Annotated in this window: 48 protein-coding genes and 1 pseudogene (1 of these 49 cut by a window edge); 32 read left to right on the top strand and 17 right to left on the bottom strand. The window is 72.2% G+C overall.

Features of this window, described 5'->3' with window-relative positions; translation table 11 throughout:
• Positions 1-1,919, bottom strand: partial view of a ricin-type beta-trefoil lectin domain protein gene (locus ACIGDI_RS42915; protein WP_399908352.1) — the 5' portion only. The gene continues 37 nt to the left of window position 1, outside the view; 1,919 of the gene's 1,956 nt are visible here — the first part of the coding sequence; it begins with the start codon at positions 1,917-1,919; its stop codon lies off the left edge, out of view.
• Positions 1,920-2,128: 209 nt separating this feature from the next.
• Between ACIGDI_RS42915 and ACIGDI_RS42910 the strand changes: the two genes are divergently transcribed.
• Entirely contained in the window at positions 2,129-3,352 is a 1,224-nt protein-coding gene (locus tag ACIGDI_RS42910) for a glycosyltransferase (RefSeq protein WP_399908365.1), read from the top strand.
• 28 nt (positions 3,353-3,380) lie between these two features.
• Here ACIGDI_RS42910 and ACIGDI_RS42905 read toward each other — a convergent pair whose 3' ends face one another.
• Positions 3,381-4,043, bottom strand: a complete 663-nt coding sequence (locus ACIGDI_RS42905; protein WP_399908350.1) for a TetR/AcrR family transcriptional regulator — start codon at positions 4,041-4,043, stop codon at positions 3,381-3,383.
• A gap of 177 nt (positions 4,044-4,220) precedes the next feature.
• On the opposite strand from ACIGDI_RS42905, the gene ACIGDI_RS42900 reads away from it, so the two are divergent.
• Positions 4,221-5,468 carry a YncE family protein gene (locus tag ACIGDI_RS42900; RefSeq protein ID WP_399908347.1) on the top strand — a complete coding sequence of 416 codons (1,248 nt, stop codon included), beginning with the start codon at positions 4,221-4,223 and terminating at the stop codon, positions 5,466-5,468.
• A gap of 139 nt (positions 5,469-5,607) precedes the next feature.
• Here ACIGDI_RS42900 and ACIGDI_RS42895 read toward each other — a convergent pair whose 3' ends face one another.
• Together ACIGDI_RS42895 and ACIGDI_RS42890 are read right to left on the bottom strand one after the other, a co-directional pair.
• Entirely contained in the window at positions 5,608-7,464 is a 1,857-nt protein-coding gene (locus ACIGDI_RS42895; RefSeq protein ID WP_399908345.1) for an endoglycosylceramidase, read from the bottom strand.
• A 93-nt stretch (positions 7,465-7,557) separates the two neighbouring features.
• A complete protein-coding gene (locus ACIGDI_RS42890) occupies positions 7,558-9,585 on the bottom strand; it encodes a GTP-binding protein (protein WP_399908342.1) in 2,028 nt (675 codons plus the stop codon).
• Between the two features lie 262 nt (positions 9,586-9,847).
• On the opposite strand from ACIGDI_RS42890, the gene ACIGDI_RS42885 reads away from it, so the two are divergent.
• The 7 genes from ACIGDI_RS42885 (at position 9,848) to ACIGDI_RS42855 (ending at position 17,656) form a co-directional block, all read left to right on the top strand.
• Positions 9,848-10,318 (top strand): (2Fe-2S)-binding protein, encoded by a 471-nt coding sequence (locus ACIGDI_RS42885; protein ID WP_390631074.1) that lies wholly within the window; start codon positions 9,848-9,850, stop codon positions 10,316-10,318.
• Complete coding sequence (locus ACIGDI_RS42880; RefSeq protein WP_399908340.1) at positions 10,315-12,687, top strand: xanthine dehydrogenase family protein molybdopterin-binding subunit; 2,373 nt, start codon at positions 10,315-10,317, stop codon at positions 12,685-12,687. Before ACIGDI_RS42885 ends, ACIGDI_RS42880 begins: the two co-directional genes overlap by 4 nt.
• Positions 12,684-13,538 carry an FAD binding domain-containing protein gene (locus tag ACIGDI_RS42875; RefSeq protein ID WP_399908337.1) on the top strand — a complete coding sequence of 285 codons (855 nt, stop codon included), beginning with the start codon at positions 12,684-12,686 and terminating at the stop codon, positions 13,536-13,538. The genes ACIGDI_RS42880 and ACIGDI_RS42875 overlap by 4 nt, the downstream gene beginning before the upstream one ends.
• 42 nt (positions 13,539-13,580) lie before the next feature.
• Positions 13,581-14,438 (top strand): AAA family ATPase, encoded by an 858-nt coding sequence (locus ACIGDI_RS42870; protein ID WP_399908335.1) that lies wholly within the window; start codon positions 13,581-13,583, stop codon positions 14,436-14,438.
• Entirely contained in the window at positions 14,435-15,793 is a 1,359-nt protein-coding gene (locus ACIGDI_RS42865) for a VWA domain-containing protein (RefSeq protein WP_399908333.1), read from the top strand. The genes ACIGDI_RS42870 and ACIGDI_RS42865 overlap by 4 nt, the downstream gene beginning before the upstream one ends.
• A gap of 138 nt (positions 15,794-15,931) precedes the next feature.
• Complete coding sequence (locus tag ACIGDI_RS42860; protein WP_399908330.1) at positions 15,932-17,032, top strand: XdhC family protein; 1,101 nt, start codon at positions 15,932-15,934, stop codon at positions 17,030-17,032.
• Positions 17,033-17,050: 18 nt separating this feature from the next.
• Entirely contained in the window at positions 17,051-17,656 is a 606-nt protein-coding gene (locus ACIGDI_RS42855; RefSeq protein WP_399908328.1) for an SRPBCC family protein, read from the top strand.
• A 379-nt stretch (positions 17,657-18,035) separates the two neighbouring features.
• On the opposite strand, the gene ACIGDI_RS42850 is transcribed toward ACIGDI_RS42855, so the two are convergent.
• Positions 18,036-18,536, bottom strand: a complete 501-nt coding sequence (locus ACIGDI_RS42850) for a metallophosphoesterase family protein (RefSeq protein WP_399908325.1) — start codon at positions 18,534-18,536, stop codon at positions 18,036-18,038.
• A gap of 87 nt (positions 18,537-18,623) precedes the next feature.
• Between ACIGDI_RS42850 and ACIGDI_RS42845 the strand changes: the two genes are divergently transcribed.
• The 4 genes from ACIGDI_RS42845 (at position 18,624) to rfbC (ending at position 22,422) form a co-directional block, all read left to right on the top strand.
• Positions 18,624-19,085, top strand: a complete 462-nt coding sequence (locus ACIGDI_RS42845) for a MarR family winged helix-turn-helix transcriptional regulator (protein WP_399908322.1) — start codon at positions 18,624-18,626, stop codon at positions 19,083-19,085.
• 64 nt (positions 19,086-19,149) lie between these two features.
• On the top strand, positions 19,150-19,734 hold the full coding sequence (locus tag ACIGDI_RS42840; protein WP_399908319.1) for a hydrolase: 585 nt from the start codon (positions 19,150-19,152) through the stop codon (positions 19,732-19,734).
• A 119-nt stretch (positions 19,735-19,853) separates the two neighbouring features.
• Positions 19,854-21,809, top strand: coding sequence for a glycosyltransferase family 2 protein (locus tag ACIGDI_RS42835; RefSeq protein ID WP_399908316.1), 1,956 nt, complete (start codon positions 19,854-19,856; stop codon positions 21,807-21,809).
• A gap of 4 nt (positions 21,810-21,813) precedes the next feature.
• Complete coding sequence (gene rfbC / locus ACIGDI_RS42830; RefSeq protein WP_399908313.1) at positions 21,814-22,422, top strand: dTDP-4-dehydrorhamnose 3,5-epimerase; 609 nt, start codon at positions 21,814-21,816, stop codon at positions 22,420-22,422.
• Here the strand turns inward: rfbC and ACIGDI_RS42825 are convergent.
• From ACIGDI_RS42825 to ACIGDI_RS42795, 7 genes are all read right to left on the bottom strand, one after another.
• The gene (locus ACIGDI_RS42825) at positions 22,412-23,215 is read right to left on the bottom strand and encodes a class I SAM-dependent methyltransferase (RefSeq protein ID WP_399908311.1); all 804 of its coding nucleotides are present in this window, start codon (positions 23,213-23,215) and stop codon (positions 22,412-22,414) included. The two genes, rfbC and ACIGDI_RS42825, sit on opposite strands and share 11 nt — an antisense overlap.
• Positions 23,212-24,084 (bottom strand): dTDP-4-dehydrorhamnose reductase, encoded by an 873-nt coding sequence (rfbD, locus tag ACIGDI_RS42820; RefSeq protein ID WP_399908308.1) that lies wholly within the window; start codon positions 24,082-24,084, stop codon positions 23,212-23,214. Before rfbD ends, ACIGDI_RS42825 begins: the two co-directional genes overlap by 4 nt.
• The gene (rfbB, locus tag ACIGDI_RS42815) at positions 24,081-25,049 is read right to left on the bottom strand and encodes a dTDP-glucose 4,6-dehydratase (protein ID WP_399908305.1); all 969 of its coding nucleotides are present in this window, start codon (positions 25,047-25,049) and stop codon (positions 24,081-24,083) included. Before rfbB ends, rfbD begins: the two co-directional genes overlap by 4 nt.
• The gene (locus tag ACIGDI_RS42810) at positions 25,046-26,113 is read right to left on the bottom strand and encodes a glucose-1-phosphate thymidylyltransferase (RefSeq protein WP_399908302.1); all 1,068 of its coding nucleotides are present in this window, start codon (positions 26,111-26,113) and stop codon (positions 25,046-25,048) included. Before ACIGDI_RS42810 ends, rfbB begins: the two co-directional genes overlap by 4 nt.
• Positions 26,114-26,241: 128 nt before the next feature.
• Positions 26,242-26,421: a hypothetical protein gene (locus tag ACIGDI_RS42805; protein WP_200704100.1), complete on the bottom strand. Its 180-nt coding sequence runs from the start codon at positions 26,419-26,421 to the stop codon at positions 26,242-26,244.
• Between the two features lie 237 nt (positions 26,422-26,658).
• A complete protein-coding gene (locus tag ACIGDI_RS42800; protein WP_399908299.1) occupies positions 26,659-27,078 on the bottom strand; it encodes a CBS domain-containing protein in 420 nt (139 codons plus the stop codon).
• A gap of 73 nt (positions 27,079-27,151) precedes the next feature.
• The gene (locus ACIGDI_RS42795; RefSeq protein WP_399908296.1) at positions 27,152-28,120 is read right to left on the bottom strand and encodes an alpha/beta hydrolase; all 969 of its coding nucleotides are present in this window, start codon (positions 28,118-28,120) and stop codon (positions 27,152-27,154) included.
• Positions 28,121-28,321: 201 nt separating this feature from the next.
• Here ACIGDI_RS42795 and ACIGDI_RS42790 point away from each other — a divergent pair, with 201 nt between their 5' ends.
• Positions 28,322-28,777: a MarR family transcriptional regulator gene (locus tag ACIGDI_RS42790; RefSeq protein ID WP_351581450.1), complete on the top strand. Its 456-nt coding sequence runs from the start codon at positions 28,322-28,324 to the stop codon at positions 28,775-28,777.
• Here the strand turns inward: ACIGDI_RS42790 and ACIGDI_RS42785 are convergent.
• Complete coding sequence (locus ACIGDI_RS42785) at positions 28,764-31,223, bottom strand: SpoIIE family protein phosphatase (protein WP_399908292.1); 2,460 nt, start codon at positions 31,221-31,223, stop codon at positions 28,764-28,766. The genes ACIGDI_RS42790 and ACIGDI_RS42785 overlap by 14 nt on opposite strands.
• Before the next feature lie 187 nt (positions 31,224-31,410).
• On the opposite strand from ACIGDI_RS42785, the gene lanKC reads away from it, so the two are divergent.
• The 4 genes from lanKC to ACIGDI_RS42765 all read left to right on the top strand — a co-directional run bounded on the left by lanKC (position 31,411) and on the right by ACIGDI_RS42765 (position 37,929).
• Positions 31,411-33,975, top strand: coding sequence for a class III lanthionine synthetase LanKC (lanKC, locus tag ACIGDI_RS42780; RefSeq protein ID WP_399908362.1), 2,565 nt, complete (start codon positions 31,411-31,413; stop codon positions 33,973-33,975).
• A gap of 75 nt (positions 33,976-34,050) precedes the next feature.
• Positions 34,051-34,167, top strand: a complete 117-nt coding sequence (locus tag ACIGDI_RS42775; RefSeq protein WP_030937754.1) for a SapB/AmfS family lanthipeptide — start codon at positions 34,051-34,053, stop codon at positions 34,165-34,167.
• 109 nt (positions 34,168-34,276) lie between these two features.
• The gene (locus ACIGDI_RS42770; RefSeq protein ID WP_399908289.1) at positions 34,277-36,019 is read left to right on the top strand and encodes an ABC transporter ATP-binding protein; all 1,743 of its coding nucleotides are present in this window, start codon (positions 34,277-34,279) and stop codon (positions 36,017-36,019) included.
• Positions 36,016-37,929: an ATP-binding cassette domain-containing protein gene (locus ACIGDI_RS42765; RefSeq protein WP_399908286.1), complete on the top strand. Its 1,914-nt coding sequence runs from the start codon at positions 36,016-36,018 to the stop codon at positions 37,927-37,929. Before ACIGDI_RS42770 ends, ACIGDI_RS42765 begins: the two co-directional genes overlap by 4 nt.
• Here the strand turns inward: ACIGDI_RS42765 and ACIGDI_RS42760 are convergent.
• Together ACIGDI_RS42760 and ACIGDI_RS42755 are read right to left on the bottom strand one after the other, a co-directional pair.
• Positions 37,852-38,196 (bottom strand): annotated as a pseudogene (locus ACIGDI_RS42760) (LuxR C-terminal-related transcriptional regulator); the annotation flags it as partial. The gene ACIGDI_RS42765 and the pseudogene ACIGDI_RS42760 overlap by 78 nt on opposite strands.
• Before the next feature lie 708 nt (positions 38,197-38,904).
• Positions 38,905-40,353, bottom strand: a complete 1,449-nt coding sequence (locus ACIGDI_RS42755; RefSeq protein ID WP_399908284.1) for a S1 family peptidase — start codon at positions 40,351-40,353, stop codon at positions 38,905-38,907.
• Between the two features lie 191 nt (positions 40,354-40,544).
• Between ACIGDI_RS42755 and ACIGDI_RS42750 the strand changes: the two genes are divergently transcribed.
• The 5 genes from ACIGDI_RS42750 (at position 40,545) to ACIGDI_RS42730 (ending at position 47,616) form a co-directional block, all read left to right on the top strand.
• Positions 40,545-40,958, top strand: coding sequence for a PaaI family thioesterase (locus tag ACIGDI_RS42750; protein WP_399908281.1), 414 nt, complete (start codon positions 40,545-40,547; stop codon positions 40,956-40,958).
• A 478-nt stretch (positions 40,959-41,436) separates the two neighbouring features.
• On the top strand, positions 41,437-41,652 hold the full coding sequence (locus tag ACIGDI_RS42745; RefSeq protein ID WP_200701954.1) for a type A2 lantipeptide: 216 nt from the start codon (positions 41,437-41,439) through the stop codon (positions 41,650-41,652).
• 120 nt (positions 41,653-41,772) lie between these two features.
• Positions 41,773-42,579 carry an HlyD family efflux transporter periplasmic adaptor subunit gene (locus tag ACIGDI_RS42740; RefSeq protein ID WP_399908278.1) on the top strand — a complete coding sequence of 269 codons (807 nt, stop codon included), beginning with the start codon at positions 41,773-41,775 and terminating at the stop codon, positions 42,577-42,579.
• The gene (locus ACIGDI_RS42735; RefSeq protein ID WP_399908275.1) at positions 42,576-44,798 is read left to right on the top strand and encodes an NHLP family bacteriocin export ABC transporter peptidase/permease/ATPase subunit; all 2,223 of its coding nucleotides are present in this window, start codon (positions 42,576-42,578) and stop codon (positions 44,796-44,798) included. The genes ACIGDI_RS42740 and ACIGDI_RS42735 overlap by 4 nt, the downstream gene beginning before the upstream one ends.
• A 1-nt stretch (position 44,799) precedes the next feature.
• Entirely contained in the window at positions 44,800-47,616 is a 2,817-nt protein-coding gene (locus tag ACIGDI_RS42730) for an NHLP bacteriocin export ABC transporter permease/ATPase subunit (protein WP_399908272.1), read from the top strand.
• Between the two features lie 7 nt (positions 47,617-47,623).
• Here ACIGDI_RS42730 and ACIGDI_RS42725 read toward each other — a convergent pair whose 3' ends face one another.
• On the bottom strand, positions 47,624-48,151 hold the full coding sequence (locus ACIGDI_RS42725) for an SRPBCC family protein (RefSeq protein WP_399908269.1): 528 nt from the start codon (positions 48,149-48,151) through the stop codon (positions 47,624-47,626).
• Between the two features lie 186 nt (positions 48,152-48,337).
• Here ACIGDI_RS42725 and ACIGDI_RS42720 point away from each other — a divergent pair, with 186 nt between their 5' ends.
• The 7 genes from ACIGDI_RS42720 to ACIGDI_RS42690 all read left to right on the top strand — a co-directional run bounded on the left by ACIGDI_RS42720 (position 48,338) and on the right by ACIGDI_RS42690 (position 53,674).
• Positions 48,338-49,840: an MFS transporter gene (locus ACIGDI_RS42720; RefSeq protein WP_399908268.1), complete on the top strand. Its 1,503-nt coding sequence runs from the start codon at positions 48,338-48,340 to the stop codon at positions 49,838-49,840.
• A gap of 154 nt (positions 49,841-49,994) precedes the next feature.
• The gene (locus ACIGDI_RS42715) at positions 49,995-51,002 is read left to right on the top strand and encodes a Ppx/GppA family phosphatase (RefSeq protein WP_399908265.1); all 1,008 of its coding nucleotides are present in this window, start codon (positions 49,995-49,997) and stop codon (positions 51,000-51,002) included.
• A gap of 15 nt (positions 51,003-51,017) precedes the next feature.
• Positions 51,018-51,188 (top strand): hypothetical protein, encoded by a 171-nt coding sequence (locus ACIGDI_RS42710; protein ID WP_399908264.1) that lies wholly within the window; start codon positions 51,018-51,020, stop codon positions 51,186-51,188.
• Positions 51,189-51,285: 97 nt separating this feature from the next.
• The gene (locus tag ACIGDI_RS42705; protein WP_399908360.1) at positions 51,286-52,299 is read left to right on the top strand and encodes an iron-containing redox enzyme family protein; all 1,014 of its coding nucleotides are present in this window, start codon (positions 51,286-51,288) and stop codon (positions 52,297-52,299) included.
• Positions 52,300-52,974, top strand: a complete 675-nt coding sequence (locus tag ACIGDI_RS42700; RefSeq protein ID WP_399908261.1) for a HemK2/MTQ2 family protein methyltransferase — start codon at positions 52,300-52,302, stop codon at positions 52,972-52,974.
• Positions 52,955-53,152, top strand: a complete 198-nt coding sequence (locus tag ACIGDI_RS42695) for a CDGSH iron-sulfur domain-containing protein (protein WP_399908258.1) — start codon at positions 52,955-52,957, stop codon at positions 53,150-53,152. The genes ACIGDI_RS42700 and ACIGDI_RS42695 overlap by 20 nt, the downstream gene beginning before the upstream one ends.
• A 144-nt stretch (positions 53,153-53,296) precedes the next feature.
• Complete coding sequence (locus tag ACIGDI_RS42690; protein WP_399908256.1) at positions 53,297-53,674, top strand: STAS domain-containing protein; 378 nt, start codon at positions 53,297-53,299, stop codon at positions 53,672-53,674.
• A gap of 136 nt (positions 53,675-53,810) precedes the next feature.
• On the opposite strand, the gene ACIGDI_RS42685 is transcribed toward ACIGDI_RS42690, so the two are convergent.
• Positions 53,811-54,230, bottom strand: a complete 420-nt coding sequence (locus tag ACIGDI_RS42685) for a subtilase-type protease inhibitor (protein ID WP_399908253.1) — start codon at positions 54,228-54,230, stop codon at positions 53,811-53,813.
• 325 nt (positions 54,231-54,555) lie between these two features.
• Here ACIGDI_RS42685 and ACIGDI_RS42680 point away from each other — a divergent pair, with 325 nt between their 5' ends.
• Positions 54,556-55,113 carry a hypothetical protein gene (locus tag ACIGDI_RS42680; protein ID WP_399908251.1) on the top strand — a complete coding sequence of 186 codons (558 nt, stop codon included), beginning with the start codon at positions 54,556-54,558 and terminating at the stop codon, positions 55,111-55,113.
• A 193-nt stretch (positions 55,114-55,306) separates the two neighbouring features.
• Positions 55,307-56,476: a lactate 2-monooxygenase gene (locus ACIGDI_RS42675; protein WP_399908248.1), complete on the top strand. Its 1,170-nt coding sequence runs from the start codon at positions 55,307-55,309 to the stop codon at positions 56,474-56,476.
• Positions 56,477-56,623: the final 147 nt, after the last annotated feature.

Below are 56,623 nucleotides of genomic sequence, written 5' to 3'. Positions count from 1 at the left end.
CAGCTCCACAGGACCAGCGACGTCCCGTTCGCGGTGCCGTTGTCGTACCCGTCCAGGCACAGCCCGGCGTTGACGTTGGTGATCGTGCCGTCGCCGTTGACGTTCCACTTCTGGTTGCTCTGGCCGTTGCAGTCCCAGATCACGACCTTGGTGCCGTTGGTCGTGCCGAGGTTGTAGGCGTCCAGGCACTTGTCGCCGTAGACGACGAGTTCCTTGCGGGAGGTGTACGTCCAGGCCTGGTTCTGGCCGCCGTTGCAGTCCCACACCTCCGCCTGGGTGCCGTTGGTGATCGTGTTGTCGTAGATGTCGAGGCAGCGGCCGGACTGCTTGCCGACGACCTGGGAGCCGTTCGCTCTCGGCAGCGGGCGGACCGTGATGTCGGACAGCGTCGGTGCGCCGGAGAAGGCGAGGGTGTTCGAGGAGCCCTTCGCCAGGCCGACCATGACGGAGACGGTGCCCTGCGAGGAGCCGGTGGGCGGGAAGGACACCGTCGTGGCGCCCTGTCCGTCGACTTTGAGGGTGGCGGTGCGGGCCGTGGACGTGTCGTTGGTGTATGCGACGTCCACGACCTTCACGCCGGTGCTGCCGGCGGCCACGCCGGAGAAGCTCGCCGTGCCGGTGTAGGTGCTGCTCGACGCCTCCGTGCCGCCGGTGACGCCGAGCATCACCGAGCCGCCCGCCGGGACACTGGCGGTGTAGCCCGTGCCGTACGTGCCGACGTCCGCCCGCGCCCACAGGTCCCGCACCTTCGCGGACGCGCTGGTCAGCCCCAGGTCGGCCCAGCGGACGGTGATGTTCTGCGCGGACGAGGTGCGGTTGAGCAGGACGACGGCGCGGTTGCCGGTGCCGGCGAGGACCTTGCCGTACACCTGCAGTCCGGTGGCGTCCTCGGCGACCTTGACGCCCTGGAGGCCGCGCGGGTCCTGGTCCACGGCGATGACCTCGGGGTTCTTGAGGATGGCGGCGGTCTCCGACGTCATCGTGGCGAGGTTGTTGCCGGCGAGGAGGGGTGCGCCGGAGATCGCCCACAGGTTCATGTGGGTGCGGTTCTGCGCGGCGGTGAAGCCGTCCATGCCGACCATCAGCATGTCCGGGTCGTTGTAGTAGCCCGTGTGCTGCGCGAGCGGGTGCAGGGTCTGGTCGAAGTTGGACAGCAGGTTCGTCATCGACGGCGAGTTGCCGTAGTAGATGATGTCCGTGCTGGTGCGCCACATCGGCGCCTGGCCCGGGGCCCAGTTCCAGGGGTTCTGCTTGCCCCAGTTGCAGACGGAGAGGGTCAGCGGGCGGCCGGTGGTCGCCGACGCCTTCGCCACCGCGTCGCTGATCGACCGGTACGCCGTCGCCGCGTCGAGTCCTTCGGCGTCGCCGCCGCACCAGTCGACCTTGACGAAGTCGAAGCCCCACTTGGAGAACTGCAGCATGTCCTGGTCGTAGTGGCCCTCGCTGCCGGTGTTCGGCGCGGCCGGACGGCCGGTCGGGTAGTAGTAGCCGCAGCCGTTCTTGCCGGCGTCGGTGTAGATGCCGGCCTTGAGGCCCTTGCTGTGGATGTAGTCGGCGATGGCGCTCATGCCGCCGGGCCACTCGCTCGTGTCGACGGTGATGTCGCCGGAGCTGTCGCGGGTGCCCTGCCACCAGCCCTCGTCGATGTTGATGTACTTGTACCCGGCCGCCGGCAGGCCCGCGGCGACGAAGGCGTCCACCTGCTGCTTGATGACGCTGTAGTCGATTTTGGCGGCGAAGCTGTTCCAGGACGCCCAGCCCATCGGGGCGGTGGGCACCGCTGTCTGACGGCTCGTCGCCGCCTGTGCGGGGGCGGGCGCGGCGAACAGCAGGGCGGCGGTCGCCGTCAGGGCGAGTGCGAGGAGGCGTGCGGCGGCGGCTCTGAGACGCCGCACCGGCGTGCGCGGTGGGGGATACATGCGGCTCCTTCAGCGGGACGGGCCCCGAGAGGGCAATCGTCCGAGATTCCGAACACAGATCGATTACTCGAACAGGCTCGGCTGAACGTAGGGCTCCGGATGCGGGGAAGTCAACGGCCGTGACAGGTGCGAAGTGGCGCACGCGGCGCGGTTGTTCGGCCCGAACCCCGCCCGCCGGAGCCATACTGGCCGTCGTGCGTGTAGCGATCATGACGGCGGGCTCCCGGGGTGACGTGGCCCCCTACACCGGACTCGGGCACGCGCTTCTTCGCGCCGGGCACGAGGTCACGCTGGTCACGCACGCCCGGTTCGAACCGCTCGTCGCGGGATCGGGCGTGCGCTTCCACCCCCTGCCGGTCGATCCGCGGGCGGAGTTGGAGTCCTCCCGCGGGCGCGGACTGCATCGCAGCGCGACCGGAGTGGGCAAGTTGGTGCGGGTGGCCGCGATGGCCCGGACGCCGGCGGGACGGATGACGGACGACCTCGTGGCGGCAGCCCGGTCGAGCGACATGCTGCTGCTGTCCGGCTCGGTGGGGCCGCTCGGGCACACCGTCGCCGAAGGCCTCTCCCTGCCCTGCCTGGACGTGCCGCTCCAACCGCTGCTCCCCACGCGCGAGTTCGGCCCGCCGATGCTGGGCGGCCGCTCGCTGGGACCGCTGGGCAACCGGATCGCGGGGCACGGGCTGGAACGGGCACTGGAGTACGTCTTCGCGGGCGCGGTGCCGGCGGCCCGGCAACGCCTCGGCCTGCCCGACACCCGCAGGACGACCGCACGGCGGGAACGGCAGCGGCGGCCGGCGCTGCACGGCTTCAGCCCGCTGGTGGTGCCGCGACCGGGCGACTGGCCGGCCGGCGCGGAGGTGACCGGCTACTGGTGGCCGTACGACGGCGACACCCGACTCCCTTCGGCGCTGCGGGACTTCCTCGACGCGGGGCCGCCCCCGGTGTACGTCGGCCTGGGCAGCGCGACCGTGCCCGATCCCACGCGGCTCAGTGCCGCCGTCGTACGAGCCCTGCGGCGGGCCGGGCTGCGGGGCGTCGTCCAGCGCGGCTGGGCCGAGCTCGAAGTCTCGGGCGACGACGTGCTGACGATCGACGAGGTGCCGCACTCCGCGCTCTTCCCCCGTATGGCCGCCGTCGTCCATCACGCGGGGGCGGGCACTACTGCGGCGGGGCTGCGCGCCGGGGTGCCGGCCGTGCCGGTGCCGGTCCAGTTCGACGAGGGTTTCTGGGCGGCACGGCTGGTGCACCTGGGCGTGGCTCCCCGTGCCCTGCCGCTGCGCGCACTGACCGCCGACTCCCTGGCAGCGGCCCTGACGCGGGCCACGCGCGACCCGGCCTTCGCTCGCCGCGCGGCGGCGCTGGGCGCTCGGATCCGGGTGGAGGACGGGGTGACGCCGGTGCTGGAGGCGATGGGCCGAGCGGGCGGATAGGGACCCGTGCCGCTCCGGGGCCCGCGCCTCACCCGGCGGCGGGCTCCCAGCCCGGCGGCCGCAGAATCCCCAGCAACTGCCGTACCAACTCGTCGACGACCTCGTCCAGCGTCGCGTCCACCCACCCCGCGCTCCAGTCGTGCAGCAGGCCGTTGACGCTGCCGATGAAGGCCGTCGCGGCGAGGCGGTAGTCGCGCGGGGCCGCCTCGCCGCGTGCGGCCAGCGTCTCGGCCTCGGCACAGATGAGGTCGACCCAGTGGGCGCGGCGGGCCAGACGCTGCTCCTCCATGCGTGGGCTGACGCCGATGATCTCGACGAAGGCGATCCGGATCCGGCGGGGGTCGCTGGTGATGTTCGCGGCGTAGGCGCGGAAGATCGCGGTCACGCGCTCGCCGATCGTACGGTCCGGGGCCTCGGCCAGCGCGGCCAGTACGGCCTCCTCGGCCCAACCGTTGACCTGCAGGTGGAGGGCGGCCAGTACGTCCTCCAGGGTGCGGAATTCCTCGTAGAACTGGCGGGTGGACAGTCCGGCGGCCTCGCTCAGCGCCGCCACCGTCGTGGCCCGGTATCCGGGGTCGGCGCCGAACAGTTCGAGGGCGGCGTCCAGGAATCTGCCGCGCCGCTCGGCCTGCCGCTGAGCGGCGGTCTTGCCGCCGTACCGGCCGGTCGGCGCCTTGAGCCTCCCCGTCACGGGACCTCCCCTTTTGCGTGATCCCTCGATTTTGTCGTGTACGCAGTCTTGTGGAGAAGGCCACCCCTTCCTTACTTTCCAGTAAGTAAGAGTCTGAACGCCACCGTTTTCAGATTCCGCGAGCCGTTGCCATTTGGCATGCCCCTGTCGCCACGTCTTCCAGAGGAGGGAGCAGCCATGCCTGCCCTCAGATCCAGGCACTTTTGCTCCGTAGCCGCCGCCCTCGCCCTGACCGTCTCCGTGCCCGCGACCGCCGCCACCGCGGACTCGTCCGCGGCGCTGCGCGAGGTGCTGTTCGTGGGCAACAACTGGGACGGCACCGCCAGCGTCCTGAAGTCCTCCGGCGACTTCGCCAAGGTCGGGGAGATCAACGTCGTCCCCGACAAGGCGCAGCGCATCGCCGAGATCAACGCCGACCCCATCAAGTGGATCTACTACACGGCCATCCGCAACCAGGTCGGACAGGGGCACGACCAGTACGTCGACGACATGTACTCCACTCCGGACGGCAGGTCGGTGGTCGTCTCCCGCCCCAGCTTCGCGGACGTCGTCTCCATCGACCTGGCCACCGACAAGATCAACTGGCGTTTCCCGGTGGCCGGTTACCGCGCCGACCACATGGCTGTCTCCCCCGACGGCACCCGGGTCGCGGTCTCCGCGTCCACCGCCGACAAGGTGCAGGTGCTGGACATCAACACCGGCAAGGAACTGGGTGAGTTCGACACCGGGGACAAGCCGCACGAGAACGTCTTCACCAACGGCGGCAAGTACATCTGGAACATGTCGATCGGCGAGGTCACCACGTCCCTCGACGACCCGTCGGCGGACTGGACCAAAGGCGACCGTCACATCACCGTCGTCGACGCGACCACGTACAAGACCGTCAAGACCATCGACATGCGCGACCGGCTGGACGCGATCGGTCTGAAGAACTTCTCCGACGCGGTCCGCCCGGCCGCGTTCACCCCCGACTGGTCGAAGATGTACTTCCAGGTGTCGTTCTTCAACGGCTTCCTGGAGTACGACATCGCCTCCGACAAGATCACCCGGGTCAAGACGCTGCCGGCGAACCCGGCGACCAGCACCGACCGCACCACCTGGCTGCTGGACTCGCGCCACCACGGCATCTCGATGAGCCCCGACGGCACCAAGCTGTGCGTCGCCGGGACGATGGACAACTACGCCACCGTCGTCGACCGGGCCACGCTCCAGGAGGGCCCGCTCGTGACGGCGTCGACCCCGTACTGGGCGACCGTCAGCGGTGACGGCAAGGACTGCATCATCTCCGAGAGCGGCGCCGACCAGGTCACGGCGATCGACTTCGCCACCGGCCAGAAGGTCACCTCCGTCGCAGTCGGCGACCACCCGCAGCGTGTGCGGCTGGGCCATGTGCAGGCCGACTGGACAGGACCGTCCGCGAGCTGACCGCTCACCGACGGCGCCGGACCACGGGGTCCGGCGCCGTCGCACGGGCCGAGCCGGTCCCGGGGCGGCCTCGCGGGCGGACATGGCGGAGAAGGTCCCGGCTGAGGGTCTCCGTCCGCCGCCCGCCCGGGCGGGCCGGTCAGAAGTGCGCCGCCGCCCAGGACGCCAGTTCGGACTTCGCCGCGGCCAGCAGGGTCGCCGACGGTGCCGTCGCCCCGTTGGTGACCAGCGCGTAGTGCAGGACGCCGGAGTCCGAGTCGGTGAGCAGCAGTCGCCGGCTGCCCGTGCCGCCCGGTTCGGGGGCCGCAGCGACCGGGGTCGAGGCCGTGTACGCCGGTGGTCCGTAGACCGTGCCGAGGTCGGAGACGACGGTGGTACCGGCGGTCGGGAAGGAGGCGGGCAGGTGCAGTTCGGTGGGCGCCGAGCCGCTGCCCGACCTCCACACGAGCAGTCCGTACTGGCCGGAGCCCACCAGCTGGGCCGTGTTCGGCAGTGAACCGGGCACAGGGTTCCAGGTCAGGGTCGTCGAACCGTCGCGGGAGCGGTCCTCGTAGGTGAAGGCGAGTGTCGCGCCGGCTGTGGCGCCGGGGTAGACGCGGTCGAGGAGCCGGGCATCCTGACGGAGCGTCACCGCGCCCGCGTCGTCGAGCTTCACGACCGAGAGGTCCTCGTCGTTCCAGCCGTCGCCGGAGGTCTGCACCTTGTCGGGGTTGCCGTTCATCAGCTCGTGGTGGCGGCCGTTGTAGATGTCCCACTGCCACTGGTCGCCGGAGAGCACCGGACCGGACGCGGACGGGCTGCTCCACCAACGCGAGCCCGGCAGGCGGGAGTCGAGGGCCTGGTACATCGCCTTGTCGACGCTCGGGGACTTCCCGGCGGTCGATCCCGACAGCGGATGGCCGAACTCGCTGACCACGGCGGCGGTCCCCGCGGCCGAGGCGCGGTCGCGGACCGTGCCGAAGTCGCTCGCGTACTGCCCGTCGGAGGCGTTGCCCCACATCAGGATGCCGGAGATGGCCTTCTGGTCGTAGAAGTGGGTGTTGAAGACGTACCGCGAGCCGAGCGTGCCCGCGTCGAGCAGGCCGCCCTCCTGTTTCTGGGAGTCGATGTTGGAGTTCCAGAAGAGGTTCGGCTCGACGAAGGCGGGCTTGTCCTGCCAGCCGGCCGCGTCCATCCGGGCGCGGAACTTCTGGTAGAAGGGCCACAGCAGGTCCCGTTCCCAGGTGCGGCTGGTCTGGCCCGAGTCATAGCTGCCGGCGTACGGCTCGTTGTAGGGGTCGAAGCCGACGACGCCCGCGAACTCCGCGCCGCTGAGGTGCTGTTGGACGTAGGCCATGGTCTTCTGGGCGGTGTCCAGGAAGGAGTCCTGCAGGCCGTAGGCGTTGTGCCAGAAGTCGTACTGCGCCTTCGTCACGGCCTGGTTCTGGGTGATGTTCTGCCCCCAGAACAGGCAGATGCCGCACGACTCCTGCGGATAACTCCCGAGCGCGACGGCCCACTTGGGAGCTCCGTCACCCGTGTACCAGCTGCCCGAGTTGAACAGGTATCGGGAGTAGAGGTCCTGGTGGAAGTCGGGGTAGACGCGGATGCCGGCGTCGAGGAAGGCCCGCATCTGGTCGGTGGCGGCGGCCAGGTAGGCCGCGTCGACCGTGCCCCGGGTGGGCTCCGCGTGCGCCCAGGACAGCAGGAAGCGGACGGAGTTGCCGCCGCCGAGGGCGCGAAGCGCGGTCGCCGACTTCCTGGCGTCGGCGACCGAGGCGAAGGGCAGGCCGCTGTTCTCCTCCAGCTTGGTCTCACCGGAGACGTTGTAGCCGCGCAGCACGACCTCACGGCCGTTTCCGTCGACGAACCGGCCGTTCTGCACGGTCAGAGGGGACTCGTCGAACCACAGGGAGTCGGGGAGGGTGGCGGCGGTGGCGGACGGGGCGCCCGTCACCGCCAGAGATCCGAAGAGGACAACCAGGACAACGAGCAGACGCGTCCGGATATTCGGCATGTCCACTACAGTCTGGCCATTTCCGGACACCGTCAATACTTCTGACTCTTGAGTAAGTTTCAGGTTTTCCTCGTACGTCCTTTCCCAGCCACCTCAACCGCCCACTCGACGCGTCACGTTCAACAGGTACTCCCTGCGGTTGAGGGGGTTGTGGTCGGTGCGCGGACGTTCCGGAACGGTTCCGTAGGCGATCGGTGCGTAGTGGTCGAAGGCGGTCTCCAACTCGCCCTCCCCGCGCGTCAGTCCGGGCAGCCGGCGCCCGAGCGCGTGCACCTGTCCGGCCGGGACCTCGCCCTCCAGCACACAGCTCGTCCCCCGCGTCTCGGTCGTGCGGGGCACGGCCCGCAGGGCGGCCAGCGCCGGCAGCAGGGCGCCCAGGGTGTCGGCCGGGGCCTCGATCCGGAAGCGGTGCATCGGCTCGTGGACGCGGGTGCCGGCCCGCCGCAGCGCCGCCATCAGGACGAGCGGGGTCAGCCCGCGGAAGTCGGCGCCGGTGCTCGACATGCTCTTGTCGAAGCCCTGGTGGGCGTGGCTCTGCCGGGGCGAGTAGCCGCAGTGGGTCATGGTGACGGTGCAGTCGTCGACCTGCCAGCCGTGCAGACCCTGCCCGAGGGTCTCGCGGACGGTGTCCTCGACGGCCTTGAAGAAGGCGTAGGGCATGGAGCCGAGCTCCACCTCCAGCCGGAAGTCGACGCCGGAGCCGGTCGGGGCGGGCTCCACGCGCAGTCCGACGGTGGCGAGGAAGGGGTTGTCGCCCTTCTTGTTGAACTCGACCGCCGCTCCCGTGCCGGCCGGCCGCTCGACGCAGATGACCGTGGTCTCGCGGAAGTCGACCTCGAGCCCGAACTCGTCGGCCAGGGTGGCCTGGACGACCTCCTTCTGCACCTCGCCGTAGAGGGACACCGACATTTCCTGGCGCACCTGGTCGTGGCGCAGGCCGATCAGCGGGTCCTGTTCGGCGAGCTGGGTGAGGGCGGCGTGGAGCCGGCGCGGGTCCACACCGGGCCCCGGCACGACGACCGTCTCCAGGGTCGGCGGTGCGAAGAAGTGCTCGTGGGCCTTGCGGGGTTCGCCGAGCGCGTCGCCGATCCTGACGTCGGCCAGCCCCCACAGCCGGGCGATCCGGCCGGCCGGGACGGCGTCGTCACGGACGTCCGTGCCGCGGTCGAAGACGCTGATCGCGGTGACCCGGCCCTCCCCGCGGCCCGTGCCGCCCTTGCGGCCCGCGTCGCCTTTGCGGCCCATGCCGTTCCCGCGGTCCTCTCCGAAGGGGACGCGGTCGCGGGTGCGCAGGGTGCCGGAGAACATCCGGGCGTACGCCACCTTCTCCCCCGCCGGACCCCGCTCGACCTTGAAGACGGTGCCCGAGACCGGCCCGTCGGGGTCGCCGCCGGCCGGCGGCAGCAGGTCCCGGACGCCCGTGATCAGGGCGTCGACGCCCGCGCCGGTGATGGCGGAGCCGAAGTAGACGGGGTGGACGAGGGCGGAGCGGGACTGGGCGGCGAGGGCCGCGCGGACGGCGGAAGGTGACATACCACCGTGCTCGACGTACTCCTCCAGCAGCTTCTCGTCATGGTCGGCGAGCACATCCGCCGCCTCCGCCCCGAGCCCCGCGTCGAAGCGCGCCCCGGGCGTGCCGAGCCCGTGGGCCACGCCCATCGGCACGATCGCCTGCGTCAGCCGCTCCCGGATCGCGCGCAGGACACCCTCGTAGCGGGCCCCGCGGCGGTCGATCTTGTTGACGAACAGCAGGGTCGGGATGCGCAGCCGTTGCAGGGTCCGCATCAGAACGCGGGTCTGCGCCTGGACGCCCTCGACGGCCGAGACGACCAGCACGGCGCCGTCGAGCACGCCGAGCACGCGCTCCACCTCGGCGATGAAGTCCGGGTGGCCGGGGGTGTCGATGAGGTTGACCGTGACGCCGTCGACCGGGAACGAGACGACGGCGGACTTGATGGTGATGCCGCGCTGCCGCTCCAGCGCGAGGGTGTCGGTCCGGGTGCTGCCGTGATCGACGCTGCCGATCTCGTCGATCACCCCGACCGAGTGCAGCAGCCTCTCGGTGAGGCTGGTCTTACCGGCGTCTACGTGCGCGAGGATTCCGAGGTTGAGCAGATGCACCGAGCGTCATGTCCTTCGTCATGGGAGGGATTCCTTCCTGGGTGGACATGGACGCAGTGCGCATGAGTGCTCCTCGTGAGGGAACGACGGGTCCCCACGAGTGCAGCAGAGCCGGGACGGCCGCGGCAATGGATTAACGCTCAACGAACCCCGCCGGAGCACTCGCCGGGTCACGCGTGCGGTCATAGAGTGACGTACATCACGATCAGGCGCTGTTTCCCCTTGATCCCCTCACTCGGCCCGCTCAGTCCCTGGAGGGCACATGACCCACATCTCGGTGAAGGTGGACGGCACGACGTACGAGGACGACGTGGAGCCCCGCCTCCTGCTCGTCCACTACCTGCGCGACCGTCTCGGCCTGACCGGCACCCCGATCGGCTGCGACACCTCCAACTGCGGGGCGTGCACCATCGAGCTGGACGGCGTCAGCGTCAAGAGCTGCTCGGTGCTCGCCGTCCAGGCCGACGGCAGCGAGGTGACGACGGTCGAGGGCCTGGCCCGCGACGGCGAGCTGACCGCCCTGCAGCGGGCCTTCCACGAGAAGCACGCCCTGCAGTGCGGCTACTGCACCCCGGGGATGCTGATGGCCGCCCGCGACCTGCTGCGCGAGCACCCGCACCCCACCACGGACGAGATCCGGCACGCCCTGGAGGGCAACCTCTGCCGGTGCACCGGCTACCAGAACATCGTGCGGGCCGTGCAGGCCGTGTCCGAAGAGGAGGTCCCGGCATGACCGACCAGGCCGTGCAGGGAGAGGTCGGCCGCGCCCGGCCCCGCAAGGAGGACGCCCGGCTGATCACCGGCCAGACCAACTGGACCGACAACATCAGTGTCAACGGCCTGCTGCACATGGCGATCCTGCGCAGCCCGATGGCCCACGCCCGCATCACCCGCGTCGACGTCTCCCCCGCGCTCGAACGCCCCGGTGTCGTGGCCGCGTTCAGCGGAGCCGACCTCGCCGAGGGACTGGGCTCGCTGCCGTGCGCGTGGCCGGTGACCGAGGACATCGTGCTGCCCGACCACCCGCCCATGGCCGTCGACGAGGTGCGCCACGCCGGCGACCCGGTGGCCCTCGTCGTGGCCCGCGACCGGTACGCGGCCGCCGACGCCCTGGAGGCCATCGAGGTCGACTACGATCCGCTGCCGCCGGTCCTGGACCTGGAGGCCGCACTCGCGGACGACTCCCCGCTGGTCCACTCCGACAAGGGCACCAACCGCTGCTACGTCTGGCCGCTCAAGACCGGCGAGGACTTCGACACCGTGCGCCGGCGCGCCGAGGTGACCGTCAAGCGCCGCTACGTCCAGCAGCGGCTCATCCCCAACGCGATGGAGCCGCGCGCGGTCGTCGTCACCCCGCTCGCCGCCTCCGGGGAGTACACGCTGTACTCGGCGACGCAGATCCCGCACATCCTGCGGGTGATGATGGCGGTGGTCACCGGCATCCCCGAGCACAAGATCCGCGTCATCGCCCCCGACGTCGGCGGCGGCTTCGGCTCCAAGCTCCAGGTGTACGGCGAGGAGGCCCTCGCGCTCGCGGTCGCCCGCAGGATCGGCCGCCCCGTGAAGTGGACCGAGTCCCGCTCCGAGGGCTACCTGGCCACCCACCACGGCCGCGGCATGATCCAGGACATCGAGATCGCCGCGAACCGGGACGGCAAGCTGCTGGGCCTCAAGGTCGACCTGCTGACCGACATGGGCGCCTACCTGATGCTCGTCACCCCGGGCATCCCGATCCTCGGCGCCTTCATGTACCCGGCGATCTACAAGATGGACTCCTACGACTTCACCTGCACCGGCGTCTTCACGACCCGGACGCCGACCGACGCCTACCGGGGCGCCGGGCGACCGGAGGCGACGTACGCCATCGAACGGATCATGGACGAGCTCGCGCACGAACTCGGCCTGGACCCGGTCGAGTTGCGGCGCCGGAACTGGATCGGGCACGAGGAGTTCCCGTACACCTCGATCGCCGGCCTGACCTACGACACCGGCAACTACGAGGCGGCCACCGAGAAGGCGCTCGCGCTGTTCGACTACGACAAGCTCCGCGCCGAGCAGGCCGACCGCAACAGCCGGGGCGACACCGTACGGCTCGGCATCGGTGTGTCGACGTACACCGAGATGTGCGGCCTGGCGCCGAGCCGGGTGCTGCGCGACCTGAGGTACGCGGCCGGCGGCTGGGAGGCGGCGAGCATCCGGATGCTGCCCACCGGCAAGGTCGAGGTCATCACCGGCACCAGCCCGCACGGCCAGGGCCATGTGACCAGCTGGAGCCAGATCGCCGCCGACGTGCTGGGCGTGCCCTTCGAGGACGTCGAGGTCGTGCACGGCGACACCAAGGCGTCCCCGCAGGGCATGGACACCTACGGCTCGCGCTCGCTCGTGGTGGGCGGATCAGCGGTGCACCACGCCGCGGTGAAGGTGGTCGACAAGGCCCGGAAGATCGCCGCGCACCTGCTGGAGGCGAGCGAGCAGGACCTGGAGTTCTCCGGCGGGGTGTTCTCCGTGAAGGGCTCCCCGGACGCCCGCAAGACCATCCAGGAGATCGCCTTCGAGACGTTCACCTCGCACGATCTGCCGGACGGCCTGGAGCCGAGCATCAACGCCGAGCACCTGCTCGATCCGGAGAACTTCTCCTATCCGCACGGCACCCACCTGTGCGCCGTCGAGGTCGACACCGAGACCGGGCAGACCCGGATCAGGTCGTACGTCTGCGTCGACGACGTCGGCAAGGTCGTCAATCCGACCATCGTCGAGGGACAGGTGCACGGCGGGCTCGCGCAGGGCATCGCGCAGGCCCTGTACGAGGAGGCGGTCTACGACGACGAGGGCAACCTGGTCTCCGGCACGATGGCCGACTACCTCGTGCCGTCGGCGCCGGACCTGCCCGAGTTCACCACCGAGCGGACCGAGACGCCGTCCACCACGAACCCCCTCGGGGTCAAGGGCGTCGGCGAGGCGGGCACCATCGCGTCGACCCCGGCCGTGGTCAACGCGATCGTGGACGCGCTGCGGCCCTTCGGCGTCAACGACATCCGGATGCCGTGCACCCCCGAGCGGGTGTGGCGGGCGGTCCGGTCCCAGAAGGAGGCCTCCGCATGATCCCTCCGGCATTCGACTACGTCCGGCCGACGAGCGTCGACGAGGCGGTGCGCGCGCTCGCCGGCGCCGGCGAGGACGCGAAGGTGCTGGCCGGCGGGCAGAGCCTGCTGCCGCTGCTGAGGCTCAGGCTGGCCTTCCCCGAGCTGGTCGTGGACGTCGGCCGCATCCCCGGGCTGCGCGGCGTGCGGGAGGACGGCGACAGGCTGGTCATCGGCGCGATGACCACGCACCACGACGTCGTCCACGACCCGCTGGTGCGCCGCCACGCCGGTCTGCTGGCGGCCGCCACCGCGACCGTCGCGGATCCCGCGGTACGGCACCGGGGCACCCTCGCCGGCTCGCTCGCCCATGCCGACCCGGCCGGCGACCTGCCCGCGGTGGTGCTGGCGCTGGACGGCGAACTGGTGGCGCAGGGGCCGCGGGGGCGGCGGACGATCGCGGCGCGCGACTTCTTCGTCGACTACCTGCAGTCCTCGCTCGAACCGGACGAACTCCTGGTGGAGGTGCGGCTGCCGAAGTCGGACGGCTGGGGCTTCCACTACGAGAAGTTCCACCGGGTCTCGCAGTCCTGGGCGATGGTCGGCGTGGCCGCGCTGGTGCGGCGCGACGACGGGCACATCGCCGAGGCGCGGATCGGCCTGACCAACATGGCCGCGGTCCCGCTGCGGGCCACCGCGACCGAGCAGGCGCTGACCGGCGCCGGGGACGCGGAGGCCGTCGCACGGGCCGCGGAGTCGGCGGCGGAGGGCACCCGTGCGTCGCAGGACGCGTCGGCCACGCCCGAGTACCGGGAACACCTGACCCGGGTGCTCACCCGGCGGGCGGTGCTCGCGGCGGCCGGAATGGGGTGAGGACAGATCACGCACACGCACGGCCTGAGCGGCCCGGAGCGGGTGCGGGCCAGGCTGGAGGAGACGGGCTACCTCGTCGACGACGGACTGGCCATCGCCTGTTTCCTGGCGCTCCGGCTGCACCGGCCGATCTTCTGCGAGGGCGACGCGGGCGTCGGCAAGACCGCGCTCGCCTCCGCCCTCGCCGAGGCGCTCGGCGCGCCCCTGATCCGGCTGCAGTGCCATGAGGGCATTGACGCCTCGCAGGCCCTTTACGACTGGGACTTCCCGCGTCAGCTGCTGCACCTGCGCGCCGCGGAGGCCGCCGGGGTGCAGGACGCCGAGCGGCTGGAGGGCGAGCTGTACGACCGGCGCTTCCTGGTCGCCCGGCCGCTGCTGAAGGCCCTGGAGACGCAGCCGTCGGTGCTGCTGGTCGACGAGATCGACCGGGCCGACGACGAGTTCGAGGCGTTCCTGCTCGAGCTGCTGTCGGAGTTCTCGGTGACGATCCCGGAGCTGGGCACGCTGCGCGCCGAGGTGCCGCCGGTGGTCGTGCTGACCTCCAACCGCACCCGCGAGGTGCACGACGCCCTCAAGCGGCGCTGCCTGTACCACTGGTTCGACCACCCCGGCTTCGCCCGCGAACTGGCCATCGTACGGCGCCGGTTGCCCGGCGTCTCGGCCCGGCTGGCGGAACAGGTGACCGCGATGGTGCAGGCGCTGCGTGCCCAGGACCTCCTCAAACCCCCCGGCGTGGCCGAGACCCTCGACTGGGCCCAGGCCCTGGACGCCCTCGGCGCCGACGAGGTCGACGCGGAACTGGCGGTCGCGACCCTGGGTTCGGTGCTGAAGTACCGCGAGGACGCGGACCGGGCGAGAAACCTGGACCTGGCGGCGGTGCTCGCGGCGCGGGGGGCGTGAACACGATGGCCGGCAGCGGGCAGGAGGAGGGAAGCGGGCGCCGGGAGGCGGGTGGCGCACCGGGGCGCGAGGGCGTTCGCGACGGTCGCGCCGAAGTCTCCCCCGCACCCGGAACGGAGAGCGGGACAGCCGCTGCGCCTCGCCGTGGGAAGGTCGCCCCGCGGGCGCGGCCCCACCGCGGCGACACCCCTCACGAGGGCGGCAGCTCGTCACGGCCGCCCGGCGGTGACGCCGCTCTTCTCGGGTTCGCCCGGGCGCTGCGGGCCGCCGGTGTCGACGCCAGTGCCGAGCGGGTGCATGCCTATCTGCGGGCGGTGGACCAGTTGCGGCCGGGGATGCGGGCCGACATGTACTGGGCGGGGCGGCTGACGTTGTGCGGGGGGCGTGACGACCTGGAGCGGTACGAGCGGGTGTTCGCCGCCTACTTCGGCTCCGCCGAGCCCGCCGGCAGCGCGGTCGCCGCCGCCCCCCGGCCACGGCTGCGGCTGCTCACCCGGGAGGGCCCCGTGCCGCGTCCGGGCGCCCGGCGGGAACGGCACGAAGGGCCGCCCACGGCCACCCTGGCCAGCTCCACGGAGGTCCTGCGCCATCGCGACGTCGGCGGTCTCAGCGCCGTCGAGCGCGAGCAACTGCGCCGCCTGCTGGCCGCGTTCACGCTGCGCGGCGAGACCCGCCGCAGCGCGCGCCGGCGGCCGGCCAGGCGCGGGCCGGTCGATCCGCACCGGACGGTGCGCGAGCTCCTGCGGCGCGGCGGGGAGCCGGCCCGGCTGCGGCGGCACGCGCGCGCCGAGCGGCCCCGGAGGATCGTCCTGCTCGTGGACGTCAGCGGTTCGATGACGCCGTACGCGGACGCGCTGCTGCGCTTCGCGCACGCGGCGGCCCGCGGCGCCCCGACGGAGGTCTTCACGATCGGCACCCGGCTGACCCGGGTGACCCGCGAACTCTCCCACCGGGACCCCGATCTGGCGATGGCGGCGCTCGCGGCGGCCGTGCCCGACTGGCGCGGCGGCACCCGGCTCGGGGAGCTGCTGCGCGAGTTCCTCGACCGGTGGGGGCAGCGGGGCATGGCGCGCGGGGCGGTAGTGGTGATCCTCTCGGACGGGTGGGAGCGCGGCGATCCCGAGCTGCTCGGCGCCCAGATGCGCCGTCTGCACCGGCTGACACACCGGGTGATCTGGGCCAACCCCCGCAAGGCGCGGCCCGGTTACGCACCGCTGGCGGCCGGGATGGCGGCGGCGCTGCCGAGCGTGGACGCGTTCGTCGAGGGGCACAGCCTCGCGGCGCTGGAGCGGCTGGCCGCGGTGGTGCGCGGGGGCGCGGCGGCGGACCTCGTGGAAGGAGCCGGTCGTGCGTGACAACTTCCCGGCGCTGGAGCGGCCGGCCGCGGTGGTGCGCGGGGGCGCGGCGGCGGACCTCGTGGAAGGAGCCGGTCGTGCGTGACAACTTCCCGGCGCTCGAGCGGCCGGCCGCGGACCTGGTGGAAGGAGCGGATCGTGCGTGACATCCTCCCGGCGCTCGGCGAGTGGTACGCGGCCGGTCAGCCGTTCGGGCTCGCGACGGTCGTCGCGGTCAGCCGCAGCGCGCCGCGCGACCCCGGGGCGGCGATGGCGGTGGGGCCGGGTGACGAGGCCGTGGGCAGCGTGTCCGGGGGCTGCGTGGAAGGCGCGGTCTTCGAGCTCGCCAAGGAGGTCGTGGAGAGCGGGCGGGCCCGGCTGGAGACCTTCGGCTACAGCGACGAGGACGCGTTCGCCGTGGGGCTCACCTGCGGTGGCGAGATCACCCTGCTGGTGCGGCCCGTCACCCGAGATTCCGACCCGGGCTTCGCCGCCGTCGCCGAGTCGGTCGCGGCGGGCCGGCCGGTGACCGTGGCGACGGTGACGGACGGACCCGCCCGCGTCGGGGCCACCCTCGCCGTCTGGCCCGACGAGGTGTCCGGCACCCTGGGCTCGATCGGCCTGGACGTGGCGGTCACCGCCGACGCGCGCGGTGAACTCGCCCTCGGTGCCACGGGGTTGCGCCACTACGGCCCGCACGGCGAACGCCGCGAGGACGCGGTGACCGTCTTCCTGCACTCCTTCGCCCCTCCCCCGCGCATGCTCGTCTTCGGCGCCATCGACTACGCGGCCGCGGTCGCCCGCATCGGCGGCTTCCTCGGCTACCGGGTCACGGTGTGCGACGCCCGCCCGGTCTTCGCCACGCCGAAACGCTTCCCGGACGCGGTCGAGGTGGTCGTCGACTGGCCGCACCGCTATCTGAGCGGCACCGACACCGACGAGCGCACGGTGATCTGCGTGCTCACCCACGACCCCAAGTTCGACGTGCCGCTGCTGGAGGAGGCGCTGCGCCGGCCGGCTGCCTACATCGGGGCGATGGGCAGTCGCCGCACGCACGACGACCGTATGAAGCGCCTGGTCGAGTCCGGGCTCACCGAATCCGAGCTCTCCCGGCTGCGCTCCCCGGTCGGCCTCGACCTGGGCGCCCGCACGCCCGAGGAGGTCGCCGTGTCCGTCGCCGCCGAGATCGTCGCGCTGCGCTGGGGCGGCAGCGGCGCACCGCTGACGGTGACCGGGGGGACGATCCACCCGTCGACGTAACGCCCACTGGAGGAAGTCATGGAACTGCACCACGAGTTCACCGTGCCGGTGCCGGTCGACGACGCCTGGCGGACGCTGCTGGACGTCGAGCGGATCGCACCGTGCATGCCCGGCGCGAGTGTCGAGGAGTACGACGGGAAGACGGTCACGGGCTCGGTGAAGGTGAAGGTGGGGCCGATCACCGTGACCTACAAGGGCACCGCCGTCTTCGAGGAGCAGGACGACACCGCGCACCGCATGGTGCTGATCGCCAGCGGCCGGGAGACGCGCGGCCAGGGCACCGCCCGGGCCACGGTCACCAGCACCCTGGCCGAGCGCGACGGCGGCACGGCCGTGTCGGTGCGCACCGAGCTGACGGTGACCGGGCGCCCGGCGCAGTTCGGGCGCGGGGTGATGTCGGAGGTGGGCGACCGGATCATCGGCCAGTTCGCCGAGTGCCTGTCCCAGCGGCTGGGCGAACCGGCACTGCCGCCGATGCAGGAGGAGCCGGAGGAGACCGAGCCGCTCGACCTGTTCCGCACGGCGGGGGTGCCGGTGGCCAAGCGGGTGGCCGTGGGCGTCGCGGCGGCCCTGGTGGCGGCGGCCGTGGTGTACGCCGGTCTGCGGCTCCGGAGGGGGCACTGAGACACCGGTTCGGCCCCATCCTCAGCGACTCATGCGAAAAGGTGTTAAAAGGCCACGAAGGGGGTAGGCGGCAACAACGAGGCAGCAGGACAGCCTCACCACAGTGTCTCTGTGGAAGGAGGTCCGTGAAAGCGCACACTCGAAGCACCGGGCCGCTTGCCGCATCAGCAGCGGCCCGGACCCATGAGTCCCGCCGATCGGATCATCCCGCGCCCCCGGGACCTCTCCCGGCCGGCAGCGAACCCGGTAACACGACCAGCACGAGCACCACGGCGGCCGCGTAGAGACCCGCGGCCGAGCGCGACCGCATGGAATTCCGGGTCCGATGACAGTCCCTCGATACCGCGGTCCCCCGGACCCGCCTCCGTGAAACCGGCCGCTACCGCTGCGGCAGTCGGTGCAGCAGCACGTCCGTCAGGCGACCCTCCTCGACACCGGCGGTCATGTACGTGCAGTGCGGCTGGCGTCGGCGGTCGGTGGGCGAGCCGGGGTTGAGCAGGCGCAGGCCGCCGGGGGCGGTGGTGTCCCAGGGGATGTGGCTGTGCCCGAAGACCAGCACGTCGAGGTCCGGGAACCGGGCGGCGCAGCGCGCCTCGCGGCCCTGGGCGGCTCCCGTCTCGTGCACGACGCCGAACCGCAGACCGCCGATCTCGGCGTGGGCCACCTCGGGCAGCCGGGCCCGCAGATCGGGCCCGTCGTTGTTGCCGTGGACGCCGACCAGCCTGCGGCACCGGCTCTCCAGGAGGTCGAGGGTGGCGGTGTCGACCCAGTCCCCCGCATGGAAGACGACGTCGGCGCGCGGGAGTTCGGCCAGGAGCGGCGCGGGCAGTTCCCTGGCCCGCTTGGGCAGGTGGGTGTCGGACATCAGGAGCAGGCGCACACGGCCAGCGTAAGACCACCGGATCTACAGCCGAGACTGAACAGTCTCAACTGGAAAGTCTGAGCTGACGGATCTACGGTGGGGCGCATGAACACGACGGCGCCCGGCCCCTCCGGCGGCATCACCGACTCCGCCGCGCGTGCCGCGCGCGACCTGCGGGTCGTCTTCAGCCGGCTGCGGCGGCGGATCCGCGAGGTCGCGGAGGACGACGAGCTCACCCCGTCGCAGGTCTCCGCGCTCACCCTGGTCGCCAAGCACGGCGCCGCCACGGCGAGCGCGCTGGCCACGGCGGAGGGCGTACGGCCGCAGTCGATGGCCACCACGCTCGCCGCCCTCGACCGGCACGGCCTGATCCGCCGCAGCCCCGATCCCGCCGACGGCCGCCGCCAGCTCGTCACCCTCACCGAGGACGGGCACCGGCGCGTCGAGGGCGACCGGCAGGCGCGCGAGGAGTGGCTGGCCCGCGCGCTGCAGGACCGGTTCACCGAGGGCGAGCGGCAGACCCTCCTGGAGGGACTGGCCCTGCTGGACCGGCTCACGCGGCCCTGACGTCACCGCCCGCGGTTCCGTCGCGGCGATCACCTCCCCACCCACCGATGAAAGGCCCGACGTCATGACCGTCACCGCCCTCGACCCGCACACCGCCCTCGTCGTGATCGACCTCCAGGCCGGCATCGTCGGCGCCCCCACCCAGCCGTACACGGGCGCCGAGGTGGTCACCCGATCGGCTCAACTCGCCGACGCCTTCCGCACCCGCGGCCTGCCCGTGGTCCTGGTGCGGGTCTCCTTCGCCGCCGACGGCGCGGACGCGGTCCCCGGCCGGACCGAGACGCCCCGGCCCGGCGGCGCCCTCCCGGCGGGCTGGGACCAGATCGTCGGCGAACTCGCCGGTCACGACGGGGACATCACCGTCACCAAGCACAACTGGGGCGCCTTCCACGGCACCGACCTCGATGTGCAGCTGCGCCGCCGCGGTGTCACCCAGATCGTGCTCACGGGCATCGCCACCAGCATCGGCGTGGAGTCGACGGCGCGCGCCGCCCACGAGCACGGCTACCACGTCACCCTCGCCACCGACGCGATGAGCGACCGGTCCGCCGAGGCCCACGCGAACAGTGTGGAGCGGATCTTCCCGCGGCTGGGCGAGACCGGCACCACCGCCGAGATCCTGGAGCTCCTCGCCAAGACGCACGACTGACCGGCCTGCGGCGAGACGTGCACGGGCGGGGCGGAGTGGGCCCAAGTCCCTGGCCGGGTTAGCATCTGGCCACCGCCCGAACGCACACGGCAAGCGAACCGAGGGGGCTCGGAAGCCCGATGCCGGTCAAGGTCAGCGTCATCGTCCCGGTCTACAATCCGGGGCCGTACATCGAGGACTGCATCACCTCGTTGCTCGAGCAGTCCCTGCCGCCCGACGAGTACGAGGCCATCTTCGTCGACGACGGCTCCACCGACGGCACCCCGGCCCGACTCGACGAGCTCGCCGCCAAGGAGCCCCGGGTCCACGTGATCCACCAGGAGAACTCCGGCTGGTCCGGCAAGCCGCGCAACGTCGGCATCGCGGCCGCCCGCGGCGAGTACGTGATGTTCGTCGACAACGACGACAGCCTCGGCACCGAGGCCCTGGAGCGGATGTACGGCTACGGAAAGGCCAACGAGGCGGACGTCGTCGTCGGCAAGATGGCCGGCCGCGGCCGCTCGGTGCCGGTGGAGCTGTTCCGCCGCAACCGGCCGCGGGCCTCCGTCGAGGACGCCCCGCTCATCGACAGCCTCACCCCGCACAAGATGTTCCGCAAGGCGTTCCTCGACGAGACAGGCCTGCGCTTCCCCGAGGGCAGACGGCGTCTGGAGGACCACGTCTTCGTGGTGGAGGCGTACCTGCGCGCCGCCAACGTCTCCGTGATCGGCGACTACGTCTGCTACTACCACATCCGCCGTGACGACGCGTCCAACGCCGGCATCCAGCAGTTCGACCCCGTCGGCTACTTCAAGAACCTGCGCGAGGCGCTCGACGTCGTCGAGCGGTACACCGAGCCGGGACCGGTCCGCGACTCCCTCCACCGCCGCTGGCTGCGCGTGGAGATGGTGGAACGTTTGCGCGGCAGGCGCTTCTTGAAGCTGGCGGAGGACTACCGGCGCAAGCTGTTCGAGGAGATCCACCGCATCGCCACCGAGCGCTTCGGCCCCGGTGTCGCCGCGGGCCTGCAGCCGACCCAGCAGGTGGTGGCCGCGCTGATCGCGGCGAACCGGTACGACGACGTCGTGGCCTTCGCCGAGTGGGAGGCCGGCCTCTCGCTGCGGGCCGTGCCCGGCAGGATCGAGTGGCGCGACGGCACGCTGCGCGTCGAGATCGCCGCGGAGTTCACGGCGGGCGGCGCGCCGCTGACCTTCCCCGGCGGCGGGGTCCGCGCCCCGCTCGACGGGCCGCCCCCGAACATCGCCGAGGCGGTGGCCTGGGTGGGCTCCGACACCGTCGCCCGGTTCGGCAAGGCCGCCCTGGACCTGCTGGTACGCGAACGGTCCACCGCCGCCCAGTACTTCCAGCCGGTCGAGGTCACCCGGGAGATCGTGCCCGTCGCGGACAGCGGGAACGTGCGGCTGGTGCTGCGGGCGACGGCGACCGTCGACCCGGTCGGCGCGGTGGACGGCGGTCCGCTGCGCGCGGGGCTGTGGGACACCTACGCCCGGGTCAGGATGGGCGGCTGGAGCAAGGAGGCCCGGATCGGTCCGGGCCCGCGCAAGGCCCGTGCCGCCGCCTCCGCCGCCGTCGTCGGCGGGCACGTGGTGCTGCCGTACTGGACGGACCCGCACGACAACCTCTCGCTGGACGTCGACCGCGCGAACAAGCGCCTGGGCCTGGACCGCCTCGACCCCGAGAAGGTCACCGTCTCCGGCGGCCAGGTGCGCGTACCCCTGCCGCTGCACGTCCCTGGCGAGAGCCCGGTGCTGCTGCGGCTGACCTCGCAGGGCCGGTCGGTGGACACACCCGGCACGCTGTCCCCGGCCGGGGACGGGGCCGTGCTGGAGGCGTCCCTGCCCGTCGGCGAACTGGGCGGCGGGACCTGGCGGACCGCGCTGTGCCCGGCGCCCGACGACGCGGACGCACGGTCCCTGCCGCTGCCCCTCACCCTGCGGACGGCCAACGGCTCGGTCAAGGTGGTCCGCACTCCACGGCCCTCGGCCGTGGGCCGGCTGGCCCGCAGGGCGCGGCGTGCGCTCGCCGCGGTCCTCGGGCGGCGTACGGCGTCGGCTTCCAAGGCTCGAAAGGCGTGACAGCGTGCGATCACTGGGTATTGAAGGCGCCTGGGCGCTCGAACCGAAGATCTTCCACGACGAGCGGGGCAGCTTCCACGAGTGGTACCGCAGCGCCCAGTTCCGCGAGGCCACCGGGTACGACCTGCCGCTGCGGCAGGCCAACCTCTCGGTGTCCCGCTGGGGCGTGGTGCGCGGCGTGCACTTCGCGGACGTGCCGCCCGGGCAGGCCAAGTACATCACCTGTGTGCGCGGGGCCGTCCTTGACGTGGTGGTCGACCTGCGCGTCGGCTCGCCGACGTTCGCGCAGTGGGAGGCCGTGCGCCTCGACGAGGACGCCCGGCACGCCCTGTTCATCGCGGAGGGGCTCGGCCACGCCTTCATGGCCCTGACCGAGGACGCGACCGTGGTGTACCTGACGTCGGAGGGCTACGCGCCCGAGCGGGAGCACGGCGTGCACGCCCTCGACCCGGACCTGGGCATCACCTGGCCGGAGGGCATCAGTCCGGTGCTCTCCCCGAAGGACGAGCAGGCTCCGTCGCTGGCCGAAGCCCGGGAGACCGGGCTGCTGCCGTCGTACGAAGCCTGCTCCGCCTACTACGAGAAGCTGCGTGGCGGCTCGGTCAGCGACTGACGGCGAGCGGCTGCAGCGCGGTCCTCAGCGGCTCCCAGCCCCGGGAGCGGCTCAGGCCGCGGTTGCGGGCGCGCACCAGGGGGCGCCAGAAGTCGGCCTCCAGCAGGGTCTCCGGCTTGACCGCCTTCACGCGCTCCAGGACCGACTCGGGCACCTTCTGCGGGTCGGGCACGTCGAACTCGGCCATGATGTCGTCGTACTTGTCCTTCAGCACCGTGTTCTTGGGGTCGGCGCCGAAGACGATGAGCTGGCCGGTGGGCTGGGTGTCCACGAGCACCGTCACCAGGTCGGGACGGTAGCGCTCCAGGATCTCGATGATCTTGTAGACGTCGCCGGTCCAGGCGGTGGTGTGCCGGTCGCGGGCCGCCTCGTCGATGCTGCGCGGCAGCATGTCGTCGAAGACGATCACGCTGGACCAGTCGGAGTGCTTCTCGATGTTGATGAAGTCCCGCAGCGCGTACTCGAACAGGTGCATGCCGTCGATGAACGACAGGTCGAGCGTGGTGCGCCGCCAGTGGCCCAGCGGGCTGCGGCCCCGGCGCAGGTTGCGCAGCGGGTGGCGGCCGCCCTTGAGGTGCGCGAGGGGGTTGTCGCGGGCGAAGAAGTCGTCGCTGGTGGCCTTCACCAGGTGGACGTCGCACTTGATCTCCGTGACCACCTTGAAGGCCGGGTCGACGGCGATGCTGGGCACGCGCGACAGCTTCAGGCTGCGGCCGTCGTTGACTCCGATCTCCAGGTAGTTGCGGTTGGCGGTGGCCTTGTGCAGGCCCCGCAGGAACTCGTGGCGTTTCACGAAGGGGACTCCTTGCGGATCAGTGGAAGTGCCTCGTGCAGGGCGGCGCGCCAGTCGCGCAGCGGCGGCAGGCCCAGCTGCCGCCAGCGGTCGTGGCCGAGGACGCTGTAGGCGGGCCGGGGGGCCGGGCGGGAGTAGGCCTCGCTGCCGACCGGCCGTACCCGGTCGGGGTCGGCGCCGAGGCCGCGGAAGACCTCGCGGGCCAGCCCGAACCAGGTGGTCTCGCCGGAGCTGGTGGCGTGCAGGACACCGCTCGCGCCCCGGCCCACGTGGGGGCCGAGGTCGGCGACGCGCGCGGCGACGTCCGCGCTCCAGGTCGGCTGCCCGCGCTGGTCGTCGACGACGTCGAGGGTGTCGCGGCGGGACTCCAGGTCGATCATCGTGCGGACGAAACTACGCCCGTGGACCCCGTAGAGCCAAGCAGTTCGCAGGATCGCGCTCGCTGCGGGGAGCTCCTCGGTCACGGCCCGCTCCCCGGCCAGCTTGGTGCGGCCGTAGGCGGTGCGCGGGCCCGTGGGGTGGTCCTCCGGGTAGGGCGTGTGGGCGTCGCCCGCGAAGACGTAGTCGGTGGAGACGTGGATCAGGCGCGCGCCCAGGGTCGAGCAGGCGCGGGCGAGGTTGCGGGGTCCGTCGCCGTTGATGGCGAGGGCCCGTTCCTCGTCGGTCTCCGCGTCGTCGACGGCCGTGTACGCGGCGCAGTTGACGACCAGCTCGGGGCGGTGCTCGGCCAGCGCCGCCTCGACCGCGTCCGGCCGGGTGATGTCCAGGGCCGCGCGGTCGAGGCCCGTGACGTCCTCGCCGCGCCGGAGCAGTTCCTCCACGGTGTCCCGGCCGAGCATGCCGCCGGCACCGGTGATCAGCCACCTCATGCCGACCGCCGCTTCAGGGGCTCCCACCAGTCGCGGTTGTCGCGGTACCAGGTGATCGTGTCGGCGAGGCCGGTGGTGAAGTCGTGGCGGGGGCGGTAGCCGAGTTCGTCGCGGGCCTTGCTCCAGTCGACGGAGTAGCGCAGGTCGTGTCCCTTGCGGTCCTCGACGTGCTCGACCATGTCCCAGCCCGCGCCGCAGGCCTGGAGCAGCAGGCCGGTGAGTTCCTTGTTGCTCAGTTCGGTGCCGCCGCCGATGTTGTAGACCTCGCCGGGGCGGCCCTTGGTGCGCACCAGGTCCACGCCGAGGCAGTGGTCCTCGACGTGCAGCCAGTCGCGGACGTTGAGGCCCTCGCCGTAGAGCGGGACCTTCTTGCCGTCCAGGAGGTTGGTCACGAACAGCGGGATGACCTTCTCGGGGTACTGGTGCGGGCCGTAGTTGTTGGAGCAGCGGGTGACCCGGACGTCCAGGCCGTGGGTGCGGTGGTAGGCGAGGGCCAGCAGGTCGGAGGAGGCCTTGGAGGCGGAGTAGGGCGAGTTGGGCCGCAACGGGTGGTCCTCGGGCCAGGAGCCCTGCTCGATGGAGCCGTAGACCTCGTCGGTGGAGATGTGCACGAAGGGGCCCACCCGGTGGCGCAGCGCCGCGTCCAGCAGGGTCTGGGTGCCGACCACGTTGGTGAGGACGAAGTCGGTCGCACCGGTGATCGAGCGGTCCACGTGGGACTCTGCGGCGAAGTGCACCACCTGGTCAGCCTCGGCGACGAGCTTGTCGACGAGCTCGGCGTCACGGATGTCGCCCTGCACGAACTCCAGCCGCGGGTGGTCGAGTTCGAGGTTGTCGAGGTTGCCGGCGTAGGTGAGCTTGTCCAGCACGGTGATCCGGGGCGTGTCGGGCGCTCCGGGGGCCAGCAGCATGCGGACGTAGGCGGAGCCGATGAATCCGGCGGCGCCGGTGACGAGGAGATTCATGTATGGATCTGCACCTTGCTGTGGTCGCCGAGGACGAGACGGTGGGCGCTGGGGACACTGGGAGCCGGTGTCACCTCGACGTGCCGGCCGATGAGGGAGTTCTCGATGCGCCCCACGCCGAGGATGGAGGAGTCGCGCAGGACGATGGAGAACTCCAGCTCGCTGTCGGTGATCCGGCAGTTCTCCGCGACGGAGGTGAAGGGACCGACGTAGGAGTCCTCGACGACGGTGCCGGCGCCGATCACGACGGGCCCCACGATCCGTGAGCGCTCCACCCGTGCGCCCTCCTCGATCACGACGCGCCCTATCGTCTCGGACTCCTCGTCGACCTCGCCGTCGATACGGCGGTCGAGGCCCTCCAGGACGGTCCGGTTGACCTCGAGCATGTCGACGACGTTCCCGGTGTCCTTCCAGTAGCCCTCGATGACCGTACAGCGGACGTCGGCACGGGCGTCGATGAGGTGCTGGATGGCGTGGGTGATCTCGAGTTCGCCGCGCCAGGAGGGGCGGATGGAGCGGACCGCCTCGTGGATGAGCGGCGTGAACAGGTAGACGCCGACGAGGGCGAAGTCGCTCTTGGGGTGCTCGGGCTTCTCCTCCAGCCCGACGACCTGCCCGGAGGCGTCGAGTTCGGCGACGCCGAAGGAGCGCGGGTCGGCCACCTGGGTGAGCAGGATCTGGGCGTCGGGTCGGTTTCGGCGGAACTCCTCGACGAGGCCGCTGATGCCTCCGACGATGAAGTTGTCGCCGAGGTACATGACGAAGTCGTCGTCGCCGAGCCAGTCCCGCGCGATCAGTACCGCGTGGGCCAGCCCGAGAGGCCGCTCCTGGGGGATGTAGGTGATCTCAAGGCCGAACTTGGATCCGTCGCCGACCGCTTCCTGGATCTCCTCGGCGGTGTCACCCACGATGACACCGACCTCGGTGATGCCGGCAGCGGCGATGGACTCCAGACCGTAGAAGAGCACGGCCTTGTTCGCCACGGGCACGAGCTGCTTGGCCGACGTGTGCGTGATCGGCCTCAATCGAGTACCGGCGCCGCCGGACAGCACGAGAGCCTTCATCTGCTTCACCCTAGCGTCGATCGCCGTAAAGGGGGCGTTCGGTCAGGGCCTCCAGGTGACGAAAGCGCTGCACCACCTGTCCGGCGGTGCAGCGGATGCCCTGGTGCGGGTGGGCGGTGGGGGGACGGTCAGTCCTCGCCGCGCACGATGTTCCATTCGGTGTCCCGCAGGGCCGATCGGGTGGTCTTCTCGTCCAGGAAGGCCGGCAGGCAGGTCCGCACGACACCCTTGCCGTGCACGTGCCGTGCATTCGACGAGCCGGTGTCCGACCGGCCCGTGGCGGGCTTCTCACTGATGGGTGACGTCACTGCGGCTCATCTTCCTTCTGCCTCGATGCTTCCGGTCCGGGTCCCCCACCGAGGCCTCGTCAAACGCCGCTCGGCAGCCCTACATGGTGACGGCGTTCTGCATCTTCCTGTTCGCCGGGCTGCCGCCACTCGCCATGAGTGCCGAACCGGCCCGGCCGGGGCCGCAGTTCCTGAACGAGCACACCTGACGGCCGGTCGAGGAGGGCAGGCGGGGGTCGGCAACCCTCGTTCGGGTGGTCAGTCGTTGGGCCGGGCCACGCTGATGTCCCCCAGGGCGGAGTCCGGGTCGCGTTCCATGGCCAGGTCGGCGAGGGAGACGATGCCGACGGGCCGGCCGTGGTCGACGACCGGGATGCGGCGTACGGCGTGCTCGCGCATCAGTGTGATCGCGAGGTCGAGGTCGTCGTCGGGGCCGACGGTGACCAGGTCGTCGCTGCAGGCGCCGGAGACGGTGTTCTCCTCGGGGTCGCCGCCCTCGGCGAGGGACCGCACGACCAGGTCGCGGTCGGTGACCAGGCCGCGCAGCCGGTCGCCGTCCGTCACGAGGACGGCGCCGAGGTCCTGGTCACGCATGATGCGGGCCACGGCGGTCACCGAGGTCTGCGCGCCGACCGTCGTGGGGTGGCCGGTCATGATGTCGCTGACGTGCTGGGGCATGATGTGCCCTCCTGGGTGCCGGACGGCGGCGCGGGTCGCCGCCGTCCGCTCCGGGTACCCGGGGCAGCGCCGGTCAGGCGGTGCCCAGCGCGGCGCGCAGGGTGGCGACGGCCTGGTTGATGGCGGCTTCGGCGGCGTGTGTCTCGCGCAGGGCGTTGAGCATGACGAAGTCGTGGATGATGCCCTGGTAGCGCACGGCGGTGACGGGCACGCCGGCCTCGCGCAGCTTGTTGGCGTAGGCCTCGCCCTCGTCGCGCAGGACGTCGGCCTCGCCGGTGATGACCAGGGCCGGGGGCAGTCCGGCCAGCTGCTCGGTGGAGGCGCGCAGCGGGGAGGCGGTGATCTGCGCCCGTTCCGCCTCGTCGGTCGTGTACTGGTCCCAGAACCACTGCATTGCGTCGCGGCGCAGGAAGTAGCCGGTGGCGAACTGGTGGTAGGAGGCGGTGTCGAAGCTCGCGTCGGTCACCGGGTAGAACAGCACCTGCTGCACCAGCGGGACGTCCCCGCGCTCCTTGGCCATCAGCGTCAGCGCGGCGGTCATGTTGCCGCCGACGGAGTCACCGGCCACGGCCAGCCGTGAGGCGTCCAGGCCCTTGTCGGCCCCCTCCCGCACGATCCACTGCGCGACGGTGTAGTTCTGCTCGATGGCGACGGGGTAGCGCGCCTCGGGCGAGAGGTCGTACTCGGGGAAGACCACCGCGGCGTTCGCTCCGACGGCGAGTTCGCGGACTAGGCGGTCGTGGGTGTGGGCGTTGCCGAACACCCAGCCGGCGCCGTGGATGTAGAGGATCACCGGCAGGGTGCCGGAGGCCCCGGCGGGCCTGACGACGCGGGCGCGGACGCTGCCCGTCGGGCCGCCGGAGACGGTGATCCACTCCTCGTCGACGCCGGGCTTGGCGATCTCGCCGGACTGCACCTCGTCGACCGTCTTACGGCCCTCGACCGGGCCGAGGTCGAACAGGTACGGCGGGTTGGCGGTGGCCTCGACGAAGGCCTGGGCGGCGGGTTCGAGGACGGGGCGGGATGCGGTGCTGTCGGTCATGACGGCCTCCTCCGGTCTGGGTGCCGCGGGCACGCCCCGGCGGGGGCACCGGGCGGGTGCGGCACGAGAAGAAGAGTAGCTCTCGATTAAGTCGCACACAACTTAATCGCTACCGATATCTTCGTACTCGATTCAATCGAACAGACTGGAACGGTAGACTCGGTGATCGCCGTGGACAGCACCGCACTCGGGAGCCGCACCGTGAGTCCAGCCGCAGTGGAGCCGAGCGAGGGATCGCTCCTCCTGGACGACCAGCTCTGCTTCGCGCTCTACGCCGCCTCGCGCGCCGTCACCGCGCGCTACCGCCCCCTGCTCGACGAACTCGGCCTGACCTACCCGCAGTACCTGGTGATGCTCGTCCTGTGGGAGCAGGACTCGATCTCCGTGCGCGATCTCGGCGCCTCGCTCCAGCTGGAGTCCAGCACCCTGTCTCCGCTGCTCAAGCGGCTGGAGGCGAACGGGCTGCTGCGCCGGGAACGGCGCGCGGAGGACGAGCGGTCCGTCGCGATCCGGCTCACCGAGGCGGGCGCGGCGCTGCGCGAGCGGGCCCTGGCCGTCCCGCTCGCCATCGGCGACGCCATGGGGCTGACGCCCGAACAGGACGCCCTGGCCAAGCAGTTGCTGCGCCTGATCACGGCCAACGTCAGCCACCGCTGAGCGCCAGCTCGGCCCACACCTGCTTGCCCCCGCTGACCGGCACGGTCCCCCAGGTGTCCGACATGGCCTCCACCAGGAGGATGCCGCGGCCGCCGGTCGCCTCCCAGCTGATGCTCGTCGGCTTGGCCGGGGTACGGGGCGAGGCGTCGGACACCGAGATGCGCAGCCGGTTGTCCAGGAGGGTGAGGTCGAGGCGGACGCGGCCGTCGGTGTGCACGAGGGCGTTGGTGACCAGTTCGGACACGATCAGCAGGGCGGGGTCCCGGTTGACCGCGGGCACGCCCCAGGAGCGCAGGGTGCGCCGGGTGAAGCGGCGGGCGTGCCCGACGGCCTCGGGGACCCGCCACACCGTCCAGCCCTCGCGCAGCGGGCGCAGGGCCATGCCGTCGTAGCGCAACAGGAGCAGGGCGACGTCGTCGCCGCGGTGGGCGTTGCCGAGCAGGGCGTCGGCGACCAGGCCGAGGTGGGCGGGGTCGGAGGCGGCCAGTTCGCCGGCCAGGCGGTTCATGCCGGTGTCGATGTCGGCCTCGGCGGACTCCACCAGTCCGTCGGTGGTCAGCGCTATGACGGTGCCGGGGCGCAGGCGCAGCACGCTCATCGGGAAGTCGGCCCGCGCCATCACGCCCAGCGGGGGCCCGCCGTCGGACTCGGGGATCTCCGTACCGCCGTCCGGGTGACGCAGCACCGGCGGCAGGTGGCCGGCGCGGACGTACCAGGCGGAGCCCTCCTCCATGTCGACGTCGACGTAGCAGCAGGTGGCGAAGAGGTCGGTCTCGATGTCCAGCAGGAGGCGGTTGGCGTGGGAGACGACGACGTCCGGCGGGTGGCCCTCGACGGCGTAGGCGCGCAGCGCCGTGCGCATCTGGCCCATGAGGGTGGCGGCGGCCGTGCTGTGGCCCTGCACGTCACCGATGACGAGGGCCACGTGGTTGTCGGGCAGCGGGATCACGTCGTACCAGTCGCCGCCCACCTCCAGGCCGGCGGTGGCGGGCAGGTAGCGGGCGACGGCGACCGCACCGGGCAGCGTGGGCAGGCGGCGCGGCAGCAGCTGGCGCTGGAGCATGCCGACCAGCTCGTGCTCGGCGTCGAAGGCGTGGGCACGCATCAGGGCCTGACCGGCGAGCCCGGCGGAGGCGGTGAGCAGGGCCCGTTCGTCTGGCCCGAACTCGTGCGGAGCGTCCCAGCCGATCAGGCAGGCGCCGGCCATGCGGCCCGCGGCCGGCAGCGGCAGCACGGCGAGGCCGCCGGGCCCGACGTCGGCCAGCGCGGGCTCGAGGGCGGTGTCGGCGGGCCAGATCTGGGCGCGGCCCTCGCGCAGCGCGGCCGCGAGGGTCGGCATGGCGCGCACGGGGGCGTCCGGCCACTCCGAGCGCCACTCCAGCTGCCACAACTCGGGCCAGGACTCCGGTTCGGGCGGGTCGAGGACCGTGACGACGAGCCGCTCGCCCTCCAGCTCGGCCAGCGCGATCCGGTCCGCCCGCAGCGGCTTGCGCAGGGCGGCGACCACGGCCTGGCTGACGTCCCGGACGGTGCCCGCGGTGGCGAGGGCGGAGGCCAGGCGCTGCACCCGCGTCACGTCCGTGACGTCGGAGCGCAGCGAGGAGGCGTCGGCGACGGTGCCCACCAGCCGGGCCTGGCGGCCCTCGCCGCCGGGCAGCAGGCGGCCGCGCAGCCGCAGCCACTTCGGCGGGCCCGCGGGCTGCAGCACCCGGAACTCCAGCTCGCGCTCGCCGATGGACATGTGGTCGGCCTCGACGACGGACATCAGCGAGGGCAGGTCCTCGGGTACGGTCAGGCCGAGCAGGGTCTCCACCTTGCCGTCGAACTCGGCGCGGGTGAGGGCGAACAGATCCAGGATGTCGTCACCGACCTCGACCCGGCCGCTGTCCATGGCCAGGCTGAAGGAGCCCGCGAGCAGCTCCCCGCCCTCGGCGGCGCGGACCGACGCGGGCGCGCCGACGGCGTCGGCGATCAGCTCCAGGCACTTGCGGTCGTCGGTGTCGAAGCCCTCGCGGCGCTCGCTCACCGCCAGCAGACAGCCGCCGCCGCCGTCGCCGCGCGCGGGCAGCGCCGCCACGAAGAAGTCCCCCGACGGCGTCCGCCGGGACTCGGCGTGCTCGGCGAGCTGCTCGGGCCCGAGCCACACCGCGCTGCCCGAGCGATGGGCGTCGGCCACCGCGGAGTGACCGGAGCGGGGATAGCTGTCCCGCAGTCCGAACAGGGTGCGCGGCACCCCCGCCGACTCCACCAGGCACAGCACGTCGGGGTCCTGGCCCGGGGCGTACAAGGCTACGCAGGCCGCACCGGCGTAGACGAGCGCCTGCTCCAGGACGCGACGCACCCGTTCGAGCGAGGCCGGACCGCTCATGAGCGCTTTCAGAGCGCCTTCGGCACGCAGGAGTCGCGTTCTGCGTCCCTCCGCGCCCTCACTGACCACGTCCGTCATTACAGCGCGTATCAGCCGCCCGCGCAGCCCCTGTGAGCGTTCCGGGGAGGTCAGAAGGCGTGTCAGCTCGAAACGGACCGAACATGACTTGACCCGTGCGTACCGCACGGTGGTCTCGTGACACACGTGACTGTCCGGGGCCCCCGCCCGGCTGGAAGTCTCGATGACGAGCCACAGAGGGGGTTCGATGGACAAGCGGTACGAGGTGTACGCGCTGGCGGACAGACACTTCTACGAGACGCCGGACCGGCTCTCGGCGAGCGGTGAGCAGTCCGCACCCGAGTTCGACACGGCGCGCCGGACGGTACCCGAGGGCTGGGACGCGGCGCGGATCGGCGACTGGCTGACGCTGACGCCGCTCGAGGCGGACGGCGGTGTGGTGGCCGGCCCGTCGCAGGGCTGGAAGATCCACGCCTCGGCCAACCGGGCGAACGCCGAGCGGATCGCCGCGATCGTGTGGGACTACTGCGTGCCGCGCCGCATCCCGTTCAAGTTCGTGCCGGCGCCGCATCTGCTGCATCTGCGCAACACCAAGTACGCGGGCCGCGACAACAGCGGCAAGTTCGTCACCGTCTACCCGGCCGACGAGGAGCAGCTGCACCTGGTGCTGCGCGAGCTGGGCGAGCTGCTGAAGGGCTTCGAGGGGCCGTACATCCTCACGGACCTGCGCTGGTACGACGGTCCGCTCTACGTCCGCTACGGCGCCTTCGCGCGCGCCTTCACCGTCGACGAGCGCGGCTCGCTGGTGCCGGCGGTGCGCGACGGCGAGGGACGACTGGTGCCGGACCGGCGGGCGCCGTCCTTCCAGGTGCCGGAGTGGGTCACTCTGCCGGCCTTCCTCGAACCGCATCTGGCGGCCCGCAACACCACGACGGTGGGCGACCTCCCGTACCGCATCGAGAAGGCGCTGCACTTCTCCAACGGCGGCGGGGTGTACGCGGGCACCGACACCCGCAGCGGGCGCAAGGTCGTACTGAAGGAGGGGCGGCCGCACGCGGGGCTGGCCTCCGACGGGGCGGACGCGATCGCCCGGCTGGAGCGGGAGAAGCAGGCCCTGGAGCAGGTGGCCGGGACCGGTGTGGTGCCGGAGGTGCGGGACTGGTTCACGCTGGGCGACCACCGGTTCCTGGTCATGGACTTCGTCGAGGGACGCCCGCTCAACTCCTTCTTCGCCGAACGCCATCCGCTGCTGTCGCCCGACCCCGATCCGGACGCCGTGGCCGCCTACGCGCGGTGGGCGGTGCGCATCCACGGGGCCGTGGAGCGTGCGGTGGAGGCGGTGCACGCGCGCGGGATCGTCTTCAACGACCTGCACGTCTTCAACATCATGGTGGCGCCGGACGAGGAGTCGGTCTTCCTGATCGACTTCGAGGCGGCGGCGCCGGTCGAGGAAGGCGGTCGCCAGGTCGTCGCCCACCCCGGCTTCTTCGCGCCGCCCGACCGCACCGGAGTCGAGGTCGACCGGTACGCGCTGGCCTGTCTGCGGCTGGCTCTCTTCCTGCCCGTGACCACGCTGTTCGTGGTGGACCGGGGCAAGGCGGCGCACCTGGCCGAGGTGATCGCCGAGCAGTTCCCCGAGGTGCCGCGCGCCTTCCTCGACGAGGCGGTCGCCGAGATCACGCGGGGCGTGCGGGCTCCGGCCCTGGTGCGGCCCGACGACTGGCCGCACAGCCGGGACTCGATGATCGGGGCGATCCTGGCCTCGGCCACACCCGAGCGCGACGACCGGCTCTTCCCGGGCGACATCGCCCAGTTCTCCGACGGCGGCGGACTCGGCCTCGCCCACGGCGCGGCCGGGGTGCTGTACACGCTCGCCGCGGCCGGCGCCGAACGCTACGAGGAGGGCGAGCGCTGGCTGCTCGCCCACACGGACCCGGCACCGGCGGGCACACCCCTCGGTCTCTACGACGGCCTCGCCGGGGTCGCCCACGTCCTGGACCGCCTCGGCCACCGGCAGCGGGCCCTCGATCTGGTCGAGGGCATCCTGGCCGAGAACTGGCAGCGGCTGTCCTCCGACCTGAACGGCGGACTGGCCGGCCTGGGCCTGGTCCTGGGCGAACTGGCCCGCGTCACGGGCGAGTCGGAGCTGCGCGAACGGGCGGCCGAGGCCGCGGACATCCTCGTACGACGGCTGGCCGAACCGCTGCCGGAGACACGCGCACGGCGCCGGGCCGGGCTGCTGCGGGGCGCGAGCGGGCCCGCGCTGTTCCTGCTGCGGCAGTACGAGTGGACCGGCGACGAACGACTTCTCGACGCGGCCGGCGCCGCCCTCCGCCGCGACCTGGACTGCTGTGTCGTGCAGCGGAGCACCGGCGGACTGGAGGTCGACGAGGGCTGGCGGACCCTGCCTTACCTCGGCGACGGCAGCGTCGGCATCGGCATGGTGCTCGACGACTATCTCGCGCACGCCTCCGACCCGGAGTTCGAAAAAGCGCGGGCGGGCATCCTCACCGCCGCCACCTCCCGCTTCTACGCCCAGCCCGGCCTCTTCCAGGGCCGCGCCGGAATGGTCCTGCACCTCGGCCGCACTACCGAACCGGGCGCGACCGGGCGGCAGTTGACCGAACAGATCGCCGCACTGGGCTGGTACGCGATGGCGTACGAGGGCCGACTGGCCTTCCCCGGGCACCAGATGATGCGGCTCTCCATGGACCTCTCGACCGGAACGGCGGGCTGTCTGCTCGCGCTGGACGCGGCTGCCTCGGGCACCGCCCACCTGCCGTTCCTCCCGCCGCCACGGCGGCCCTCATGACGCGGCTCCGCAATCTGACGGAGTCGTGACCCAACCCCGTCCCCACGGGTGAACAGAGAAGGAAAGGGAAAAGAAATGGCACTGCTCGACCTGCAGACCATGGAATCCGACGAGCACACGGGCGGCGGCGGCGCCAGCACGGCCAGCCTGCTCTCCTGCATCAGCGCCGCGAGCGTTCTGCTCTGTCTCTGACGCTCTGAACACCGTGCGCACACGGCCCCGGGCGGTCCGCTCCCACCAGGGAGGGGCCGCCCGCGGTCCTGTGGCGCCCCTTCGACCCTGGATGCGAGGCCGCGGCCGTATGACGACTGGCGCCGTCCCCGGACAAGCACCGCCGCTGACGAGGCTCGCCACCCGGCACAGCCGGGCCGGTTGCGTGGCCCTGTGCCTGGTGAGCGCGGCCTCGACCGGGGCGGGCCTGCTGCTGCCCGCGGCGCTCGGCCGCACCCTCGACCTGCTGCTCGCCCACGCCCCCGCGACCCGCTGGGTGCTGGGCTGCGCGGCACTGATCCTGCTGACGGCCCTGTTCGACTCCGTCGAGACGGTGCTCGCCGGCACCGTCGACGCCCGGACGACCGCGTGGCTACGGCGCCGGCTGACCGGCCATGTGCTCGCCCTCGGCCCCCGCGCCACCGACCGTTTCGGCCCCGGCGACCTCATCGCCCGCCTCGTCGGCAACGCGGCGCAGTCCGGTACCGCCCCGGCCGCCCGGGCCGCACTGCTCGCCGCCCTCGCCGGACCCGTGGGAGGCGTCGTGGCGCTCGGTCTGGTGGACCCCTGGCTGGCGGCCGTCCTGCTCGCCGGCGCTCCCGTGCTGACCCTGCTGCTGCGCGCGTTCACCCGGGACACGACCCGGTGCGTGGCCGAGTACCAGCGGGTGCAGGGGCACATCGCGGGCGCCCTGTCGGAGGCGGTGGACGGTCACCGCACCGTCCGTGCGGCGGGTACGGCGGACAGGGAGACGGCGCGGATCCTGCGCCCCCTGCCGGAGCTGTCCCGCGCCGGTCACCGCATGTGGCGGGTGCAGGGGCGGGCCGCCGGACAGGCCTCCGCCGTCGCGCCGCTGCTGCAGCTCGGCGTGGTCGCCGTCGCCGGTGTGCTGCTCCTGCGGCACCGGCTCACCGTGGGCGAGGTGCTCGCGGCGTCCCGGTACGCGGTGCTGGCGACCGGGGTGGGCGTCCTGGTCGGCCAGTTCGCGAGCCTGGCCCGGGCCCGTGCCGCCACCGACCGTCTCGCCGAGGTGCTGACGCGGCCGGCCCCGGTCCACGGCGATCGCCGGCTGCCCGCCGGGCCCGGCAGGCTGGAGTTCCGTGCCGTGTCGGCGCGCCGGGGCGACCGCACCGTGCTCGACGGCCTCGACCTCGTCGTCCCCGGCGGCTCGACCCTCGCCGTGGTCGGCCGCTCCGGCAGCGGCAAGTCGCTGCTCGCCGCACTCGCCGGCCGGCTCACCGACCCCGACGCCGGCGAGGTCCTCCTCGACGGCGTCCCGCTGCGCGAGCTGTCCCACGACGAGCTGCGCCGAGCCGTCGGCTACGCCTTCGAACGCCCCGCCCTGCTCGGCACCACCATCGAGGACGCCATCGCCCTGGGCCGGTCCTCCCCCTCCCCCGCGCGCGTCCGCGAAGCGGCCCGTACCGCCCACGCCGACGAGTTCGTCCGCCGTCTGCCGCACGGCTACGACACCCGGTGCGAGGACGCCCCGCGCTCCGGCGGCGAGTCCCAACGCCTCGGCCTGGCACGGGCGTTCGCGCACGACGGTCGCCTGCTCGTGCTCGACGACGCGCTCTCCAGCCTCGACACGGTGACGGAGGCCCGCATCGCGCTGGCCCTGTCGGCCCACGGCTCGGGCGGCACCCGCCTGCTGATCGCCCACCGGGCGGCGACGGCGGCCCGAGCGGACGCGGTGGCGTGGCTGGACGGAGGGAGGGTGCGGGCGGTCGGGCCGCACGCGGAGCTGTGGCGCGAGGCGGGGTACCGGGCCGTGTTCGGCGGCGAGGGCGGCGAGACCGCTCAGGACGTCGAGTCGGCCGAGGGTGCGGCATGAGCGCCGGGATACGGTCCCGGGGCGCGCGTTTCCTGCGCGTCCGGTGGCGGGTCGTCCTGCGGCTCGCCTGCTGGTCCGTGCTGGAGACCGGGCAGACCTTCCTGACCGGGTACGCCCCGGCGCGGGCGCTCGACGCGGGGTTCCTGGCCGCCCGGGCCGGGGTCGGGCTGGCCTGGCTCGGGGTGGCCGGTATCGGCGTGCTCCTGGGCGCTTACGGCACCGCGCGGGTGTACGCGGCCGTCGCCGCCCTGGTGGAGCCGCTGCGGGACCGGCTGGTGGAGCGCGTGGTCGGGCGGGGGGTGCGGAAGGCCGACCGCGGGGCGCTGTCCGGGCTCACCCAGCAGGTGGAGATCGCGCGGGACACCTTCGCCGGGCTGGTGATGGTCTCGCGGTCGTTCGTGTTCACCGCGGTCGGGGCGCTCGTCGGGCTGTTCTCGCTCGCCCCGCTGCTGCTGCTCGTCGTCGGACCGCCGCTGCTGGCCGGAGTGGCCCTGTTCGCGGCGACGCTGCGGCCGCTGGCCCGCCGACAGGAGGCGTTCCTGGTGGCCGACGAGGCGCTGGCCGACCGGCTCGGCGCCGTGTGCCCGGGGCTGAGGGACGTCACGGCGACCGGGGCGGAGGAGCGGATCGCCGAGGACTGCGGGCGCCTCGTCGACGCCGAGTTCGGCGCCGCCCGCTCCCTCGCCCGCTGGAGCGTGCTGCGCGTCGCGTCCCTCGCCGTGGGCGGGCAGCTGCCCATCGTCCTGCTGCTGGCCGCCGCCCCCTGGCTGCTGGCCCGCGGCGTCACCACCGGCGCCCTGGTCGGCGCCCTCGCCTACGTCACCCAGTCCCTCCTCCCGGCCCTCCACAACCTGGTCCACGGCCTCGGCACCAGCGGCTCCCGCCTGACGGTGGTGCTGCGACGCCTGACGTCGACGGACGCGGAGAGCATCGGGGGTGGGGAAGAGGCCGCGCGGCGGGGCGAGTTGGGCTATGCGGCCTCACGGCAAAGGGAGTCGGCCGCTCGGCGCGCGTTCACGCCCGCCGTTCCCCCCGCGCTCTCCCTCTCCGGCGTCACCTTCGCCTACGGCCCCGCCTCCGCTCCCGTCGTCGAGGGGCTCGACCTCGTTCTCGCGGCCGGGGCGCATCTGGCGGTCGTCGGTCCCAGCGGGATCGGGAAGTCCACGCTGACGGGCCTGGTCGCGGGGCTGCTGCGGCCTGCGGAGGGGCGGATCGAGGTGTACGGCGAGCCGGTGCCCTCGGCGGCGGCCGCGGCGCGGCGCGTGCTGATCCCGCAGGAGGCGTACGTCTTCAGCGGCACCGTCGCCGACAACCTCGGCCACTTCCGGGCGGACCCCGTGCCGGAGGCGGAACTGCTCGCCGCGGCGGAGGCGGTCGGCATGGGGCCGCTGCTCGAACGGCTCGGCGGGCCGGGCGCCTTCGTCGATCCGGCGGCCCTGTCGGTGGGTGAGCGGCAGCTCGTCGCGCTGGCCCGGGCCTACCTGTCGTACGCCCCGCTCGCCCTCCTGGACGAGGCGACCTGCCATCTCGACCCGTGGGCGGAGGAACGCGCCGAGCGGGCCTTCGCGGCCCGGCCCGGCGGCACGCTGGTCGTCGTCGCCCACCGCATCAGCTCGGCGCGGCGGGCGGACCGGGTGCTGGTGATGGACGGCACGGGTACGGCGTTCGGGACGCACGACGAACTGCTGGACGTGTCGCCGCTGTACCGGGATCTGGTCGGCAGTTGGACGCCCGTACCGGCGCGGCGTTCAGAGCCAGCCCTCGCCCTGCGAGATGCGGATGGCGTCGATGCGGTTGCGCGCCCCGGTCTTGCGGGTGATGGCCGCCATGTAGTTGCGCACGGTCCCGTTGGACAGGTGCAGGCTTCCGGCGATCTCGGCAACGGAGGCTCCCTCCGCGGCCAGCGATAACACGCTCAACTCGCGGCGCGTCAACGGCATTTCCGCGGCCTTGAGGAAACCGAAGCCGAGCGAGTCGTCGACGAAACGTTTTCCCTCCGCAACGCGCCGGATGCCGCGCACCAGGTGCTCGGGCGAGCCCTCTTTGCCGACGTAGCCGAGCGCCCCCGCTTCGAGCGCGCGCTTCAGCAGGCCCGGCCTGTTCGCACCGGCAAGCACCAGAAGTCTGGGTGGGACCGGGCCCGGGCTGCGCGGGCAGAGCTCCCCCAGTGGGGGCATGCCGTAGGCGTCCGCGCATTCCAGGTCCACAGCGCAGACGTCGGGACACATCGCCCTGGCCCTGCCCGGCGCGCTCTGCCATGGCGTGTCCTCCACCCGCAGATCGGGTTCCCGGCGGAGCCACTCCGCCAGGACCGACCGCACCAGACACTCGTCGTGCACCAGAAGTACCCGGATCACTCCCCGCCCCCTCAATTCCCGTACGCCGGTTCCATGGTGTTGAGCGCGTGCCCATTGTTGGCGGCCCTCATCACCTGTGGGCGCGAAGAACCGGCCATCGGGTTGCGCGGGGGCGCACGCCAGGCGCCTACGCGCTGCGGCACGCATCACTTTGGGTGGCATGGGTCGGAGGCGGTTGGGTACGCGGGTCTTCTCACCGGAGGGCGCTCAGGCCTGCCCGCGTACGCGCCGCTATGCGGCGGCGAGGACTCCGTTTCCTCGTTCCCGGCCGGCCGGGCCGGGTGGCCGGAGGGCGCATCCGGTTCACCCCGCTCCGCCTCCCGGCCGTGCGACGAAGCTGACTGCATGCCCGCCGGGCACATGTCGGCGCACGTCCCGGTGGCCGTGAGGGGGTGGACGGGACCGCCGCGGTGCCATCGGCACGACCGGCGATAGTTGACCGAAACCGGTGACGGACACGACGCGGTCCGGCCCTCCCGCCGGAGGGCCGGACCGTCCACCGTCGACCGGAACCGCGCGTGAGGCCGATCAGTGGGTCTGAGTGAGCGAGGACGAGCCGTTGTCCTGAGCACCGGTCCCGGACTGGTCGCCGGTGCCCGCCCCCGACTGATCGCCGGTGCCCGCCCCGGACTGGTCACCGGCACCGGACTGGTCACCCACGCCCGCACCGGACTGGTCGCCCGTGCCGTCGGTCGCGCTCGCCGACGGGTCGGCGCCGCCGCCCACCGCGTCGCCGCCGCCGGCCTGGTCACCGGCGCCCGCACCGTCGCTGGCGGAGGCCGACGGGTCGGCCGAGCCGCCCTGGTCGCCCGCACCCGCGCCCGCGCCGCCGTCGCCCAGCGTGGCGCCCGTGGCCTGCAGGGCCGTGGTCACCGGCTGGAAGAAGGTCTCGCCGCCCGCGGTGCAGTCGCCGCTGCCGCCCGAGGTCATGCCGACCGCGCTGCCGTCCTGGGTGAACAGGGAGCCACCGCTGTCGCCGGCCTCGGCGCAGACGTTGGTCTGGATGAGGCCGGTGACGGTGTCGACGCCGTTCGGGTCGGTCTCGCTCTGGAAGTTGACCGTGGCGTCCAGGCCGGTGACCTGGCCGTTGTGCAGACCGGTGGTGCTGCCCATGCGGAAGACCGTCTCGCCGACGGTGGCGTCGGCGGCACCGGTGATCTGGACGGTCTGTCCGTTGCCGACGTTGACCTCGCTCGGCGCCTGGGTGTTCGGGTCGTCGTACTTGACGAGGGAGAAGTCACCGGCGCCGGGGAAGGTGGCCTGGTCGACCGTGGCGATGGGCTGGCCGGTCTCGGAGTCGGACCACTGCTTGGCTGCCACACCGCAGTGACCGGCGGTCAGGAACGCCGGACTGCCGTCGCCGGCGGTGACGTTGAAGCCGAGGGAGCAGCGGACCGTGCCGCCCTGGGCCTGGGCGAAGATGGCGTCGCCGCCCGACACGAGGGTCTTGAAGGTGCCGGAGGACCGCTTCACCGTCGCCATGTCGGCACCGAGGCTCTTCACCGTCGACGTCAGTCTGTTCCATTCGGCGGCGCTGACGGTGGAGTCGGCGGTGACGGCGAGCTTGTTCGTCTTCGGGTCCATCGCCCACGCCGTGCCCGGTATGGTCGCCTTGGCCTTGAGGGTCTGGGCACCCGACTTCAGCGCCGCGAGGCTGTTCTTGACCTCACGGACCTTCGCACCTGCCTTCTTCGCCTCGACGACCACCTTGTTGTCCTCACCGGACACGACGTTCACGACGAGCTGCTGTGCGGCCGAGTCGTAGTAGGAACCGGCGAAGGCCTGGCCGAGCGTGCTCTGAAGCTGCGCGGCGAGATCCGAGGCGTCCGCGGCCTTCAGAGTCTTGGGGGCGGCGCCGGCCGACGAGCCGTCCTGCGAGGCGTTGGCGTTCGGCAGCAGGATCGCCGCCGCGCCGAGCGCCACGACGCTGCCCGCCGCGATAGCGGTCTTGCGCTTCGGAATTCGCTTGTGACTCAAACTTCTCGACCTCCTGGGGGACCGGAGTCTGTGCCGCCGTTCGGCAGCTGTTGTCGTTCTGGGCGCCTGGATGGCTGTTGGTACGCAGGGGCCGCGCGGTGCGTTCAATTCCGTTTGCCAACTCGCTTGACCCGATGCGGAATCGGCCATGCACCGCGTCCGGCGCCGCGGCGCGGGGAACAATCGCCCATATGACGATGACGACCGCCGAAGCCGACAAGATCCTTGCCGCCTGCTTCGCCCCTTGGATTCTCGAACTGGGCCTCGCCGTGGAGGCGGTGGACGAGGACCGCGCGACACTGCGTCTTCCCTGGTCGGACCGGCTGGCACGGGAGGGCGGCGGGCTGTCGGGGCAGGCGCTGATGGCCGCCGCGGACACGACGACCGTGATCGCGGTGTCGGCGGCGCGCGGCGGGTACGGGCCCATGACGACGGTTCAGCAGTCGACGTCGTTCCAGCGCGCGGTGACGGGATCGGATGTCCTGATCGAGGCGGTGGTCACCAAGCTGGGCCGCCGCATGGCGTTCGCGAACGTCACGATGACGGAGGAGAGGTCGGGGGAAGTCGCGGCGACCGCGAGCACGGTCTACGCGCTGCTGGGCTGACACGGTTCGAGGACTTTCCCGATCAGACACGCTCCGCATCCGGTCGGCGACGATCCGTCGTGAACAGCGCACCCAATCCCGGCTCCCGAGAATCTGCACATTGAATACTCAACGAAGTCACGGGGTGCGGTAGTTCTGCACACACGATCGGCCACCCCCACGCCATTGCGGCGGGAGTGTCGGATTCGCGCGACGATCAGCAAGCGCTCCGACGAGCCGATGCCGTGACGCATGTGAAGAAGCTGCCACCGACGCGTGCAGAATCCTGCACGCGTCGGTACCTCAGCGACGCAAGTTGCCTGGTGAGGCGGGTGGTTGATTGGAAGGGCGGACCGGCCGCGTGCTTTGATCCATCGCACTGCGGGAGCCGCGGGGCTTCGGAGACGGAGCCCGGGTTGCCTGCGGCCGCGGTGCCGCTCTGTCCCCCAGAGGGGGCCGCTCCCCCCTTGTGAATATCCATATGAAGGGAAGTTCCATCATGAACTCCACCCCCCAGGTTGAGACCGTCGAGATCTCCGACGCCGAGCTCGACAACGTCTCCGGCGGCCTGTCCGTGAACGCCCTCGGCACCGTCACCGGCCTGGTGGACGGCGTCGCCCCGGTTTCCGGCCTGGTCGACACGGCTGTCGGCACCGTCGAGGGTGTCACCGGTCTGAACACCGCCCCGGTCACCAACCTGGTCGCCGGTCTCTGATCGCACCCTTTGTGATCGTTGAGTCCCGGAGCCTCTTGTCGGCTCCGGGGCTTCCCGATGTCGTGAACCAGCCGGCTCGCGCGAGCCGGTCCTTCCTCGTTTTCAGGTGAGGGAATTTCCGTGCAGTTCCGCCAACAGGCCCTCGCCAAGCTGCAGTCGCCGGAGGAGCTCGACCTTCCGGTGCGCTTCGCCCGCCCCCAGGGCTGGCTGGTCCTCTCCGTGACCGTGGTCGCGGTGGCCGCCGCCTCGGTGTGGGCGGTGACGGGTTCGGTGGCCTCCACGGTCAGCGCGCCCGCCATCCTCACCCACGGCGAGGGCAGTTACATCCTGCAGAGCCCGGTCGCGGGCCAGGTCACCGCGGTCCTCGCCAAGCAGGGCGAGCGGCTGCCGGCCGGCGCCCCCGTCCTGAGGGTCCGGACCGCCCAGGGCAACTCGGTCGTCCGCACGGTCGCCGCGGGCCGTATCACCGGACTCGCCGCCACCATCGGCCAGATCATCCAGACCGGCGCGAACGTCGCCGCGGTCGAGAAGGTCGCCCACGCCTCGGACCCGCTGTACGCCACGGTGTACGTGCCCGCCGAGAACGCGGCCGCCATCCCCGACAACGCCACGGTCGACCTCACCGTCTCCTCCGTTCCCACACAGGAGTACGGCGTGCTGCGCGGCCATGTGAAGTCGGTCGACCGCTCCGCCGAATCCGCCCAGCAGATCGCCGCGTTCCTCGGGGACAGCCAGCTGGGCGAGCAGTTCACCAAGAAGGGCCGCCCGGTGGCCGTGACGGTGAAGCTGGACAGGTCGTCCGCCACGAAGAGCGGCTACAAGTGGTCGTCCAAGGACGGCCCGCCCTTCGATCTCACCTCCATGACGACGGCCTCGGGCTCGATCCGGCTGGCCGACCAGCGTCCCGTCGATTGGCTGCTGCCGTGAGTGTCACCCAGGAGACGCGGAGCAGACGCCGCTCCGCCCCGCCCAAGCGTCCGGTCCCCACGGGGAAGTCGAAGACCGTCCGCACACCGACGGTGCTGCAGATGGAGGCCGTCGAGTGCGGCGCCGCCTCCCTGGCCATGGTGCTCGGCCACTACGGCAAGCACGTGCCGCTGGAGGAGCTCCGCATCGCCTGCGGCGTCTCGCGGGACGGCTCGCGCGCGAGCAACCTGCTGAAGGCGGCCCGCAGTTACGGCCTGACGGCCAAGGGCATGCAGATGGACACGGCCGCCCTCGCCGAGGTGAAGACGCCGGCCGTGCTGTTCTGGGAGTTCAACCACTACGTCGTCTACGACGGGATGGGCCGCCGCTTCGGCCGGCGCGGGGTGTACATCAACGACCCCGGCAAGGGCCGCCGTTTCGTGCCCATGGAGGACTTCGACGGCAGCTTCACCGGTGTCGTGCTGGTGATGGAGCCCGGCGAGGGCTTCACCAGGGGCGGCCGCAAGCCCGGCGCGCTGGGCGCGATGCCGGCCCGCCTGCGCGGAACGGCGGGCACGATGCCGGCCGCGGTGCTGGCGAGCCTGCTGCTGGTGCTGGTCGGCGCGGCGGTGCCGGCGCTCAGCCGCACCTACATCGACATGTTCCTGATCGGCGGTCAAACCTCGCTGCTGGGCGTGCTGTTCGCGTCGATGGGCGCGTGCGTGCTGCTCACCGTGTTGCTGACCTGGCTGCAGCAGGCGAACCTGCTGCGCGGCCGCATCATCTCCTCGACCCTCTCCAGCGCCCGCTTCCTACGGCATCTGCTGCGGCTGCCGGTGACGTTCTTCGCCCAGCGCAGCCCGGCCGATCTGGTGCAGCGGCTGCAGTCCAACGACCAGGTCGCCGAGACGCTGGCCCGCGACCTCGCGGCGGCGGGCGTGGACGCGGTGGTCGTGGTCCTGTACGCCGTACTCCTGTACACGTACGACCCCCAGCTCACCTTCGTCGGCATCGGCGTCGCCCTGCTGAACATCGTCGCCATGCGCGTGGTGATCCGGCTGCGGGCCACCCGCACGGCCAAGTTGCGCGCCGACAGCGCCCGTTTGACCAACACGGCCTACACGGGCCTGCAGTTGATCGAGACGATGAAGGCGACCGGCGGCGAGGACGGCTACTTCCGCAAGTGGGCCGGGCAGCACGCCACCACACTGGAGGAGCAGCAGCGCCTCGGTGTGCCGAGCGCCTGGCTGGGCGTGGTCGCGCCGACGCTGGCCTCGCTGAACAGCGCGGTGATCCTGTGGATCGGCGGTATGCGCGCGGTCGAGGGCGGCATCTCGGTGGGTCTGCTGGTCGCCTTCCAGTCGCTGGTCACCCGCTTCACCGCCCCGATCACCCGCCTCAACGGTGTGGCGGGCCGCATCCAGGACTTCGCGGCCGACGTGGCCCGCCTGAAGGACGTCGAGAACTTCCAGGCCGACCCGCTCTACGGCCGCCCCGGCGCCGGCGACTCCACGCGCCGGCTGCACGGCCACGTCGAGCTGCAGAACATCACCTTCGGCTACAACCCACTGGACAAGCCCCTGCTCACCGGCTTCGACCTGACCGTCGGCCCCGGTCAGCAGGTCGCCCTGGTCGGCGGCTCCGGCAGCGGCAAGTCGACGGTCTCCAGGCTGATCTCGGGCCTGTACTCCCCGTGGGAGGGCGTGATCCGCATCGACGGCCGGCGCCTGGACGACATCCCGCGCGGGGCGCTCGCCGCCTCCGTGTCCTTCGTGGACCAGGAGGTCTTCCTGTTCGAGGGGTCGGTGCGCGACAACGTGGCGCTGTGGGACCCGTCGATCCCGGACGAGGCGGTGGTGGACGCGCTGCGGGACGCGGCGCTCTACGACGTCGTGGTGCGTCGCCCCGGCGGCATCCACAGCAAGGTCGAGCAGGACGGCCGCAACTTCTCCGGCGGCCAGCGCCAACGGCTGGAGATCGCGCGGGCGTTGGTGCGCAGGCCGAGCATCCTGGTGCTGGACGAGGTGACCAGCGCGCTGGACGCGGAGACCGAGCTGGTCGTCATGGACAACCTGCGCAGGCGCGGCTGCGCGTGTGTCGTGATCGCGCACCGGCTCAGCACCGTGCGCGACAGCGACGAGATCGTCGTACTGCAGCACGGCACGATCGTGGAGCGCGGGCGGCACGAGGACCTGCTGGCACGCGGCGGCGCGTACGCGGCGCTGGTCAGGGAGCGATGAGATGACGACACCGCACGAGGGCGACCTCGTTCTCGGCGCCCTCGGGTCCATGGGCACGCTGGTCGACTGCTCGGGCCTGACCCGGCTCGATCTGGAGGGCCCGCAGGTGCTGTGGCTGGTCGCGGCCGGGAGCCTGGACCTGTTCGCGGTGGACGCCGCGCAGCAGGGCCACTGGCACCACCTCGGCCGGCTGGAGGCGGGCTCACTGCTGCTGGGACCCGTCGCCGGGCCGCAGCACACCCTGGTGGCCCGCCCGTTGCGCGACTGCGTGGTGCACCGCATCGGTCTGCGCGAGCTGTACCAGACGGCCGACACCCAGACCTGGTCCTACGACGCGTACGGCAACCCGCAGTACGTGCCGCCGACCACGAGCCCGCTGGAGTACGCCCTCGCCCTCGGCGTCGGCCGCAGCCTGTCCGTCCTCTTCCAGGCGCCGATGGCGACCGAACGGGCCGCCGAGGTCACCGACGATGACGTGTTCTGGATGCAGGTGCCGCCCGGCAGCGTCCAGTACGGCTCGCTGTACGGCGCCGAGGCCGCCGCCGACCTGCTGATGGACCCTGCGGTCTGGCAGAGCATGGTCGACCAGCAGTACCGGCTGCTGACCACGCTGGACCGCTGGATCGAGCAGCTGGAGCGGACGCACGAGACGCGCACGGCGGCCGGCATCAAGGCGGGTGAGGCGGTCCGCGCCCAGGCCGACCGGACGCTGCTGGCCTCCATCGGCAAGTCCTCGGCCCAGCGCACGACCGCCGCCGACGCGGACGCGACGTACGCGGCCTGCAAGCTCGTCGCCGAGGCGGCCGGCATCCAGCTCGCCGACCGCACGCAGGCCGGCACCGGCAGCGACCGGCTCGACCCGGTGGAGCAGGTGGCCATCGCCTCCCGCGTCCGGACCAGGGCGGTGCGCCTGGACGGCCACTGGTGGCGGGACGACGTCGGACCGCTCGTCGGGCACCGGGCCCTGTCGGGTGCGCCGGTCGCACTGCTGTGGCGGCGCGGGGGCTATGTGGCCGTGCATCCGGCGACCGGCCGGGAGACGCCGGTCGAGAAGGCCAACGCGGAGGAGTTCGAGCCGCGCGCGGTGATGTTCTACCGGCCGTTGCCGGACCGGACGCTGAGCCCGCTGCGGCTGCTGCGGTTCAGCATGCGGGGCACCCGAAGCGACCTAGTGAACCTGCTGCTGAGCGGTCTCGTCACGGTCGCCATCGGCGCGCTGGTGCCGGTCGCGACCGGCAAGGTGCTCGGCGAGTTCGTGCCGAGGGCCCAGACGAACCTGATCGGGCAGGTCTGTCTGGCGGTGATGGTGACGAGCCTGGTGGCGGCGGCTTTCATGCTGCTGGAGAACCTCACCATCCTGCGGCTGGAGGGCCGTATCGAGGCCACCCTGCAGCCGGCCGTCTGGGACCGGCTGCTGCGGCTGCCCACGAAGTTCTTCACCGAGCGCTCCACCGGTGAGCTGGCGAGCGCGGCGATGGGCATCAGCGCGATGCGCCGGATGATGGCGGGCATCGGGCCGGTCGTCGCCCAGTCGGTGACGGTCGGCGCGATGAACCTGGGGCTGCTGTTCTGGTACAGCCCGTCGATGGCGCTGGCGGCGATCGGCATGCTCGTCGTCATCGCGGGCGCGTTCCTGGGGCTCGGCCTGTGGCAGGTGCGCTGGCAGCGCAAGCTGGTGGTGCTCGGCAACAAGCTGAACAACCAGGCGTTCCAGACCCTGCGCGGTCTGCCGAAGCTGCGGGTGGCGGCGGCCGAGAACTACGCATACGCGGCCTGGGCGTCGGAGTTCGCGCGCAGCCGTGAACTGCAGCAGAAGGTCGGCCGCATCAAGAACCTCACGACGGTCATGGGCGCGGTCTACCTGCCCTTGTGCACCCTGCTGATGTTCATGCTGCTGGCAGGTCCGGCGCGCGGTGCGATGTCGGCGGCGAGCTTCCTGACCTTCAACACCTCCGTGACGATGCTGCTGACCTCGGTCACCCAGCTGACCGGCGCGTTCGTCTCGGCGGTGGCCGCTCTCCCCCTGTTCGAGGAGATCAAGCCGGTGCTGGAGGCGACGCCGGAGGTGCGCACGGCGAGCACCCGGCCGGGTCCGCTGTCGGGCGCGATCGAGGCGCGCCGGCTGTCCTTCCGGTACGCCGACGACGGGCCGCTGGTCCTGGACGACGTGTCCTTCGAGGTGCGCCCGGGCGAGTTCGTGGCGATCGTCGGCCCCAGCGGCTGCGGCAAGTCCACGCTGCTCAGGCTGCTGATCGGCTTCGACAAGCCGGTCTCGGGCAGTGTCCTGTACGACGGCCAGGACCTGGCCGCCCTGGACCAGTCGGCGGTGCGCCGTCAGTGCGGTGTCGTGCTGCAGCACGCGCAGCCGTTCACCGGTTCCATCCTGGACGTCATCTGCGGCACCGAGCCGTACACGCCGGAGGAGGCGATGGCGGCGGCCGAGATGGCGGGCCTGGCCGAGGACATCAAGCGGATGCCGATGGGGCTGCACACGATCGTCTCGGGCAGCGGTGCCGTCTCCGGCGGCCAGCGGCAGCGCCTGATGATCGCCCAAGCGCTGGTCCGCCGGCCGCGGATCCTGTTCTTCGACGAGGCGACCAGCGCCCTGGACAACGAGACCCAGCGCACGGTGATCGAGTCGACCAAGGCGCTCAACGCCACCCGGATCGTCATCGCCCACCGCCTGTCGACGGTCCTGGACGCCGACCGCGTGATCGTCATGGAGGACGGCAAGGTCGCCCAGCAGGGCCCGCCGGCGCAGCTGCTGGCGGACACGGGCGGACGGCTGCACGAGCTGGTGCGGCGCCAGATGGCGTGAGCGGCGGTCAGTCCAGGCCGGGGACCGGCGCCCCGGAGGGCACACCGGCCTCGACATAGGCGTCGTAGAACTCCTTCCACAGCGCGCTCGGCCCGGCGTGCGGTTCCTCGAACCGCTCGCCGCGCGCGTGTGCGTCGAGTGCGGCCAGGCACACCTCCCAGCCGGCGGCGTTGCGGGCGGCGGTGTCGGCGGCCTGCAGGACGTTGGTCAGGGTGAAGCGGGTGCGCCGTTCGTCCAGTGCCTCGAGGTCGAAGCGGAGCTCGTCGCCGCCCCACTCGAAGGACAGGTGGCGGGGTTCGTCCAGGCCGAGCACCCGGCCGGTGGACTCCGGCATGTCCGGGTCCGCGCCGAAGGTGATGGTGCCGCCGGGGCGCGGGTCGATCTCGGCGCGGGCGGGGAACCAGTGGGCGAGTTCCCCGGCGTCGGTGACGAACTGCCAGACCCGCTCGACCGGCAGGTCGTAGGTGCGGGCGAAGCGCACGGCCCGGCGGCCGTCGTCGAGGGTCGGGCAGGTACCGGTGAGCGATGCGGCCATGGTGATCAGTCCTCCGGGAACAGCGTGGCACGGCCGGGAGGCGACCGACACCGAGGAGACGGACGCCACACCTAGCGAAACGTTGCCGTTTCGCTAGGGTGGGGTCTAAGCTGCACCTGTACGAAACCGTTTCGTTCTGGGTTTCGTCCTTCCGCATTCGAACGGCTTCCCTGGAGTGGTTCCCCCATGGCCCAGAAGACCCTCACCGACGGCACCCCCACAGGTGCCGTCGAGGCGCCCGAAGCGCCCTCCGCGAAGCGATGGTGGATTCTCGCCGTCGTCGCGATCGCCCAGCTGATGGTGGTGCTCGACGCGACCATCGTGAACATCGCCCTGCCCTCCGCCCAGGCCGACCTCGGGTTCTCCGACGGCAACCGGCAGTGGATCGTCACCGCCTACGCCCTGGCGTTCGCCTCGCTGCTGCTGCTCGGCGGCCGGATAGCCGACCTGTTCGGGCGCAAGACGGCCTTCCTGGTCGGCGTGGTCGGCTTCGCCGCCGTCTCCGCGCTCGGCGGAGCCGCCAACGGCTTCGGCATGCTCGTCACCGCCCGCGCCCTGCAGGGTGCCTTCGGCGCGCTGCTCGCGCCGGCCGCGCTGTCCCTGCTGAACACGACGTTCACCGACGCCCGGGAACGCGCCAGGGCCTTCAGCGTGTACGGCGCCATCGCCGGCGCCGGCGGTGCCGTGGGCCTGCTGCTCGGCGGAGTGCTGACCGACGCCTTCGACTGGCGCTGGACGCTGTACGTGAACGTGCTGATCGCCGTCGTCGCCTTCGTGGGCGGCTGGATGCTGCTGACCAACCACCGCGACGCCGAGAACGGCAAGCTGGACGTGCCCGGCACGATCCTGGTCGCCGCCGGACTGTTCTCGCTGGTCTACGGCTTCTCCAACGCCGAGACGCACGACTGGGGCTCGGCGCTCACCTGGGGCTTCCTGACCGCGGGCGGGCTGCTGCTGGCGGCCTTCGCCTGGTGGCAGACCCGGGCCGCACACCCGCTGCTGCCGCTGCGCATCCTGCTCGACCGCAACCGGGCGGCCTCCTTCCTCGCGGTGCTGATCTCCGCCGGCGGCATGTTCGGCGTGTTCCTCTTCCTCACCTACTACCTGCAGCTCAACCTCGGCTTCAGCCCGACGAAGACCGGTGTGGCGTTCCTGCCGATGGTGGGCGCGCTGATGGTGGCCGCGCAGCTCGGCACCACGGTCCTGTTGCCGCGCATCGGGCCGAAGGTGGCCGTCCCGCTGGGCTTCGCGGTGGCCGCGGTCGGCATGGCCTGGCTGACCGGCATCGGCGTCGGCTCCAGCTACGTCAGCGCGGTGCTCCCCCAGCTGATCGTGACCGGCATCGGTCTGGGCCTGGTCATGCCGGCCTCCATGCAGCTGGCCACCGGCGGGGTGACCGCCGAGGACGCGGGCGTCGCCTCTGCGACGGTCAACGCCATGCAGCAGGTGGGCGGTTCGATCGGTACCGCGCTGCTGAACACCCTCGCCGCGAGCGCCGCGACCGACTACCTGGCCGGCCGGGACGCGACCAGCAAGCTGGTGCAGGCCCAGGCGACCATCGAGAGCTACACCACCGCCTTCTGGTGGTCGGCGGGCATGTTCGCCGCGGGCGCGGTGATCGCCTTCCTGCTCTTCCGCCGCGGGGTGCCGGAGCAGGACCCGGAGGCCGCGCCGGTCGTCCACATGTGATCCACCGGCAGGAGCCGCTCGGTCCCAGGGGCCGCCGTCCGCAGGGAGACGGCGGCCCCTCCGCGCGCCACGGCAACGGCGGGAACCGGCCAGGGTGGGGCCTCCGGGCACGTGGTGCGCGTCGGTGTGTCCGGAAGTGGGTACCCACCGGCCCATGCGGATCAGCGTCGTGGATGTGGGGTCGAACACGGTACGTCTGGTGGTTTCGGACGCCGACGGAGGGGTGCCCCTGCCCGTCCACACGGCCAAGTGGCGGCTGCGGCTGTCGGAGCACGTGCGGCCCGGGAACGACATCCCGGAGGAGGACATCGAGCGGCTCGTCGTGGCGGTCACCGAGGCCAGCCGGACCGCGGCCCGCTGGGGCGCGGCCGGTCCGCTGGCCTTCGCGACCGCCGTGGTGCGCAGCGCCCCGAACCGCCTGGAGGTCCTGCGCGCCGTCCGGTCCCGCACCGGTGTCCAGCTGTGCACCCTGCCCGGCGAACTGGAGGCGGAGCTCACCTTCCTCGGGGCGCGGCGCTGGATGGGCTGGCGGTCGGGACCGCTGGCACTGCTGGACATCGGCGGCGGTTCCCTCGAAGTCGCCTTCGGCCGCGGCCGGTTGCCGGACTTCGTGGCCTCGCTGCCGCTGGGCGCGGGCCGGCTGACCCACGAGTTCCTCCACGGCGAGGACCCGCCCAGCCGGGAGCAGGTGCGGGCGCTGCGCCGCAAGGTCCGCCACCAGCTGCGGGACGTGGCGGCGCGGATCCGCTGGGAGGGCCCGCGCACCGCGGTCGCCACCTCCCGGACGTTCCAGCAGCTGGGCCGGCTGTGCGGCGCCGCCCCTGGGCGGCACGGGCCGTTCGTGGAGCGGCAGCTGCGCCGCGCCGACCTGCGGCTGGCCGTCGAGCGGCTGGCCGCGCTGTCCGCGGCCGAACGCGCCCGGCTTCCCGGCATCTCCGCGCCGCGCGCGGCCCAGAGCCTGGCCGGCGCGCTGGTCGGCCACACCGCCATGAAACTGACCGGCCTCAGCGCGGTCACCGTCTGCCCCTGGGCGATCCGCGAGGGCGTCCTGCTACGGCACATCGAGGACGGCCCCGCCTGGTGGGCGGAGGTCAACCGGCTCGACGAGTCGCCCGCCGCCCCCGAACCGCTGCCCCTGCGGATCGCCGGGGCCAACCACTGAAGCGAGGGAGGAATCGTGCCCGAGAACCACGAGAACGCCGAGCGGCCGCCGAAGACCGCCCTGGAGGAGGTCCTGCGGGAGGCCGAGGACGCCGAGGTGTCCGGCGAGAAGCGGGACGACGAGGGCGAGGCGGGGGACGCGATCACGCCGAACAAGCACGCGCAGGAAGAGTCCGAGGGCGAGTGAGACCGAACTGCGCCCACGGGGGCGTCGTAGCTGGTCGCGCGCTCACCCCGGGCGAGGAAGGACGTTGGTGACGGCCTTCCCGGGGTACCCGGCCGGCATGTCGTACGACCATGATGGGCCGCTGTTTCCGTCGCCCCGAGGGCCGGTCTCGGCCGGTGTGAAGGGCTACCTGCTGGACAACGGCCCGCTGCCCCGGCCAGAGACCGTCGCCGCCGCCGACCCGTACGGGGACGACCTCCAGATCGCCCTGTACCTCAGCTACGAACTGCACTACCGAGGTCTGGCGGGCGTGCCCCCGGAGCGCGAGTGGGACACCGACCTGCTGCGCACCCGGGCCGCGCTGGAGCACCGCTTCCTGACCACTCTGCGCGCCGACACCACGGTGCACGACTCGGTCGAGGACGCGCTGGGCGACCTGCTCGTCGAGCCCGTCGAGGGCAGTGGTGTCAGCCACTTCCTTCGGGAGGAGGGCGAGTTGTGGCAGGTGCGCGAGTACGCCACCCACCGCTCGCTGTACCACCTCAAGGAGGCCGACCCGCACGCCTGGGTGCTGCCGCGGCTCACCGGACGGGCCAAGGCAGGGATGGCGGCGGTGGAGTTCGACGAGTTCGGCGGCGGCCGCGCCGACCGGCTGCACGCGCGCCTGTTCGCGAACCTGATGACGGACCTGGGCCTGGACACGACGTACGGCCGCTATGTCGACGCGGCGAGCGCGGAGATGCTCGCCACCGTCAATCTGATGTCCCTCTTCGGCCTGCACCGGGCCCTGCGCGGCGCCCTGGTCGGCCACTTCGCAGCCGTCGAGATCACCTCGTCGCCGGGGTCGCGGCGACTGGCCGACGCGATGCGCCGCACGGGAGCGGGACCTGCCGCCGAGCACTTCTACGACGAGCACGTGGAGGCCGACGCCGTGCACGAGCAGGTCGTGCGCCACGACGTCATCGGCGGTCTGCTGGAGGAGGAGCCGCATCTGGCGCCGGACGTGGTGTTCGGCATCGACGCCACAGGACATGTCGAGGACCGTTTCGCCGCCCGGCTGCTCGAGGACTGGCGGGCGGGCCGTTCCTCCCTGCGCACTCCCCAGCTCTCCGAAATTTCCCATATTTCCTGAATGTCGGGGTACTTGGGTCGGGTGAATCCACTGGTACCGCCGGGTGTCTACTCCCCGCAGGAAGACACCGATCTGCTGACCGAAGCCCTGTTCGAAGAACCGTTGCCGCCGGACGCGGACGTCCTCGACGTGGGGACCGGCACCGGCGCCTTGGCCCTGGCCGCGGCGCGCCGCGGCACGCGGGTGACCGCGGTGGACGTGTCGTGGCGGGCGGTGTGCGCCGCACGTCTGAACGCCCGGATGGCGGGGCTTCCGCTGCGCATCCGGCGCGGCGACCTGTTCGCGCCGGTCCGCGGGCAGCGGTTCGACCTGATCCTGTCCAACCCACCCTACGTGCCCGCGCCCGCCGAGCGCGACCGGCCGCGCGGAGCCGCCCGCGCCTGGGACGCGGGCGGGGACGGCCGGCTCATCCTGGACCGGATCTGCCGCGAGGCCCCGGAGCTGCTGCGGCCCGGCGGTGTCCTGCTGATGATCCACTCCGCGCTCAGCGGCCCGGAGCGGACCCTTGACCATCTGCACGACGCGGGCATGCGGGCATCGGTGACCCAGCGTCACTACATCCCGTTCGGTCCGGTGCTGCGGCAGCGGGCCGGCTGGCTGCGCAGACAGGGCATGCTGGCCGCCGACGACGAGAAGGAAGAGCTGGTGATCGTCCGTGCCGAACTCCCCGTCTGACAACGCGCGCCGCGTCACGGTCCAGCGCCGCGGCCCCCTGCTCGTCGAGGGTCCGGTCGAGGTGGAACTGGAGGACGGCAGCACCGTCCGCTCGGACCGTTTCCGGGTCGCCCTGTGCACCTGCCGACGGAGCCGCCGGTTCCCCTGGTGCGACACAAGCCATCGCGACCGGGCCTAGCCGCCCGCCGACAAGTCAAGCGCTTTCACTTCAATTCACCAGGTCGGGTGAACCCACTCTTGCGGGACGCCTTCCAGGGATGTTCGCCGCCGCACCGGGGTAACTACCGAGACCGAATGGGCCCCTTGCCGAGGTGGAGCGGCCATGACCCCGGATGCGGACGACCGTGCGAGCGAACCGCCCGCGGCGAACCCCAACGCCCGCACCCGGTTCGAGGGCCGGTTCACCGTGGTCGTGGCGGTCGGCGAGATCGATCTGGCGACGGCCGGGGCGCTCGGGGAGCACCTTGACGCGGCCACCGCCGGGCCGCAGCCGGACGTGCTGGTGGACCTGCGGTGCGTCGAGTTCTTCGACTGCTCGGGGCTGCGCGTGCTGTGCCGGGCCGAGGCGCGGGCGAGGGAGCGCGGCGGACGCCTGCGCGTCGTCTCCGACCAGCCGCGCATCCGCAGGCTGCTGGCCGGGACCGGGCTGCTGCAACGCTTTCCGCCCCTCCCCGGTACATCCGGGGAGGGGCGGAGGTGACCCGGGGATCGGCGGGCGGCCCCACTCCGCCCGTCCGACCCCCGGGGCGAGATCGTCGTCGCCCCGAGGCGAGGGCCCGCACTCCCCATCCGCGAGCCGCTCCGGTTGACCACGGGGTCCACGCGATCCCGGTCTCTCAGAACTCGAAGACGTCGGCTCCGTAGGCGTACTTCAGGCAGGAGTTGGCGAAGGTGCGCTCATAGGAGACGCGCTTGCCCTGCCATACGCCGTCGACGGTGACCACGACGGGGTCGTACTGCTTGGTGCACAGCACGTCGGTTCTTGGCGCCAGTCCCTCCACGCCGCCCGCGGCGCGCAGTTCGGCACAGGCCAGGTCGGCGGCCGGGTGGGTTCCCGAGGGCGTGGGCGCGCAGCTCAGGGTCACCGCGCGCAGCGGCGTCGCGTTGGCGGCGCTGTCGCCGTGACCGACGGTCAGGACCAGGGCCGAGGGGGCGTACAGGGAGGCCGGCGTGGCCAGGGCGGCCCCGGTGAGGGGTCCGCAGACGGCGGTGGCGGTGAGGGCGAGGGTCGCTGCCCAGCGCGCGGTGTTCCGCATCGTGTGCATCCTTCCGCAGGATTCGAGGGTGTGCCGGACCGTTCAGGGGTGGTGCCCGAACCGGCGACCGCGAGTCTGCCGAGTCCGCGACGGAAACACACCTCGACCCCATGCGATTCAGTAACCTTGCGTGTTGAATCAGTGGCGTGAAGTCACGGAATTCGAACACGTCGGGCCCGTAACTGTGCGGTTCTTGATCGCCTGATGCAGCCAACTGGCTGGTTTCCACCGCTTCGTTAATCGGCCTGAAACATTCCGATTGAGCTCTCGGCTGACTCCTCCGCGCCCCCTTGTGTTCATGGAGCAGCCGAGTAATCGTCATTACATGATTACGACAGAGCAGCGAGAGAATCTGCGCGGCTGGCTCACCGGCCGGCTGCCCGAAGACCTCTTCGAGGAGCTCGCCGAGGTCACGGTCGACCGCGAGGAGATCACCGTGATCGGCCGGATCCCCGCACCCCGGCTCGCCGAGGACGTCTCGGACGCCGAGCGGGAGGCCGCGGTGGAGGGCAGGATCCAGGAGTTCCGGGAACGCACCCGCGAGGCCCGGATCGAGGTGGCCCGCGAGGCGGAGCACCGCTATCGCCGGAAGGTGTCCTGGGGGGTGGAGTGCGACGGCCGGCGCGCCCTGTTCACCCATGTCGCCGCGCCCGTCATGACCCGGCTGCGCCAGCCCGAACGACAGGTCCTCGACACCCTCATCGCCGGCGGGGTCGCCCGCAGCCGCAGCGACGCCCTCGCCTGGTGCGTGCGCCTGGTGCAGCGCCACACCGACGACTGGCTCACCGAACTGCGCGAGTCCCTCGAACACGTCCAGCGGGTGCGGGCACAGGGGCCGGACGCCGAGCCGGAGCCGGAGGGTGCGCCGACGGACGAGGAGTGAAGGAGGTTTCGTACACCTGGGGGCCGCAGGCTGGATGAAACGTCCTGCGGTGCGGATCCTGCGCCCGGCCAGACGGCCGACGGACCGCCGAGAGGACGCTGCGGCTCTTCCTACCGCCGGTGTCCGGTCCCGCGCATACCGCCGAGTATGGTCACCACGGCGCGTACTCGACGAGGAGAGGCGGGACGTACGGATGGCCAAGCACTGGGCGGACTTCCAGTACGAGATCTATCTCAACGGGCTGTCAGGTGCCGTTCCGCGCCTGCCGACCGATCTGACCCGGCTGGAGGAACTGACCGAGCAGCGGCTCGGCCCCGGGCCGGTCGGCTACGTGACCGGGAGCGCCGGCGACGGCAACACGGCACGCGCGAACCGGGCGGCCCTGGAGCGCCGCCGGATCGTGCCGCGCATGCTGCGGGACGTGCACGAGCGGGACCTGTCGGTCGAGGTGCTGGGCCGCGCCCTGCCCGCCCCGCTGGCCCTGGCCCCGGTCGGCGTGCTGTCGATCATGCACCCGGAGGCGGAGTCGGCCGCCGCCCGGGCCGCCGCCGCGCAGGGCGTGCCGTTCATCCTGTCCTCCGCCTCCAGCACGCCCATGGAGCAGGTCGCCGAGGCGATGGGGGACGCCGAGCGCTGGTTCCAGCTGTACTGGCCCAAGGACGTCGAGGTGGCCCGGAGCTTTCTGAACCGGGCCAGGGCCGCCGGGTTCACCGCGCTGGTCGTCACCCTCGACACGCCGTTGCTGGCCTGGCGCCCCCGCGACCTCGACCAGGCCTACCTGCCCTTCCTGCACGGTGTCGGCACCGCCAACTACTTCTCCGACCCGGCCTTCCAGGCGGCCCTGGCCAAGCCGGTGCACGAGGATCCGAACGCGGCCGTGCTGCACTTCGTCAACATGTTCGCGGACCCCGCCAAGACATGGCCGGACCTGGCGTTCCTGCGGGAGAACTGGGACGGCCCGATCGTGCTCAAGGGCATCCTGCACGCCGACGACGCCCGCCTCGCCGCCGACGCCGGGATGGACGGAGTCGTCGTCTCCAACCACGGCGGCCGTCAGGTCGCGGGGTCCGTGGCCGCCGCCGACGCGCTCCCCCGCGTCGCCGAAGCCGTCGGCGACCGGCTGACCGTCCTGTTCGACAGCGGCGTCCGCACCGGCGACGACGTCTTCAAGGCGCTCGCGCTCGGCGCGCGGGCGGTCCTCGTGGGACGGCCCTACGTCTACGGGCTCGGCCTCGACGGGCAGCCGGGCGTGGAGCACGTGATCCGCTGCCTGCTGGCCGAACTGGACCTCACCCTCGCCCTGTCCGGGCACGCCACCCCCGCCACGATCGGTCCCGCCGACCTGATCGAGGAACCGGCGTGAGGGGCAGCTCGGCGTGAGCGGGTGTGGGGCCCCCCCCCCCCCCCCCCCCCCCCCCGGGGGGCGCGCCCGGGGGGGGGGGGGGCCCCCCCCCCCCCCGTTTTTGTGGGCCGGGCGGCCTTTGGGGCGGCCCCACGCCCTGGTAGGTGG

Origin of the sequence: Streptomyces sp. NPDC085900 (genome assembly GCF_044540925.1) — a bacterium.
GTDB classification, from domain to species: Bacteria; Actinomycetota; Actinomycetes; order Streptomycetales; family Streptomycetaceae; genus Streptomyces; species Streptomyces gilvifuscus.
This window is presented reverse-complemented; position numbering and strand designations above follow the sequence as displayed.

Bases quoted from the DNA above. Each gene is read 5' to 3' on its own strand.
- ACIGDI_RS42910 (WP_399908365.1), top strand. From the start codon at position 2,129: ATGACGGCGGGCTCCCGGGGTGACGTGGCCCCCTACACCGGACTCGGG.
- ACIGDI_RS42855 (WP_399908328.1), top strand. From the start codon at position 17,051: ATGGAACTGCACCACGAGTTCACCGTGCCGGTGCCGGTCGACGACGCC.
- ACIGDI_RS42800 (WP_399908299.1), bottom strand. From the start codon at position 27,078: ATGCCCCAGCACGTCAGCGACATCATGACCGGCCACCCCACGACGGTC.
- ACIGDI_RS42725 (WP_399908269.1), bottom strand. From the start codon at position 48,151: ATGGCCGCATCGCTCACCGGTACCTGCCCGACCCTCGACGACGGCCGC.
- lanKC (WP_399908362.1), top strand. From the start codon at position 31,411: ATGGACAAGCGGTACGAGGTGTACGCGCTGGCGGACAGACACTTCTAC.
- ACIGDI_RS42840 (WP_399908319.1), top strand. From the start codon at position 19,150: ATGACCGTCACCGCCCTCGACCCGCACACCGCCCTCGTCGTGATCGAC.
- ACIGDI_RS42880 (WP_399908340.1), top strand. From the start codon at position 10,315: ATGACCGACCAGGCCGTGCAGGGAGAGGTCGGCCGCGCCCGGCCCCGC.
- ACIGDI_RS42680 (WP_399908251.1), top strand. From the start codon at position 54,556: ATGATTACGACAGAGCAGCGAGAGAATCTGCGCGGCTGGCTCACCGGC.
- ACIGDI_RS42885 (WP_390631074.1), top strand. From the start codon at position 9,848: ATGACCCACATCTCGGTGAAGGTGGACGGCACGACGTACGAGGACGAC.
- ACIGDI_RS42690 (WP_399908256.1), top strand. From the start codon at position 53,297: ATGACCCCGGATGCGGACGACCGTGCGAGCGAACCGCCCGCGGCGAAC.
- ACIGDI_RS42775 (WP_030937754.1), top strand. From the start codon at position 34,051: ATGGCACTGCTCGACCTGCAGACCATGGAATCCGACGAGCACACGGGC.
- rfbB (WP_399908305.1), bottom strand. From the start codon at position 25,049: ATGAATCTCCTCGTCACCGGCGCCGCCGGATTCATCGGCTCCGCCTAC.
- ACIGDI_RS42700 (WP_399908261.1), top strand. From the start codon at position 52,300: ATGTCGGGGTACTTGGGTCGGGTGAATCCACTGGTACCGCCGGGTGTC.
- rfbD (WP_399908308.1), bottom strand. From the start codon at position 24,084: ATGAGGTGGCTGATCACCGGTGCCGGCGGCATGCTCGGCCGGGACACC.
- ACIGDI_RS42675 (WP_399908248.1), top strand. From the start codon at position 55,307: ATGGCCAAGCACTGGGCGGACTTCCAGTACGAGATCTATCTCAACGGG.
- ACIGDI_RS42895 (WP_399908345.1), bottom strand. From the start codon at position 7,464: ATGCCGAATATCCGGACGCGTCTGCTCGTTGTCCTGGTTGTCCTCTTC.
- ACIGDI_RS42875 (WP_399908337.1), top strand. From the start codon at position 12,684: ATGATCCCTCCGGCATTCGACTACGTCCGGCCGACGAGCGTCGACGAG.
- ACIGDI_RS42705 (WP_399908360.1), top strand. From the start codon at position 51,286: ATGTCGTACGACCATGATGGGCCGCTGTTTCCGTCGCCCCGAGGGCCG.
- ACIGDI_RS42770 (WP_399908289.1), top strand. From the start codon at position 34,277: ATGACGACTGGCGCCGTCCCCGGACAAGCACCGCCGCTGACGAGGCTC.
- ACIGDI_RS42900 (WP_399908347.1), top strand. From the start codon at position 4,221: ATGCCTGCCCTCAGATCCAGGCACTTTTGCTCCGTAGCCGCCGCCCTC.
- ACIGDI_RS42745 (WP_200701954.1), top strand. From the start codon at position 41,437: ATGAACTCCACCCCCCAGGTTGAGACCGTCGAGATCTCCGACGCCGAG.
- ACIGDI_RS42795 (WP_399908296.1), bottom strand. From the start codon at position 28,120: ATGACCGACAGCACCGCATCCCGCCCCGTCCTCGAACCCGCCGCCCAG.
- ACIGDI_RS42835 (WP_399908316.1), top strand. From the start codon at position 19,854: ATGCCGGTCAAGGTCAGCGTCATCGTCCCGGTCTACAATCCGGGGCCG.
- ACIGDI_RS42730 (WP_399908272.1), top strand. From the start codon at position 44,800: ATGACGACACCGCACGAGGGCGACCTCGTTCTCGGCGCCCTCGGGTCC.
- ACIGDI_RS42810 (WP_399908302.1), bottom strand. From the start codon at position 26,113: ATGAAGGCTCTCGTGCTGTCCGGCGGCGCCGGTACTCGATTGAGGCCG.
- ACIGDI_RS42785 (WP_399908292.1), bottom strand. From the start codon at position 31,223: ATGACGGACGTGGTCAGTGAGGGCGCGGAGGGACGCAGAACGCGACTC.
- ACIGDI_RS42765 (WP_399908286.1), top strand. From the start codon at position 36,016: ATGAGCGCCGGGATACGGTCCCGGGGCGCGCGTTTCCTGCGCGTCCGG.
- ACIGDI_RS42845 (WP_399908322.1), top strand. From the start codon at position 18,624: ATGAACACGACGGCGCCCGGCCCCTCCGGCGGCATCACCGACTCCGCC.
- ACIGDI_RS42715 (WP_399908265.1), top strand. From the start codon at position 49,995: ATGCGGATCAGCGTCGTGGATGTGGGGTCGAACACGGTACGTCTGGTG.
- ACIGDI_RS42750 (WP_399908281.1), top strand. From the start codon at position 40,545: ATGACGATGACGACCGCCGAAGCCGACAAGATCCTTGCCGCCTGCTTC.
- ACIGDI_RS42685 (WP_399908253.1), bottom strand. From the start codon at position 54,230: ATGCGGAACACCGCGCGCTGGGCAGCGACCCTCGCCCTCACCGCCACC.
- ACIGDI_RS42720 (WP_399908268.1), top strand. From the start codon at position 48,338: ATGGCCCAGAAGACCCTCACCGACGGCACCCCCACAGGTGCCGTCGAG.